The organism is Streptosporangium sp. NPDC002607, from assembly GCF_053592655.1.
Genome location: NZ_JBSFWD010000024.1, coordinates 56,117 through 112,518, shown reverse-complemented (window position 1 = coordinate 112,518; position 56,402 = coordinate 56,117). Strand labels below are relative to the sequence as shown.

Genomic DNA, 56,402 nt, shown 5'->3' with positions numbered 1-56,402 from the left:
CCCCTCACACTCGGCATCCAGCACCGCCTTCTTCGGATCCTTGGCCACCGCGGCGTAGAAGTCGCGGCCCAGCGCGACGATGAAGCCGCGCGCATAGAGGAAACCGTCATCGGAACCGTCGGTGACCGCATGGATGTCCGCGCGGTCGATGTCATGGAGCTTGGCCTCGACCACCCGATCGAGGTCCGTCAACTCGTCCGCCGACAACCCCTCGCTGATGGAGCCGAGGTTGCTCAGGAACTTCTTCAGAGCGGCTTCGACCACGGCGAACGGCGGCTTGCCGTAAGGGTCCTCGTCGGGAGCAGGCGTCCGCTGTGCCAGCTCCCGACGCGCCTGATTGACGTCCACCCCCAGTGGCGCCCAGGCCGCCTCCACCAGGCCCCAGAAACCTTCCTCGTCCTTCAATGCTCGTCGCCCCTCTCGTGCCCAACCCTGCGATCTGTGCCGCTCACCCAACCAGGAGGCACTGACAATTAGTACTCCAGCCGCAGATCATGATCTTCACCGTTCGTGAGCGGCCTGTCGTTTGTAGTGGCTGGATCGGACGCGTACCTGGTGGCGCCGCCGCCAGCGGGACCAATGCACAAGGAGATCCGCCGCCGCACCGACGTGGTCGGGATCTTCCCCGACCGGGCCTCGATCGTCCGTCTCGTTGGTGCGGTTTTGGCCGAGCAGACCGACGAGTGGACCGAGGCTCGCCGCTACATGGGCCTCGACGTCTTGGCCAAGACCCGGATGCGTGTCATCTCCGGCGACACACCGCAGCACAATCCCATTCCACCGGCACTTACCGCTCAACCTGCAGAAACAGGATCACGCGGAGATCAACTCATACACCACTCCGCTGGACGTGACCTACGGGCGTTCCGTGAGTAACTCCGCCAGGCGGTCCGCAAATTCGATGAGCCAGTCCAAGCGTGCTCCGCTGCGGGCAATACGGAAGCCGTGGCGGCGGCCCCAAAAAGCAGCCTGGACGGCATGAAACTGGGCCCAACGCCGGGCACGCTCGCGATCGACTTCCGCGGCCTCGGCGAAGACGTCCACCGTACGGTCGACAGCCTTCCGCAGGTCGTCCGCTTCGAGGAGCGTCAGCGCGCGCGACTTGAGCAGCGTGCCGCCGTCGTACGCGGGGTCTCCTGCGTACCCCTTGGGGTCGACGGCCAGCCAGGGCTCACGATCGGCCCGCAGAATGTTTTTGGCGTGCAGGTCGCCATGGATGAGGATGTCCAGCTGAACTCGGCCCAGCTCACGGACGGTCGCCACGGCGGCGTCCACCACGTAACGCGGCAGTGTGTGCGTCAGTTCCTCAGCGTCCTTGCGTAGCTGCTCTTCCCAGGCGTCGGCCTGCTCCCGCAGCCGGGGCAGACCAGGCGGCGCGGGGATGGCCAGTCGGCGACTGATCCGCCCTGCGACTGTTACCACCTCATCGCCATCTTCGACCTCCGCCAGCGTCGACGCCTGGACTCGCTCGAGCAGCATGGCGAAATGCTCGTCGTCGCGTTCGTGCAGCAGAACAGCTCCGCGCCCACCCCACGCCGCGAATGCGTCCGGCTCATGGACGTTGCCGGGATGCGGAAACGACACCTTCAGCACAGCGGTCCCCTCGGCCCGCCGTCGCACCGGGACGATGATCCCGACACCCCCGTGCATGACGTTGCCGTCCGGCGCGTACCCCCAGCGCCCCAGCAGCTCGTCCACGATCCTGGGCAGTTCGGCGAGCCACGCCGCTCCAGGCTCTCCTTCACGTTCGACAGTGCTCCGCGCGAACGTCTCTGGTATCTCGATCATTCGGGGCACCCTAGCGCCGGCCCGAATGCGCCACCAGGCCTGAGCCCAAGCCGACCATTAGCCCCGGCAGGCAGAGCTCCGACCGTGAAGATCACGATCTACGGCTGGAGTATTTAGCCCCCGTCCAGGCGATGACCAGCCAATATCAGCGGAGGTGGTGTACGACACTCGCTCAACCTCTACAACCGGACTACTGCACGGGTGTACGTCAATGCGACGGCCATGTCGGTAAGTTCCCTGGTCGGGACGGACCGCAGAGCGACACGGACAACCAGCCGTGGCGCAAGGTAGTTGATCAAGCACTTTCGGTTACGGGATGGTGTTCGGGTACTGATCGAACTTGCCCAGGAGGCACCATGTTGCTTGCCCGCCATCTGCTGTCCGGCGCCATCGCCGTCGTCGCCGCGAGTGCGGTCACCGCCCTGCCCGCCGAGGCCACCGTCCAGCAGTCCGCTAGCCACACTGCTGTCGCCGGACCTGCCGTGTGCGTGGACGCCAACGGCACCCGCACCAACGGCACCCCGGTGCACCTGTGGCAGTGCTTCGCAGGCAACACCAACCAGAAGTTCGTGATTGACGACGGCATGATCAAGGTCAAGGACACCCTCGGCTCCGCCACCCCGATGTGCGTGGACGCCAACAGCACACGTACCAACGGCACTCGGGTGCACCTGTGGGAATGCGCGAACACCAACACCAACCAGAAGTTCGTGGTCGACGACGGCATGATCAAGGTCAAGGACACCCTCGGCTCCGCCACCCCGATGTGCGTGGACGCCAACAGCACACGTACCAACGGCACTCGGGTGCACCTGTGGGAATGCGCGAACACCAACACCAACCAGAAGTTCGTGATCGACGACGGCATGATCAAAGTTAAGGACACCCTGGCCTGACCGGCAGCCACGCCGGAAACACAAAGGGCCGGGACCACCCGTCCGCGTCCTGGGCGGCGGCGCGGAGCGCTGCCGCCTGGTTGACCTACACAAGTTTCGGCCGGTGCTTCGGAGATCGCACAGCTCGTCATGAAGTCCGATTCCGCCGGAAATCAAAGGGAATTCAGGTGATATCCGCAATAGGCTCGTGGGGTGGTGCTTTCCGAGCTTCGACGTGAGATGGTGCTCGCCGCCATCACCGAGTTCGACCAGCTGGGCCGTGACGCCTTTCTCCAGCTGTACGGTTACCGCCCCGCCATCGGCTACTTTCTCGTCCACGGCGGTAAGCGGTACGACTCCAAGGCGATCGCCGGAGTCGCCTACCGAGGAGTCAACGGCAGCCCCCTGCGTCCTGACGAGTTCTCCGGTGGGAACGCCACCGTTGCCAGGGTGCTCGGCGACCTCGGCTTCGAGGTGACGAGACCGGGGCAGGCTGCCGAAGTGCCCTCCATCGAAGACCTCCTGCAGAAGGTCGACTCGCTCAAGCCCGCCGTGTCTCCCACGACCGGTGCGCAGAAACGGCACCAGCCGTTGACCCTGCTCTGGGCGATCGGCCGCGCGGCTCGGGGCGAGTCACGTCTCACGCCGTGGGAGAGCACCTACCGCGAGCTCGGATGGCTCATCGAGGAGTTCGGTCTTGAGGAGGATCGGCCCAACCCGGAGTTCCCCGTGTTGTGGCTCTACCACCACGGCCTGTGGGATCTGCCCGGCCACGCGAATGTGCCGCATGCCAGTGGCCGGCCCGCGCAGCAGTGGATGAAAGAGCAGCAGCCGGACAGCGGCCTGCGGCCATGGGTGTATGGGATCGTCACCGGTCAGGCGGACACCCGGGCCCAGATCGTCGTGCGGCTTCTCAGTGCGTACTTTCATGGCGTCGACCACAACGCGCTTCTCGCCAGGGTCGGGTTGGACGCGGTCACCTCCGACACCGGTCGCGTTCGCGATGGGTCTCCTACGCCTGGCCGTGTCGAGTCCATTGTGGAGCGCGTCATCCGCGACTCCCTGCTCGCCGAGCAGATCAAGCGCGCGCACGACTACCACTGCCAGATCTGCGGCGGCCGTCTCACTCTCCAGCAGGGTTTCTACGCGGAGGGAGCCCACATCCGCCCGCTCGGAAAGCCGCACAACGGCCCCGACGAGCCCGGCAACCTGCTGTGTCTCTGCCCCAACCACCACGTCCTGCTCGACCGAGGCGCGATCACCGTCCAAGCCGACCTCATGGTGACGGACCTGACGTCCGGCGCCTCACTCGGCCATCTCCGAGTCGCCCAGAACCACGAGATCAGCCAGGATCACCTGGACTACCACCGGAAGGTCATCGCCGAGCAGAGCTGAGCCGAAGCCGTCCTCACACTCCGCACCGTGACCGCCAGCGGCGACCTCGACGCCTACTGGTGCTTTCATGCCACCCGCGAGCATCAGCGCCTCTACCACGCCTCTGAACAGCAGGACTACGACCTCACGGCTTGATCACGGACTTCCCTGAAGATATCGCCACACCCAACAGAGTTGACGTCCGAGGCATCCTGGGGTCTCCTGCTGCGATGTCTGATCTTCGCATCCAGCAGCCGGACGGCGACGCCACGCTCAAAGACTGGCAGTACGCCCACAACGTGATCATTCCTACCCACTCCCTCTCCCTGGACGAGGTACGGGAACGCGCCCAGCGCAACCACCTGGAGATCGCGTACCTCGATGATGACCTCGTGGGCTGCAGTACGGTGCGCCCGCCGACGGACGAAACACTGACGGCCACAGTCATCGCCCGCGTGCTCGCCGCTCACCGCAGGCGGGGGTTCGGCGAGGAACTGTATGTGCGCGGGCTCAACCAGGCCCGGGAACTGGGGGCCGAGGTGATCGAGACCGTCGTCCTGTCCTCCAACGAGGACGGACTGCGGTTCGCGCTGAAGCACGGCTTCGTCGAGATCGAGCGATACCTGCTGCCCGGAGACACCATCCCCTGGATCGACTTGCGGCTCTCCTGACTGGAACAGACCCGATGTGGCCTCACGGCCTGATCCACACTTTCCCTCCAGAAGAGCCACGCCCATCGAAGTTCCCACCTCACTTTCCACGTGAGGGTTAGGCGTTGCTGCTTCGTGGCGAGTGCTGGACTTCGAGGTCGTTCATCTGGGTCAGCAGGTCCTGGGCGTTTCTGGCCTTCGAGGGGACCAGGGGCGTTGGGGAGCCAGGTGGGGAAGGCCCAGTAGCGGCGGGCCCAGCGGCGCCAGAGGATGACCCACCCCGGGTGCCGGGCTTCCAGATCGCGGGCCAGGTCGGTGGCGCTGTCCGTGCTTGCTGCGTGGGGGGCGGTAGGCACGGGGTCTGCTCCGCGACGGCGGCGGCCTTTGGGGCGGAGGGGTTCGCTTACCGGGGTGGCCATGGGGAACCGTCGCTTTCCGTGGTGGCTGAGTGGGGGAGGCCGGCGTCCCGGACGAGGGTGGGATCAGGTCCGTAGACGCCGGCCCCTGTACGGTCCACGCCCGATACGGGGGAGTCGGCGTGGACCGGCTCCGGGGTCAGCGGGGATCGGGGGGATCCCGGCTGCCCGGAGGTCGGGGGAGGTTAGGGCCGGGTGGGGAGGTCGAACCAGACGCCGGTGCCGAGTTGGCCGGTGCCGCACAGCCGGGTCCATTGGGTGCCGCAGCGTCCGTGGGTGAGTTCGGTGACGATGCGCAGGCCCCGGCCGCCGAGTTCGAGATCGTCGAGACGTTCGGGGAGGGGCAGGGGGCGGTTTAACAGGTGTTCGATGAGGGTGGTTCCAGCTCCGGCGTCGACGACCTCGGTTCTGACCGGCAGGCCGTGGTCGTGTAGGAGGCGGAGTTCGTAGGGGCCGGGGGCGTAGCGGGTGGCGTTGGTGACCAGCTCGGAGACCACGATCTCCAGCTCGTCGAGTACGTCTGAGGCCAGGGGCAGCTTGGCCAGCTGGTCACGGAACAGCTCCCGAGCACGCCGGGCCGCGCTGGTGGGAGGCAGACACCAGGCGGTCACCCGGAAGCGTCCCAACGGTTTGTCGTGTTCGTTGAAGGGCTGGGTAAGAATGTTGTCGCGTCTCATCGAGGTAAGAGGATCTTTGTTCAGAGATCCATCCATGGACGGCCGGAAATTCGAAGAATTCACTGGTTCATGCCACCCCTTCTTTTCGCGTTGCCGTAGACCAGACCGGTAATCCCCGCTTGACTGGACAACACAAGAGTGCGCCTTTTCGAGGGGCTGCCACAGCGCGCTCAAGGGGGCGCAAATGTGCACTCGGGAGGAGGAGAAATGGCGGAGCAGATGCCTAATGACCGATTGGCCCGACTTATCAAAGAAGCCGGGTTTTCTCGTAAATCGTTTGCTCGTGCGGTCCGAGGCGCCTCAGAGAACGCCGGAACTCCCATCAACTGTGATCACACGTCGGTGAGTCGATGGCTGAACGGCATGCAGCCTCGCGACGACACCGCAGGGCTGATCACCGTGACGTTGAGCCGAGCCCTGGGACGTACGGTCACCTTCTCCGACGCCGGGCTGTCATCCTCGGCCAAGCTGCCGGTGGACCTGGGATTGGCCTATCCCGAAGCGCTAGCCGAGGGGATGGAGACGGTCACGCGACTGTGGCAGGCCGACCTCGACGAGGCATGGGTCGCACTCAACGGACAAATCAACGCACGAGCATGGAACGACGCTTCCCTGACCTGGCTCCTCGCGACGTCGCTGTCCACCGATGAAAGAGAATCTCGGATAGGCGAGGCCGACATCGCGCGATTCCGCGCCACGGTTGATCTGTTCGCGCAGATGGACAACCGGTTCGGCGGGGAGCACGCGAGACGTTCTTTCATCCACTATCTGAATACGGACGCCACCCGCCTTCTACGTGGTCGGACTTCGGAGAAGACGAGCCCTCGTCTCGTCTCCGTAGTGGCCGAAGCCACTCTTCTGGCCGCCTGGATGTCATACGACAGCGGCCTGCATGCTCTGGCCCAGCGCTACTTCATCCAAGCCCTCGGCCTGGCCCAGGCGGCAGACGACCGGCTGCTGGCCGCCGGTGTTCTCGATGCCATGAGCCACCAGGCCACCTTCGTCGGCCGATATCGCGAAGCCGTCAACCTGGCCCGAGCAGCCCGCCAGGGAACAGCCGGGGCGGCTACCCCGACGCTGACAGCGCACTTCCACACGATGGAGGCCCGAGCGCTGGCACGCCTGGGCGATGCCCCTGCCTGTGATCGTGCTCTGACTCAGGCCGTACGGGAGTTCGAGCGGCGAAACCCTGACGACGACCCGGACTGGATCGGCTACTTCGACGAGGCCGAACTCGCCGCCGAGTTCGGACACTGCTTTCGTGACCTGGGACGTCCGGTGGTGGCCAGCCAGTACGTGACCCCGTGCGTCAGGACCGACCGGGACGGTGAGTATCTGCGCAGCGACTTCTTCGCCACGATGGTTCTCGCGGACGCGCACCTCGGCGCGAGGGAGGTAGAACAGGCGTGCTTGGTCGCCCTGGACGCGCTGAGAGCAGGTGAGCAGTTACGCTCGGCCCGCTGTGTGAGCTACCTTCGTGAGTTCTCGGTGCGGCTCACGCCGACGGTCACCTCCGCGGAACTCGGCGACTTCTACGAGCAGGCAGCGGATTTCTCCCTGTGGCAGCAGGTGATGGCGGCTCAGTAGGGCTCCCAATCGCCTCGGTCGGCGTCGGTCCGCAACGCCCGGATCCGCTTGCGCACCTCGGCGGCGGCCCGCTCGTCCTGACCTGCCTTCTGGCTGAGCCAGGTGACCATGAGGAACTCTCGGACATCGCCCAGGATCTGGTAGCCGGGCCAGCGCATCACGTCGAAGCCGTAAGCCTGGGTGTAGGCGTCGTACTCCTGGGCGGTGTGCCAGCCGAAGCGTTCGTAGTAGATCGCGGTGAGGACGAGGTCCCACTCGCGAGGCCCAAGCGCGAAGCCGTCCAGATCGAGTAGCACCGGGCGGCCGGTACGGTCGCGAATGACGTTGCCCACGCTCGCATCCCCATGGATCACACCTTGGGGAAGCTCGAAACTCAGTGCCGCGTAGTCATCGCTGAGTTGAGCGAGCCGCTCGCGTAGGAACGAGGCGTCCTCGGAACTGAACCAGTCGTTGCCCGCGATCCGGCGTTCCACCCGCGAGAAGGGCTCCAGCCGGGGGAGCCGCAACCCCGCCGGTGCTTCCATCGTGTGGAGCCTGGTGAGCAGGGTGCCCAGTTCGGCGGGCGAGGCGTAGTTCTCGACCTCGGAAAGGGACTCCCAGAACGTGACGACGCGCTCGTCCACGGCGAGAGGCTGGTCGAAAGGGAGCGTACGCACGGCGGGGAAGCCCTCGATGGCCAGCCAGCGGGCTACCGCGACTTCCTTCTGAGCATCATCTATGTACGCCGCCGTCCGACCGATGCGCGCGACCACGGGTGAATCCAGGCGGTAGACCGCGTTCTCCCCGAGCCGGATCAACCGGGCGTTCGATGGATCGAGCCCGACTCGTGCGCATGCCCGCAGAAGCGTGGCCTTGGTGCTCTCAGGGGTGAAGGGAGATCCGGGGCGATCAGCGGGCGATACAGCCGTTTGACTCTCGGTCATGAACCGAACGCTATCCCCTGCGTCGGGAACCGGCTCCAGCCCCCACAACCCGAAGCTGTTCAGAACCTGGTTGCCTCACTCCTGCGCGCGCTGCGAACTCACATCAGCTGTATCGCCTTGGTGGGGAGGACCTGGTGCGGAGAGCCAGGAAGCCGGGATATTGATTAAATTCGTCACGGTTCTCGGGGATCGCACCTGAAAAATCGTGTGCGCCTCGGCAGTCGTTTACCGGTGAGACGGAGCGACTCAAAGCAGGCCACGTACGTGCCGGATGAATGTGAGCCAATCGCCTGGCTGGGGGTTTTTGTATCCGCTGCGCTCCATGGTCAGGGCCAGGGTTTTTCTGAGCGGGTGAGGCGACTGCATGATGGCTCCGTTGCGCTTCGCGAGTCTGAACATCTCCTGATCTGTGGGGAGTCGGCTGCTCTTCTGGCCGTTGCACCCCGCGTGTGTGGGAGCCAGGTTCCAGATCGCGTCCAGGTCGGGCGTCGTCCCCTTGCCGCCGGAAGGGAGAAGCCTCCTGAACGAGAGAGGGAACACATGGTCGACGGCGATGCTGTCGATGCCCAGCGTGATGAGGTCCGCGCAGATCAGGCAGAGGCCGCGCTGGAAGCCGATGACCGCGTCCGTGACGCCGGCGACCGATCGGCGGCGCTGTCGGTCGGTGATCTGCAGGGTGGTCATGTCCACGACGACACCCTCACGGATCAGGCTCTGGCCGATCCCGACGGCGAAGGACGTCTCCACGATGCTCCAGCGGGCTGACAGCTCGCCCCGTAGGGTCGGGGCCTGTTCCGACTGGGCGATGTCGCGGAGTTCCTTGCTCAGCCGGACGACCTGTTCGTGGGAGCGGCCGGTCACCTCGTAGAAGCGATGCGGCACCTCCGCTCCTTCGCCGCGCAGGTTGTGGAACTTCCGCATCACCATCCTGGGCATGGACTGGATGGCCGCAGCCAGCAGTTCTTCGGTGGGGCTTCCGAGCCTGAGCGATTCCGCGGCCTCTCGCTCGGCCACCGAGAGGAAATCCTTCTCTCCCCGTTCGCCCTTCTGGGATACCTGCGGTGCCTGGCCGAGATGCCGTACCAGCCCCATCGCGTACGGCACCGCCAGGTCCCGGAGCAGGATCTCCGACCGGCCTTCGGCGGCGGCGTCCAGGAGCGCGGAGCCGAGGGCGAACTTGTAGGTACGGGTGTTCGCCCCTACGAGTACGGCCATGCGCCACGAGGAGCGTGGGCTCTGTTCCCAATGAGAGAAATCCATCCGCCGCCACCCTTGGTGTGTATTTGCCGAAATACGGGCCATTTTCACCGCTCCTGTCGGGGAACGCGCACGACGGAGGAGCCCGGTAGTCTCTGGGCTTTCCGAAGGAAGCCGTACGTGCGCGAAGGGGCGGTCTGAGGTGGGGAAACTCGTGCGGGACAGGATTCCGGAGATCATTCGGGAGCATGGCGGGGAGCCGGTGGTGACCGTGCTCGGGGAGGTCGACTACCGCGAGGCGCTGCTGGAGAAGCTGTTCGAGGAGGCGGCGGAGCTGCGCGAGGCCGGGGTGACCGAGGTGGCGGAGGAGATCGCCGACGTGCTCGAAGTGCTGCGGGCCATCGCGAAGGTCCACGGGCACGAGTGGGCGGACATCGAGAAGGTCGCCGAGGTCAAACGAGTCGAGCGGGGGGCGTTCCTCGAACGCGTCTACCTCGAAGGATGACGGTAATCGGGGCAATCTATGGTCCTTCCTCCCGTCCCTAACGCGGCCCTCCGGAGTCCGGCGAATGATCAAAAATGGGTTGATCTTCTCGGTAGGGTGGACGCAGGTGCCGGTTCGAAACCGAGCCGTTCTGCGTGTGGGCTGTAGCGCAGTTGGCCGTCGCGCTTTCTCTGACAGGGGAAGAGGACGCTGGTTCGAATCCAGTCGGCCCCACCCCCGGGAGGATGACGTGGACTCCGAGACCGTCTGGACGGTCCTGCGAGCGCTTGGCGAGGCCAGGCGGCTCCCGCTGGACGATCCGGACCGCAGGTGGATCGCGCACGCGGCGCTCGCACTGGTCCGTGACGGGCAGCAGCGCCGCAGGCAGGAGCGTGATCATGCTGCGAAGGAGGCCGACGCCGCGGTGCTGGCGGCCACCGCGATGGGCAGTCCAGACCGGGTGATCGACGCTCCCATCTCGGAGAGAGCGGTGGGAGAGCCGGCCGGAGAGCTGCGCAGGGCGCGACGCTGCTACGTCTGCAAGGAGCACTTCACTCGGGTGGGCAGCCTGTATCACCTGCTCTGCCCCTCGTGCGCGGCCTTCAACGCGGCCCGTCGTGCGGCCCGTACCGACCTGTCGGGGCGGCGGGCGCTGGTCACCGGGGGGCGGACGAAGATAGGGCATCAGCTCGCGCTGAAGATGCTCCGTGACGGCGCCCACGTCACGGTGACCACCCGTTTTCCGGCCGACGCGGTCAGCAGGTTCGCGGCGGCCGGTGACTGGGGCGGGCGCCTGGAGGTCGTGGGGATCGATCTGTGCGATCCCCGGCAGGTCATCGCGCTCGGCGACCGGCTCCTGAGTGCCGGGGATCCGCTGGACATCCTGGTCAACAATGCCGCGCAGACCCTGCGCCGGCCGCCGTCGGCCTACGCCGCCCTGGTAGAGGGGGAGCGGGCCGGGCTTCCGCCGGGGGCGTCGACGGTGCCGGGGTTCATGCCGGGTCCTCCGGTGTCGCTCTCCGGTGACGGGAACGGTCTTCCGCTGCCGCCGCCAGGTGACGGGCTCCGGGATCTGTCGGGCCTTCCGGTGCCGTCAGGTGACGGGGCTTGGGATCTGCCAGGGCTTCCTGTATCCCCTTTCGGGGATGAGACCTGAGGTCTGCTGGTCTCGACTTCAGTGGACGAGGCCGAGCGACTGTCGGTCTCGCCTTCCGGGAATGTGAATCTGGGAGTGCCGGACGAGTCCGGTCTGCTGCCGGATATGTCGGCGGGTAACTCCTGGTCGGTGCGGATCGGTGAGGTGGACCCGGCCGAGCTGCTGGAGGTCCAGCTGGTCAACGCGGTCGCGCCGTTCCTGCTGATCGACCGGCTGCTGCCGTTGCTGCTCGCCGCGCCTTTCCCGCGCCGGTACATTGTGAACGTGTCGGCGGTGGAGGGACAGTTCGCGGTGACGAACAAGACCGGCCGTCACCCGCACACCAACATGGCCAAGGCCGGGCTGAACATGCTGACCCGTACCAGCGCCGCCGACCTGGCGCGGCAGGGTGTGTACATGTGCAGCGTGGACACCGGCTGGATCACCGACGAGAACCCGGTGCCGGTGCGGGAGTGGCTCGACCGCCGGACGCCGCTGGACGTCATCGACGGTGCCGCGCGGGTCTACGACCCGATCGTGCGCGGCGAGGCGGGCGACCCGGTGCACGGTGTCTTCCTCAAGGACTACGCGCAGGCACCGTGGTAGGCGGACCTCATGACCGGGATCGTACGGAGGTGTCTCTGGACGCGGGCGGGCTCGCGACGCTCGTTGGCCGGGTGCTGTCGCCGGAGGTGTCGGGCGGCTGTTCGTCAGTGGCAGTCCTCTCGGCCCGGCGGGTGCGGAGAGCCGGCGAGGCTGATCCCGGCGGATGGCTGCGGCGGGCCATGAAGCGGAGAGACAGGTAGGTTTCAGCCGGGTGGTGTCTCGCGCGCCCACCGGGGCGGCTCTCGCCTGGCGGCTTCGATCGCCGCGCGGGTGGGACGTCCGACCGAATCGGGGATCCGGTCGAGAGGGACACCGAGTGCCTCAGCCCAGAGGCCGCGCCAGGAGAGCCGACGGGCGGCCTTCCGCTCGGCGCGGTGACGGCGACGGTCGGCCTCCGCCCGGGCCGCGGACTCGTCCCGCAGCCACGGCGGGGTTTTCCGGAGCAGTCCCGCGACGTGGTCGGCCGCCCAACGGCCGCTTGCCGGGCGGAGCCGCCGGATCACGTCGGCGGGTATGCCGAACATCTCGGCCACGGACTCGTCGGACAGCCGGGAGGCCGCTCGGGCGGCCTGGTCGACGGCGGCTCGCTCGGCTCGGCGCCGCTGGGAGGCTTCTTCGACGGCACGCCGCTCCTCCGCGTGGACGGCTCGTCGCAACTCCACCTCCGCCCGCGCCCGCAGTAGCCAGGGAGGAGGTGAGGAGACCGCCTCGCGGAGGAGGGGAGCCAGTAGGTGACCGCCGAACTGGGGCAGCTCGGCTGGGATCATCTCAACGGGCACACCCAGCTCCCGTTCCGCGTCCCGGGGCGAGACCAGGAGACGCACGAGCTCCACTGATCTCGGGGTGAGTTCGGCGAGCATCACCTCCAGTTCGGCGCGAGAGAGGCGGGCATCCCGCAGGATCTCGGTGAGCGGTGGGACGCGGGGGTCCGCCATGCGGTGAAGGGGTCTGAGCGGTCCCGGCCAGACGCCGGCAGCGGCCATCAGTGCAGCGGTCCACAGGAGGACCCGCACGCCGTCCGCGTCGAGGGTGGGCTTGGTCGCCTCTATCTCCGCGCGGGCCGCGACGGCGCGTGCGAGGTTCAGCTTGCGGGTCTGGGCGGCCTTCCTGGCGGCCTCGGAGCGGGAGACCGCCCGCGCAGCGGCGCGTAGCTCGACGTCCGCGCGGACGTGGTCGGCCAGGACGTCCACGTCGGCGGCACGGTAGTAGCGAACGGTGAGGGTCTGGCCGTACTTCCGGATCTCCTCGGTGGCCACGGGTGCCAGACCGGCGGCGGCGATGATCCGTTTGAAGCGGTCGGCCGAGACGCCGAGCCTGGCCGACGCCTCGGTGATGGTGCAGCGGCGTTCCGCGGCGAGTAATTGCCGGAAGTGCTCGATGTCGGCTTCGGCCGCCCTGACGGAGACGGGATCGAAGGTCCGGTCGGGAAAGCGCCGGAGCAGGCCGGTCGTGACCGCGAGTTCGATCTCCCAGACGCTGAGCCCGAGCAACTGCCGGACCGCGTTCCTGCCCAGGCCCCGTGCCATGGCCACACCTCCCGTGTCGGACGCCAGTGTGCCGGGCCGCTACGACATTTCAGCGAGTCGTTATCTCGCGGCGGAGAGTAACCGAGACGTCGTCGTGGTTGTCGCAGACGTCATCGCCCTGTAGACCGCCGTCTTTTGGAATCCAGGGGACGGCACGTCATACGGATCTTCCCGGGTGCCGCCGGTTCTGGGTCGGTTGAATCCACCGATTCTCGCGCCGACGGGCGAGGCAGGTCAGCCGATTAGCAGCCACACCGTTGCTCGCAGGGGGCCGAGGCCAAGGCGTATCCGCTCGATCAAGCCGAGGCCGCCGCCCGCAGGGCCGATACCAGCAGGTAGCCCGGGTATCCTCGCAGCCGAGGATAGGCGCTTGTGTGGTAGCAGCTCCAGTAGCTGATCACCCGCTGTTCCGTCACTGTCAGGAAGTCCGGATTGTCGGCGAAGAATCGCCCGTAGGCGGCGTGGACGGCGGAGCCGGGCCGGTCGAGATCATCAAGCGCGCGGTGGACATCCTCCACGATCTCCACGACGTACTCTCCGACCAGTCGCGTCACGTACGGGATGACCCATGGTTCCAGTGAGCCGACGATCTGAGCGAGGTGGCGCTGCCGGACGAACCCGTCGTGGTGACGGGTGTAGAGGCAGTGCAGGATCACCCGCTGGACGGGGGACAGCGCACTGAGCGCCTCGGAGGTGGGTTCGGGATGGTAGATCCGCTCGGGAACGGTGACGCGGTCCTCGCCGACGGTCACCTCAAAGGACGTCGCCGGGCAGTGTCCGGCGATCGGCATGACCCCGACAGCAGTGCGAACGTCGTCGGCCAGTGCGAAGGGGAAGGCGCACGTGAGGGATTCGTTGAGCCCGCTGGCCGGTTCCGGCTGCCGCGGCTCGGCGCTGGCTCGCCACCGATAGTGGGCGTCGGGGAGGTTCTCCTCGTTGTCGCTGCCGTCTCCCAGCGCCACCAGGGTGAAGCCGTGCCGTTCGTAGAAGCGGCGGGCGCCGGTGTTCTGCTGGAACACGTGCAGGTTGAGCAGGCTGGGCCGTGCCTTCCTGGCCTGGGCGAGCAGGGCTGAGCCGATGCCGTGGCCCTGGGCCTCCGGCGCGACGTACAGGTGTTCCAGCCACTGGTCGTCCAGTGCGGCGAATCCGGCGACCTGGCCGTGTAGTTCGGCCACCCATGTCTCGTGGCGGGCGACCACGACCCCGGCGATCCAGGCCCGGGTCTCCTCGTCGGTGTGCAGCCGCGGCAGGTAGGTCATCTGGCCACGCGCGGCCAGGAAGACGTCCGCGATCCGCTCCGCGTCTCCGCGCCATGCCCGGCGTACGAGCGGTAGCGCGTCGTGTGTCACGAGTTCGACCATTTTGTGCAGCCGAAGGAAATAGGTGAACGCCTCGGAGAAGGACAGGGGGAGCCGAGCCGTACGGCACGCAGGTCAGCCAGGCAGGACCGCAGGATGTCCCGATGGTCGGGATGCAGGGCTCCGCCCCGGCGCAGGTAGGTCCATACGCAGCCCGCGACGGTCAAGTCCAGCATGGCCAGATCGGCCTTGTCCGCGGGCGGTACCTCCGGGAAGGGCAGCCGCTCGTACTGGGTCCACAGGGTTTGCACCGTTTGGTGCATCGCCTCGTGCGCGTCCGGGCCTGGCCAGCGCCAGCCGTGCCGGTAACGGTGCTCGTCGGCGGATACGGTGCGGCGATCGTGTTTTTCCACCGTACGGCGCAGCGTGAACGCCGCCATCTCCGCCAGCCGGGCTTCCCGGCTGGTCTCCAGGATGTCCAGCGCGCGGAGCAGGGCGGTCTCGTCCGTCCGTATCCGTCCGGCGCGGCTGGTGATGTAGTCCCAGGTCGCGTGGTATTCAACGGGCATGTAACGCTCGACCGCGCATCTGAGGGAGGTGTAGCGCAGGCCGTACGGCAGATCCTGATTCCGGACCCGGCGCGCGTAGGTACCGAAGCTCATGATGCCGCTCGGACGACTCTGCGGGCGTTCACCTTCTCGGGCACCGTCATACAGTGCCATGTTCGGATATGAACGGGCCATCGGATATTGCGGCACCCTTTGCTGTCAGCCCAGGCCGAGCGTTTGGTGTGGCCGTAGGGCGTGGGCGCGCAACGCGGCCTTGGCGGCGGCGGTGCCCTGCGGCGTGAGTGCGAACGGTGCGCCGAGCGGGCGCGTGGGGTGATGGCAGTCGAGTGCCCACAGCCGGTGGCGCATGGACACTCGTTCGTCGAGGACCGGTTGGGCGAGGCCACCGTGGGTGCCCTATTCCTGGCCGAGGACCTCAACCATGTTCCGATCGAAATCCTCGGCGCTCATGGGGCCGTGGGCGATCACGGTCGTGACCGTGGTGTCCCGGTGTCGATAGTCTCGTCGCGGGAAAATCGGTCGCCGGGCCGGGCGGTCTGCTTCTACGCTCGATAACCATGACCGTCGAGTGGGCCCCGCTGGGCAAGGACGATGTCGGGGCGTGGGCGGAGTTGCTGGTGGCGATCGATGCGGTGGATCAGGTCGGGGGGAGAGAGTCCGCGGACGACCTCGCCGAGGAACTCGTCAATCCGCTGCTCGATCCCGTCGAGGGCACGCTGGGGGCGTGGGAGTCCGGCCGGCTGGTCGCGTACGGGGTGACCATGGCTCGGGCCGCGGCCGAGCCGGTGCATCGGATGAGCCTGTGGGGCGGGGTGCATCCGGAGTATCGGCGCCGGGGGCTGGGGGGTCACCTGCTGGAGTGGGCGATCGGCAACACCCCGGCGCTGCACGAGCGGCGGTTCCCCGGGCAGCCGCTCGAACTCCACGTCGAGGTGGACACCCGCAACGAGGGGTTGCAGGCACTGGTTGCCAAGGCCGGGATGGAGCCGGCCCGGTGGTTCTACGGGATGGCCCTCGACCTGGGCGCCGAGCTGCCGGAGGTCTCGCCGCCGGATGGGCTCCAGATCGTCACCTACCGGGATGACCTGGAGGACGCCGTCCGGGAGGTGCGTAACCGCTCGTTCGTCGACCACTGGGGGAGTGTCCAGCACACCCCGGAGTCCTGGTGGAACACCATCGTCGGGGTGAAGGTGTTCCGGCCCGAGGGGTCCTTCGTCGCGCTGGACGCGTCGGGGGAGAGCGTGGGCGTGCTGCTCACCCACTATTTCGAGGCCGACACCGAGGCGACCGGGGTCCGCGAGGCGTGGATCCAGATCATCGGCACCCTGCGCGAGTGGCGGGGCCGGGGGGTGGCGAGCGCGCTGCTCGCGCACGCGCTGCGCGAGTTCCGCGTGCAGGGGTACGACAAGGCCGGCCTGGGGGTGGACGCGGACAACCCGACCGGGGCTCTCGGCATCTACACCCGCGCAGGGTTCGAGGTAGCGCACCGTACGGTCGTCTACGGGCTCCCGCTGGTTTCCTAGTGCGAGGTTCTTCATCGGAAGCGCAGATCCACACCGGTCCAGGAGGCCGGGGAGGCCGCCCTGACAGCCTCAGGCTCTCGGCCGCTCGCGCCCTCCGTTGAGGAACGGAGCGTCAGGTGGCCCCGCGGCGGGGAGCAGGCGTTCCGGCCAGGAAAAGCCCGGTCAAGGTTCGGAGACACCCCACCGGGAGGTCACTCACAGGGGAGACCGAGTTGGGTGTGCAACTCTGACTGATCGAAGTAGAGGCGCAGGCTCACGATGAGCCCGTTCTCAATCGTGCAGATGTAGCAGCAGCGTAGCGATATGGGGCGACCCGACGCCGTGATCACCTGCCCATCGGGCAACATGTACGGTCCCGTATGGGTGCCCACCATCAACAGTTCGTCAATCGCCACATCATCGACGTCAAACGACTCCACGACCACTGCGTGAACGTCCGGGAAGGCCTCCCAGAACTGTCTTAGGTATGAGGCGAGTTCTTCGTGCCCCTGGGACAGGCCTTCCGGGCTGACGGTCACCCCGATCGGACTGACGGTGCGCAGCAGCGCGTTCATGTCATGGGCGTTGAACGCGGCGGTGTACCTGTCGCGCACTTCCCGGGCATCGGTCATGGTGTTGCCCCCTCGCCGCGAGTGGATGCATACGACGCGGCTTTTTCTCCTCCGGCCGGCCACCTCTTAACGGAAGCCTGCTGTGTAGATTGCCGCGATGACCGGGGCGAACACCTCAGTGGAGGGCGCGAACGCGCGGCCGAGAACCTGAGGCTGTCAGGCCGGCCTCCCCAGCCTCCTGGGCCGCGGAGGGAGGCCCGCAGCCCGTCGGGACTGCGGGCGCCTTTCCTTCCGTCAGGGGCGAGCCGGTCACGGACGGGCGGCCAGGGCCGCGCGGGTGGCCGCGTAGGTGTCGACCATGCCCGCGCCCAGCGAACTCCAGATCCCGCATCCTTGCGGGTCGGCGGCTTTGGCGACCCCGAGGGGGTGGGCGCTCCGGCGCAGGATCTGCTCGGTGCGTTCTATATCGCCGGCCAGGCGGGGGTTGGCAGACCACATCAGAGCGACCACGCCCGACACATGGGGGACCGCCATAGAGGTGCCGTCGGCGGCGCCGTACCCACCGCCGGGCATGGCAGACGGCACCCCCACCGCTGGCGCCGCGATGTCCGGTGTGCCCGCCGGCCCCCCGTCCACGGGTGTGCCGGTGGCCCCCCGGGGGCCGCGGTTGGCGAACGCGGCGACCTGTCCGGCGCGGTCCACCCCACCAACGGTGAGCACGTCGGTGTAGCGAGCGGGGGCGTTGACGATGCTCGCGCAGCGCGGCCCGGTGTTGCCCGCAGAGGTGACGAAGAACAGTCCGGCCGCCCGGAGCGCGGCGGTCGCGGGCGCGAGCGCGCCAGGATCGCAGCCGTCCAAGGCGGTGCAGTGCCAAGAGTTGTTGAGCACGTGCGGCGCCCGCTCGGGCCGGCCATCGCGCCACGGGTCGCCGCCGGGCGGGAAGGGGGCCAGCATGAACTGCAGGCATCCCACGAAGGCCGCCGGGTTGCTCAGGTTTCGGTTTCCGGTCACGCAGCCCATCCAACTCGCGCCCGGCGCCACGCCCGTCCCGGTACGGCCGACTGCGGTGCCGGTTACGTGCGTGCCGTGGGAAGCGTGATCTGTCGGCGAGCGAGTGGCCTCCCATGGGTCGTACCAGGAGTCGTCGCCGCCGCGGAAGCCATCGCGCAGCGCCGGATGCCTGCCGTCCACGCCGGTGTCGGACACTCCGACCACCACGCCCTTTCCCGTGACGCCCAACTCCCTCCACACCCGCTCCGCGCCGATCATGGTGATGTTCCACGTCGGTCCCGCGGGTTGCGGGAGATCGCCACGCCGGGGCGGAGCAGGTTCGGGCAGCGGCCGCGGCCAGGGGCTGAGGAGTATCCGGTCCACGTCCGCGCGACCGGCCAGCATCGCGCCCACCAGTGGGCCGCCATCGACCTCGACCGCGTTGACCAGGTAATAGGGAGTGTGGGGGATTCGGTATCTGTCCAGGCCCCGCCTGAGGTCCGCCTGCGTGCGAGCGGCTGTGTCGACCAGCCTGCGATAGGTGGCCCGCACCCGTTCGGTTCGGTCGGCGACCGTAGCCAGGCCGGTCAGATCCGCCTGCTCTCGCATGATCACGAACAGGCGGTCGCCGTGTAGCCCCGGCTGCCCGGTGATCATGTGCACTCCGGCCGCGACCAGCACCGAAAGCCCGGCCACCACCGTTTTGCCCACCCGCCACCACCGTGGCTCGGCACCGACGGCGAACCTGCCGCCGCCTGCGGCCACCGCCAACACCACCCCGGTAATGAGCGCCGCGATCAGGGACCATCGCGCGGCGAGCAGCCCCCAGTGACCGGCGTCATACTCTCCCAGCAGCAGACTCAGCTGGTCGGGGGCGACGAACGCCAGCGGCCCGAACGACCCGGCTCCCAACAACAGCGCCCGTGGCAGCGAGCCGAAGAGCACGACCGCGGCCAATCCCAGCGCGGGCAGGGCAGTCATCATCAGCAATTGGCTGCCCGCTGGTGCCGCCCCGGCTCCCACGACCAATAGCACGACTGCGGCCACCAATCCGCCCCTCGCCAGCCGCATGCGTCCAGCCGAAGCCCCGGCGCCACGACGGCGTCACCGGACGCCCGCGCCAGGATGCGCGCGGCCAATGCGCCGACAGCCACCGCGGCCACCGCCGCCGACAAGGTCAGCAGGGGCCCGCCGAGTGCACCGAGCCACAGCCATGGCAGCAGCGTCACCGCCGCGACCACCACCGCCACCGGCACTTCCCGCCGCCACTGCGACGGCACTGTGCGCATGCCACGCGTGATGATCGCGTTCAGCGTTGTGGCGGCAAGCGCGAGCAGGACCATGTACGGCCTCATCGTGGGGAACGGCCCGTACGGCCCCCAGAACTCCCAGAGCCGCCGACGACCACGCCCACGCCCGGCCTGCTGACCGAGTCTCGGGAGCTTTCGAGCGCAGGGCGAGAGCCATGGCGGGAAGGAGAACCAGAAGCGCGTTCGCCGCCGAGACCAGTGGCCAGGCAGCGGACGGCCAGGCCAGCTCTTGACCCTGCGCCTCCTGCTCCGCCAGCCACGCGGTGCGCTGGATCATGACCGTGACGCCAACAGACCACAGCCCGACGAGGGCGGCGGGGAGGGCGGATGTCAGGTGTCGGATTTCGGGGTCGGCATGTGGCACTCGATCACCATAGGAACCACGACGACTCGGGTGACATGAGCCAGGTACCCGGGAAAACGGTGGGGCTGGCACCACCTTTTAGGACTTCTTAATCGCATGGCCTTGCCTTTCGGGTCGGTGGTTCCCCAAGGTCTGCGGAATTTAACCTCATATGGGCTGGTGGCAACCAGGGTTCCGGCGAGGGCCCGTCAGTGCCTGTGCTTCCTGCCGCGGCCCTGGGGGCGGCCCCGCGCGCCGGGTGCGGGGCTTGGCACGAGGCGGAGCCAGCCGCTTTGGGCCAGCATCGGCTCGTACACCAGTGCGCGCAGCTCCTCCAGGGCCGCTCGCGCGGGATGCCCCGAATCCAGCACCTCCGCGACGAACTCGGGCGCGTCCCTACCCACCGACTCGCGGAGTTGCTCCATGACGGCCTCGGGGCCGCCCAGCTCCAGCAGGTTGATCAATCCCTCGGCGAGTAGCAGTGAGTACTCGTCGGTGCTGAGATCCTCGGGGCGCAGCTCTCCGGTCTCCAGGAGGGCGGTCAGGACGACGGGCCCCAGCATCGGATCACGCCGGAGCCCCGCCCGCATCGACCGGCCGCCGGGGAGCGTCTCCGCCAGGGTGGGGAGCATGGCGGAGGCGCGGGTACGGAAGGGGCAGGCGCGTACGGCGTCCAGAAGCGGCTCGACGTCACCTCCGTGCGTCGCCAGCCAGCCTTCGAGCTCGGCCGCCGCGGTCTCCTGGGTGTAGTGCTGGGCGAGCACCCCCAGCAGTTCGGCCGCCGTGGCGTCCGCCAGTTCCCCGAGCAGCGGGGCATCCCGCCCGTCGGCGAGCAACCGCTCCCGTACGGCTCGGGTGCCCAGGGGCGTCAGCCGTACCAGCGGGCCCGGCTCCGCCAGGCGCGGCAGGAGCCGGGCGCGTGCCTCGGGCGGCAACGGCAGGTCGTCCTCGGTGAGCTCGCCGAACTCGCCGAGTACGCCGGGACGCAGGTCGCTGGAGTACAGCTCGTCGGGCACGCCGTGGCTCGGCTCGACGGCACCGAGGCCGGCGAGGGTGTCGAACACCGCGAGCAGGTCCCTCTCGGCCCGGCGGCGCCAGAGGTCCTGACGGAAGCCGTCCTCCTCGGGATCGAGCAGGAAGTACTCCTGGCAGGCCAGCCATACGGTCTCCTGCAGCCGGGCCACGGGGATCGGGATCGGGATCGGGATCGGGAGGCTGTACATCGTGTTCAGCACGTCGGGCAGCAGCAGGTCGAACGCCGTGGCGAGCATCGAGGAGGCGGCCCACCCGTAGGCGGGCGTGCAGATCTCGGTGCCCAGCTCGAAGACCGCCTCGAACGCGCGCCGCCACAGCGCCTCCGGGTCACGCAGGAGGGGGGCGGCCTTGGCCACCGGGACCAGGTGGCCCTTGCGCACTCGCACCAGGCCGGTCTTCTTCGCCCACGCCAGCAGGAGGTTCACCCGGGGCAGCTCGGCGGAGCTGCGTACCCGCAGATCCTGCTCCCCGGTGCCCAGCAGCGCCGCCAGCTCGCGGGCGTCGGCCAGCCGCAGGTTGCCGGTCTTGGTGAGGGGCCGCCCGCCCGTCCCCACCCAGCCGGTCAGGGCGGTCAGCTGCCGTATGACCTCGCTTTGGGCGGCCTCGGCGGCGAGTTCGGCGGCGGGAGGGAGGGCGACGGGGGATTGGGGGAAGGCCCGCTCGTCGTCGGGTCCGGCACCGGCGAACTCGGCCTCAAGAAGCTTGTCGAGTATGTCGGCGTCGAACCGTATCCGGCCCGTGTCGACATCGCGCTGGAATCTGGCCACGGCCCTTTCGTCGTCGAGGACGATGCCGTTGTCGAGGGCGGCCTGCGCCCAGAACTTCCCGATGCCCTGCCGGGCGGGGTCGGCCAGCGCCGCCGGGTACTCCGCCGCGGCCTCGGCCACGGCCGCCTCCAGCTCCGCCGGGGAGGCGCCCCGGGGGTCACGCAGGCCGGACGCGGCGAGGTAGCGCAGGAGCGTCAGCAGGCTTTCCGGCGCGGTGGCGAGGACATCCGGCTCGGCCGCGAGGTGCCGGGGAATCCATTCCAGCAGGAAACGCCGCACCTGTCGCGCGTCCCAGCAGGCCAGCCGCCCGTCGCGGCTGCGGTGCCGCGCGTCCAGAGCCGCCGCCAGCATCGCCCCGTCGGCCCGCATGCCGTGCTCATCCGCCCAGGCGAGGCAGCGGCGGGCCAGCAGGTCCTTCGCCGACTCGAACTCCTCGGCCTCCTCCGGATCGAAATACGTCCGCATCATGAATCCCCGTACTCATGTGTCGTGACCAGGCCGAGTCGCTCTTTCCCGCCGGGACGGTGTGCGCAGGTCGGCCTCGGCGCGCGGGATCCATCGTGCCATCATCATCACTGACAGTGAGGGATCCAACGGAGCCTGCCCGGGTGGCCGGTATGGGGCGCCGCAGCGGCCGCCGTCCCCCCGTCTCCCAGGAGAGGAGCCGGGCGGCGTTGACGCTCCGCGTGTGGAAGCTTGACCGCCGGACAGGGCCGATGCCCGCCTTCTCGCTGGATCGCCCACATGCTCGGCGCGTGGGCGGGGGAGTCAGCCGGGACGCTCGTCGGGACGTCGGGCGAGTGCCAACGGCGCGTGCCGACGACGGCATAGATTGTCCGCATGATCAGCGCGTGGGCGGTGGAGGCGGTCGCCGTACTGGCCGCGGAGATGGAGCGGACGCCTGTCACGCCGCTGCGCCGGTTCCCGTTGCCCGCCGGGTGGGAGGTGCGGCTGTGGATGAAGGACGAGTCGGCGCAGCCGACGGGGAGTCTCAAACACCGGCTGGCGCGTGCCCTGTTCCGCCAGGCGATCGCCTCGGGCCGGATCGCGGAGGGCACCACGGTGGTGGAGGCCACCGGGGGTGCGATGGCGGTCGCCCAGGCCTACTTCGCCCGGTTGCTCGGCCTGCCGTACGTCGCGGTGATGCCCAGGAGGTCCTCGGGGGAGGGCGTCGAACGGCTGGGCGGGACGTGCCGGTTCGTCGATCCGCCCCTGGCCATCTACGGCGAGGCCAGGGAACTGGCCGATCAGGTCGGTGGCCACTACCTGGACCACTACGTCTCGGCCGCGACCGTCGACTGGCACGGGGGGAGTCTGGCCGAGGAGCTGTTCGGGCAGGTGGGGGAGTGCCCGCACTGGGTGGTCGTCGGCGCGGGCACCGGCGTCACCTCCGCCGCCGTCGGCCGTCACCTGCGTGCCCATGAGCTGCCGGGTCGACTGGCCGTGGTCGATCCGGAGAACTCCGCCTACTTCCCGGGCTGGGTGAGCGGCGCCGCCGACTACGGCACCGGGATGCCGTCCCGGATCGAGGGGATCGGCCGGCCGAGGATGGAGCCGGGGTTCGTCCCCGATCTCGTCGACCTGGTGGTGCCGGTGCCGGACGCCGCCAGTGTGGCCGCCGCCCGCCGGGTGCGCCGGGAGACCGGGCTGACGGTCGGCGGTGCCACGGGCACGAACCTGTGGGGTGCGCTGGAACTCGTCACGCGGATGCGCGCCCAGGGTGTCCGGGGCGACGTGGTGACCGTGATCGGCGACGCCGGCGCGCGCCACCTGCGGACCTGCCACGACGATGGCTGGGCGGAGGACAGGGGGCTGGACTGGCGGCCGTACGCGGCGCGGCTGGAAGGCCTGCTCGATCATGGGGAGTGCTGGACGACTTCGTGAGACACGAGGGTGGGACGTCCCGCACCCGACTGTGCGGGACGTTCCACCGTTGAGCGCGGGTGAGCTCCTACCGGGAGGCGCTCACCCGCGTTCTCCCCGTCAGTGGCCGTGGTTGTGCTCGTACATGCCCTTTTCCGGGATGGTGCTGGAGACCACGGCTTCGTAGGACTTGCCGCGGGGGTTGGGGCGGGGGTCGACGAGGCCGGCGCACTGGCCGCTGCCGGTGATCTGGTTGGACACCCCGGCGTTGGACGGCGCGGGCGTGTTGCCGCCGCAGGCGAGCGCGCCGCGGACGCTGGTGCCCGCCATCACGAGCGCGTCGACGGTGGTGTTGTTGTTCAGCACCGCCGCGCCCCTGAGGTCGGAGCCGGCGACGATCAGCTGGCCGGTGGTGCCGGAGACGGTGACCGCGCCGTTGATCCGCGCCTTGAGCAGGTGCACCTCGGCGGCGGCGGACGAGGTGACCGCTCCGTTGATCGTGCCGCCGGTCACCACCAGGGACGCGCCGGCGGAGACGGTCACCCCGCCGTTGATCCGGGCGTCGTTCAGGCAGGTGACGCCGGAGCGGACAACGAGCGTCCCGTTCCTGGTGCCGGTGACCGTGGTGGTGCAGGCGGGCGGCGCCGCGAGGGTGGTGACCGTGAAGCTCCTGGCCGTGCCGTGGTTGCCGCTGGGGTCGATCGAGCGGTACTCGACGGTGTGCCTGCCGCGTGGCAGCTTGCCGAACGTGAGGCTGTCGATGACGGTGCCGCTCTCGCTGAACGTCCACGGCAGGTCGGCGGAGGTCGGCCAGCCGAAGTAGTTGAACCAGCCGTCGCCGTCCACCCGGGACTCGCTCACCACGTACCCGTCCTGGTCGTCGTCGCCGGTGAGCCTCATGGTGAAGGGGCCGTTGTAGACGTGGGTGTCGCCGGAGGTGACCAGCGGCTCGGAGAGCTGGTAGCCGGTGGTGGGCGGCGTGTTGTCGACGGTCCAGGACCGGGTGTCGCCGCCGGAGGTGGCGGTGAGGGTGTGGTTGCCGGGGGTGAGCGTGAGCGCGCCCAGATCCAGGTCCCCGTCGCTCTCGTCGAGCCGCGCGCCGTCCAGCGTCCAGGTGACGGCGGGGACGCTGTCGTCGGGGTGGGTGGTCTCGACGTAGACCACCTCGTCGTGGCCGACGGCCTGGTTGGTGGGCGTGGAGGAGAGCAGACCGGCGCCGACCGCGGTGGGGACGGTGGTCACGGTCGTGTCCACGGTCCAGGTGCGGGTCGCGGTGAGGGCACCGGAGCGGATGGCCGGGTCCCGTACGAAGCCGGTCGGGTCGGCGACGGTCGCCTTCACCGTGTGCGTGCCGGCCGGCAGGTTCAGTGTGCGGAGGTCGAGCGCGGTGCCCTCACCCGGCAGTTCGGTGCCGTCGACGCTCCAGGTGGTGGTCAGCGAGTGGCTGTTGGGGTGCAGCGGTTCCACCCAGAGCACCCGGTCGGCGCCGACCGGCGACGTGGTGGGCGTGCCGTCCTGGATGAGGCCGACCTTGGCGGAGATCTTCTGGGTCATGACCTCACGGCTGACCTGGTCGTAGTAGTAGCCCAGCGTCCTCATGATGGAGTGCTCGCTGGGCCGCCAGACGCCTTTGCCGAAGTACAGGCCGCCCTCGTGGCGGCTGATGGTGCCGCCCGCCTCGCTCGGCTCGCCCAGCCAGCGCCACCACTTCTTCCGCTGGTCGGCGATCTGCTGCTCGGTCAGCAGGGTGTGGTGTACGGAGCCTGGCTCGGCCCCGGCGTAGGTGCCGCCCTCCACGCCGCGCGTGTAGTAGGTGTACTCGTCCTGCAGGCCGCCCAGCGAGTGGCCGATCTCGTGCGGCGCGATGAGGGCCGACATCGAGTTGTGGCCGGAGGAGGTGGCGTAGGCGCCGCCCGCTCCGCCGTAGGTTCCGCTGTTGCCCAGGGCCAGGATCTGCCGGTTGGCGCTGCTGGTCCCGGCCACCAGGTTGGCGTACGTGTTGGCCGCCGAGTTGCTCATGGTGATCAGCCGCTGGACGCTGGCGGGGTTGCAGCCACCCCAGAAGGCCATGCTCAGCGGGGTGTTCTTCTTGCCGGAGGCCAGGTCGGGGTCACAGCCGATGCCGGACTCGCCGGAGACGATGTCCACCCGGTAGACGTTGAAGTAGTTGCGGTAGGACTTGTACGGCTCGATGGACCACATCACGTTGAGCTGCTGATCGGTGTCGGCGGCGAACGTGGACTGCTCGTTCTCGGTGTAGCCGTCGCCCATGATGATCAGATTGAACCGCTTGGCCGGGGCTCCGGTGACCTGGAGCGGCACCACGGTGGCGCTGCCGACGGCGGCGTCGGCGGCGTTGGCGGGGGCTACCGGAGTGAGCAGGGCGGCGGTCATCGAGACGGCCGCCAAGGCGGTGAGCGGCCTGGTGATACGCATGGTGGGGGGAACCTCCAGGGGGTGGTCGGGGCGGCCCCGCACGGTCGTGCGTCGGCGCCCCGGGCATTCATTTCAAACAGGGATTCATGGGCTCATTTGGTGGAGCAGCGGGCGCTCGCCCAAGGCGCCCGGGGACCGGTGCGGACCTCGATCCCGGTATGGCCGCGGGCCGGCCGTAGCGGGAGGGGAGGTCAGCGCTCCCCGCGAGGGGGGAGCATGTCGTCGTCGGGGAGGGACGGCACAGCGCGGCTGTTGACGGTGATGCTGTCGGACACCCCGGCCCAGCGCCTGAGCGTCGCCGTCGCCGCGTCACGCTCGGCCGGGCTCAGCTGGGAGATGTTCGCGCTGTGGTTGGCGCCGGGGGCGACGTACAGATGGGAGTCGTTCCGGCTGGGGGTGAACCGCTCCGCGCTCCACGGGTCGTTCTCGCCGTAGATGAACATCATCTGGCTCGCGTCCTTGCGCACCCAGTGGTCCACGTCGAGCATCGGCTTCGGGTCGTGCCCGGTGCGCAGTTCGGCGGGGAGCACCGAGTTGGGCTGGTAAAGCTTGGGGTATCTGGCCACGCCGCGCAGGTGCGCGAACTTCAGGTCGGGCCAGCCGAGCTGGCTCGCCGCCTGGTAGTAGTACGGGGCGTAGTAGTTGAGGCCCTGGTCGGTGTAGAAGGAGAAGCCCGCGATGTCGTCGATCCACGTGTAGATCTCGTCATCGGAGGCGGTGGCGGCCGGCACCTTCGCGCAGTCGGACACCTTGGCGTACTGCCAGAACGCCCAGACCGTGTCGAGGACCGTCATCTCGAACGACCGGTCGGCGGTGCCCAGGGTCTTCTCGAAGGTGATCCCGTCGCGCGCGGCGGTCTCCACCAGCTTCGGAACCAGCCGCTCGCGCCGCTTGAGCGCCTCGATCTGCACGTTGTTCAGCGCGGTACGGCAGGCCCGGTCGGCCACGTTCGCGAAGAAGTCGTCGTAGGTGTGGTCGGACGGGTTGACCCGGTCGTTCGGCGCGACGTAGGCCACCACGCCGTCCACGTCACCGGGGTAGAACCGCCGGTGGTAGACCGAGGTCATGCCGCCCTTGCTCGCGCCGGTCTGGATCCACTTCCCCGAGTAGACCGTCTTGAGCGCCTCGACGATCCGGTGCTCGTCGCTGGCCTCCTGCCAGATGTCGAGCTTTCTCCAGTCCGCCGGGTCCGGGCGGGAGTTCCGGAAGAAGCGGTGCTCCACCGAGACCTGGTTGGCGCCGAGCAGCCGGGTCGGCTCGGTCTGGGAGGCGCCGGGGTTGACCGGCAGGCCGTACCCGCCGGTGTGCAGCACGACCGGCGCGTCGGCGGACCGGTGCAGCAGGGTGAATCGCTGCTCGTACGTGCCCTTGCCCGGATGGCGGTGGTCGATCGGCTGGGTGAGGCGCAGGACGAAGAACCGGTAGCCGGTCGGCCGGGTCTCCGAGACCACGGTCAGCCCGGGGATGGCGGTGAGCTTGCCGAGGAGTTCGTCCTCGACCGCCGCGGCGGGGGACGCGAGGCCGGGTTCCGCCGCCGCGGCGGGGGTGACCCCGGCCGCGCCGATCGAGCCGGCGGTGAGGACCGCCAGCATGAGGGCGGGAAGTACGCGCACTGATATGTCTCCTTCTGGCACACGAAGTGTCGAAGGAGGCTATCGATCATGCTTTGTCCGTGGTAGTCCTGATTTCCATAATTCCAGTGTTATGGGAGTGTCTGTAGTGGTTGGTCTGGAATGCCGACGCGCCGCCGGCTCAGGGCGTCGGGAAGGCCGGTCATGACTTCGCGTACAGGGCCTGCCAGTAGTAGCTCCACGGGGTCCCCCAGCCGTCCGCGACGAGTCGCCAGTCGTCGCCGGGCTGGTACACCTCGACGAAACGCTTGGACTGCGCCTGGACCGCCTCGCTGTCGTGCACGTCGATGATCTCGCGGAGCAGGCCGGATTGGAGGGCCTGCTGGACCACGGCCTGCCCCTCGTAGTGTCCGTCCAGGTCCGGGTCCAGGTACTTGCCGACCGGGTTCTTCGTGTAGGAGTGCGTGGCGATGCCGTCGATGAGGGAGAGGTAGTTCCTGACCGTGTCCGCGGGCATCTCGGCGAACGAGTCGATGTTGACGCACAGGTCGAAGGGCTCGCCGCCGGAGAGGTCCTCCACCTCGTCGATGCCCAGGAACCTGATCTTCTCGAACTGCTCGTCGGTCAGCACGGCGCGCAGATACTCGCGGGAGAGCTTCAGGCAGTTCTCCAGGTCGATGATGTGGTATTCCGCGACATCGTGGTTCGACAGGATGGTGTGGCAGGACCGGCCGTACCCGGCGCCGATCTCCAGGATCCGCGCGCCGTCCATTTTCACGGACCGTGCCATGAAATCGAGCTCAAGAACCGCCTGCAGATAGTCCAGGCAGATCGACTCACCCTTCAGGGTGACCGCGATGGGCTCTCCCAGCTGGCGGTTCCTGATCCGGAGCATGCGCTCCCAGTTCTCCGGTGACAATTGGAGGCCAAGGTTGTGGATGAGCGTCTTCAGATATCTCCGGCCGTTGACCTCGGGGTTCCAGAGCGCGATCTTGTAGTTCACCCGGCTGGATTTGAAACGGCTCAGATCGGGGGTCTCGTCCAGGGCGAGATTGTTCTCGTTAATGTGCGCCCACTGAGGACTCTGGCCATATTTATGACTCATTTGTCTGCTCTTTCCTGGAGCTCGGCGATTCAAGGTCCGCAAGGCGCCGCACCCATGTCCGCACGAGTATCGCGCACCGAACCGGCTCGCGCCTAGATCACTTCTCCGGCTCTCCCGGGGTCCGGAACCCCGGCACGCGGCGGCCCTCCGGGGTGGGCGGCGCCGGGTCCCGGCGTTGATCGCGGGCATGATCGTGACAGGGGGTTAATGGCGGTGCCGCCGAATGTCCAGGTCAGCACGGGGGCGTTACCCGCGGGACAACAAGATGTACTCACAGTTCCACAGGTTGTTGTCAAAAAATTTATCCAATTGTGACATACCAACTATAAGATCACGTTTCATGATCATGAATCTCCCCGTACCGGACGGACCGTCGGCTTGGCCGTGGCGTGGGGCTCCGGGCGTCGCGGCGCCGGACGGGAGGTTACCCGCGGTTGCCCGCTGACACGGTGGGTCTCGGTGAGCTAGGAATGATGTCACTGAACGAGACGCTCGCCGACCGGTTCGGAACGTGAAGGAATTCGGGATTGTCGATGCTTTTGCCGTTGGGTCAACGGATTTACCGTGGCGCCGGACCCGATGAAACCGCCAGTTTTCCACGAATAGCAGGCCGCCCGCTCCGCCCTCTCACCACAGCCCCGTCGAGAACGACCCCTGTCTGAGAATTCCATGAAGTGGGGGAGTGGTTCACTCTGCCGCTGCGCAGGACCCGGGTCGCCAGACTAAACGAGGATGTAGTAAATGCTGGCATCGCAGCATCGCAGCGTACTTGATGTCCTGAAGGGATTGCTCGCCGAGAGCAGCGCGGGAAACGGCCGGTTGGTGCTGGTCAGCGGGGGACTGGCAAGCGGGAAGACCGAGTTGCTGCACGAGTTCTCGCGGGTCGCGGCCACCTCCGGTGCGTTGCTGCTCAGCGCCACCGGCTCCCTGGGGGAGAACACCCTGCAGGCGGGCATGATCGACCAGTTGTTCCACGGCGCGGGGCTGCCGCCGGAGGTCTCGGACCAGGTGTCACGGCTGATCCGGCGGCACACCGTGACGACCGGCGCCACCCGGCACGCCGAGGCCGAGGTCGTCCGCGAGATCGGCGATGTCCTGCTGGAGCTGTCCAGGGAGCGCCCGGTGGTCGTCGGCGTCGACGCCGTCCATCTGGTGGACGGCCTCTCACTCCGGCTGCTGCTCTATCTGTGCCGCAGGATAAGCTCCGCCCGCATTCTGCTGATCATGAACGAGTGGGATCTGCCGCAGTCCACGATCCCGTCCTTCTCCGCCGAGGTCACCCGAGGGTTCCACCACCGGATCTGGCTGACCCCGCTGTCGGTCGGTGACATCGCCGAGGTGCTGCCCCCGACAATGGATCCGGTTGCCGCCGTCGCGCTCCAGCGGCTGAGCGGTGGGAACCCGATGCTGGTCAACGCCCTGATCGAGGACCATCGTGCCGACCCCGACGACCCGATCGCCGCCGGTGCTGCGTACGCCCGGGCGGTGATGGCGTGCCTGCACCGGTGGGAGCCGGAGCTGCTCTGGGTGGCCCGGGCCCTGGCGGTCCTGGGGGAACCGGGCTCGGCCGGGCTGACCGGCGGCCTGGCGAAGATCAATCCGAAGGCCGCCGAGCGGGCGGTGGAGGTCCTGACCGAGGCGGGCCTGCTGGCCGGCGGCTGGTTCCGGCACCCGGTGGCCGCCGCGGCGGTGCTGGACGGCATCGGTGCCGAGGAGCGTTCGGGCCTACACGTCCGCGCGGCCGTGCTGCTGTACCAGCGCGGCATGTCCACCACGAAGATCGCGGGGCATTTCGTCGCCGCGGACCGGGCGCCGGAGGACTGGGCGACCGGGGTGCTGCGGGACGCGGCCGAGCAGGCGCTGGCCGGCAATGAGGTGGCCGTGGCCGTGCAGTGCCTGGAGCTGGCCCTGCGGTCCGTCCGCGACGAGGGCGAGCGTCTGGCGATAACGAAGGTGCTGGTCCGGGCGCTGTGGCGGGTCAACCCCTCGGCGGCCGCGCTGCATCTGCCGCTGCTGCGGGAGGCCCTGGAGAAGGGATGCCTGTTCGGCCAGGACGCGGCGGCCGTGGTGCGGCACTCGCTGTGGAACGGCGACGTGCAGACGGCGTCGAGGGCGATGGAGGCGCTGACCGCGACCCCCGATCTGCTGAACGTGCAGACCGCCGCCGAGCTGCACCTCACCTACCAGTGGTTCTACGGGACGTCGCGGGGTCCGCACGGGAGGTTCGACACCGCCTCCGCCTGGGGCGACGAGGCCCGCAGGATGACCTCGATCTGGACGCACGGCGACGGCGAGGTGGCGCTGGTGAGCGCCGAGAACATCCTGCAGAGCTGCCGGCTCGGCGAGACCACCCTGGAGGTGGTGGCCATCGCGGTACTGACCCTGATGTACGGGGGCAGGACGGAGCGGGCCACTCACTGGTGTGACGAGCTGATCGACGAGGCGGTCCGCAGTGGCGCGCTCACCTGGCAGGCCGTGCTCGGTGCGGTCCGGGCCGAGATCGCGTTCCGGCAGGGGGAGGTGGTGGTCGCCGCGGCCAAGGCGCAGGCCGCCCTGGAGCTGATGCAGGCGCAGAGCTGGGGCATCCTGATCGGCTACCCGAGGTCGACGCTGCTGCTGGCCCACACGGCGATGGGGCAGTACGAGGAGGGGGCCGAGCTGCTGCAGCAGCGGGTGCCCGACGAGATGTTCGCGACTCTGATCGGCCTGCGGTACCTGCACGCGCGCGGTCACTACTACCTGGCCACCGATCGGGTGCTCGCCGCGATCAGCGACTTCCAGACCTGCGGCAGGCTCATGCAGGACTGGGAACTCGACCGGCCGATGGTGGTTCCCTGGCGCAGCAACCTGGCCGAGGCGAACCTCCGGCTCAGCCGCTGGGGGGTGGCCCGCGACCTGGTGACGGAGCAGATGGAGCGGCTCAAGCCCATCGACCTGCGGACCCGGGGCGTCTCCCTGCTGATCCTGGCCGCCGCCAGCGGGCTCGCGCAGCGTACCGAGCTGCTGCGCGAGGCGGCGGAGTGCCTGCGAACGGCGGGCGACCGGCTGCTGCTGTCCCGGGCGCTGGCCGATCTGGGCGCGGCCCTGCAGCAGCTCGGGGAGGCCGACGAGGCCAAGCCGCTGATCTGCCGGGCGATGCGGGAGGCCGAGATCTGCCACTCCGGCGTGATGCCCCTGCGGCTCAGCAAGAGCTGGACCACCGGCCCCGTTCTGCCGGACGCGGGGGAGCCCGCCGAGGACCCGAACCCGCTGGGGCTCAGCGACTCGGAGTGCAGGGTGGCGGAGCTGGCCGCGCTCGGGCACACCAACCGGGAGATAAGCCGGACGCTGCACATCACGGTGAGCACCGTCGAACAGCATCTGACCCGCGTCTACCGGAAGTTGGGAGTGAAGAGCCGGGCCGATCTGCCCCCGGTTCTCACGCCCCCCGACCGGCGGGCGTCCGCCGGCCCGCCCGAGGCGGGATCGAGAGCCAAGCCGAGCATGCGGGGAATCGCACAGTGAACAGTTTCCCAATCCCAGGAGTCACCTATGCCAGTCACGTCGTCGTGCCGGATCTGCTCGGGCACGGTTCGCGAGTTCCTCGATTTCGGAAGGCAGCCGCTCTCCGACGCCTTCGTGACGCCTGAGGACTTCGAGGAGGAGTTCTTCTTCACCCTCGCCGTGGGGATCTGTGAATCGTGCACGATGGTGCAGCTCATGGAGGAGGTGCCGCGCGACCGCATGTTCCACGAGAGCTATCCCTACCTCTCCTCGGGGTCGGCCGTCATGCGCGAGCACTTCCAGGCGATCGCCAAGCGTTTCCTGGCCGTCGAGCTCACCGGGCCCGACCCGTTCGTCGTCGAACTCGGCTCGAACGACGGCACCATGCTCCAGGTGATCGCCGAATCGGGCGTCCGCCACCTGGGAGTGGAGCCGTCCGGCGGGGTGGCGGACCTGGCCGCGGCCAAGGGCATCCGGGTGCGCAAGGACTTCTTCGAGGAGGCGACCGCGTCCGGCATCCTCGCCGCCGACGGACCGGCCGACGTCGTCTACGCCGCCAACACCCTGTGCCACATCCCGTACATGGAGTCGATCCTGCGCGGTGTCGACAGGTTGCTGGCGCCCGGCGGGGTCTTCGTGTTCGAGGACCCGTACTTCGCCGACATCCTGGAGCGCACCTCGTTCGACCAGATCTACGACGAGCACTTCTTCTTCTTCACGGTCCGCTCGGTACAGGAGATGGCGCGGCGGTTCGGGTTCGAACTCGTCGACGCGGAGCGGCTCTCCGTGCACGGCGGCGAGGTCCGCTACACCCTGGCGCGTCCGGGAGCGAGGCAGCCGACCCGGGCGGTGACCGACCTGCTGGCCGAGGAGAGCGCGGCCGGGGTCACCGAGCCGGCGACGCTCGAGGGCTTCGCCTCCCGGGTCGGGCACATCCGCGAGCGACTGCCGGCGCTGCTGGGCGAGCTGCGCGACAAGGGGGAGCGGGTCGTCGGGTACGGCGCCACCGCCAAGAGCGCGACGGTGACGAACTACTGCGGCATCGGCCCCGAGCTGGTCCCCTTCGTCTGCGACACGACCGCGGGCAAGCAGGGCAGGCTCACGCCGGGGGCGCACATCCCGGTACGGAGCCCCGAGGCGTTCTCCGACCCCTACCCGGAGTACGCGCTGCTCTTCGCCTGGAACCACGCGCAGGAGATCATGGAGAAGGAGAAGGAGTTCCGCGAGGCGGGCGGCAAGTGGATCCTCTACGTTCCCGAGGTGCGCGTTGTCTGACCAGCCGCTGGTCGTGGTCCTGGGCGCCTCCGGTTTCGTGGGCTCCGCCCTCGTGACGGAGCTGGCCGGGCGGGATGTCCGGCTGAGGCTGGTGGCGCGGAGGCCCGCCGTGGTCCCCCCGGGCCACGCGGCCGAGGCCGAGGTCCGTACCGCGGACCTCACCGGCGCGGGCCAGGTCGCCGAGGCGATCGCCGGCGCCGACGTGGTGGTCAACCTGTTGCTCTACACCGGCGGCGGGACCTGGCGGGCGGCGGAGGACGAGTCGCCGGGCGAGCGGGTGAACGTCGGCGTGGTACGCGACATCGTCGCGGCCATCCGGGCGGAACGCCGGGACGGCCCACCCCCCGTGGTCCTCTTTCCCGGCTCGACCTCCCAGGTCGGCCCGAGGTCGGAGGCCAGGATCGACGGCACCGAGCCGGACGCCCCGGTGACCGCCTACGACCGGCAGAAACTGGCCGCCGAGCGGGAACTGAAGGCCGCCACGGCGGAGGGCCTGCTGCGCGGGGTCACGCTCCGGCTCGGCACGGTGTTCGGCGGCCGGGTCTCCCCGACCGCCACCGACCGGGGGGTGGTGACCACCATGGTGCGCCGCGCGCTGGCGGGTGAGCCGCTGACCGTGTGGAACGACGGGACGGCCGAGCGCGACCTGCTCTACGTCGGGGACGTGGCCGGCGCCTTCCTGGCCGCGCTCGACCACGCCGACTCCCTCGCGGGCCGGCACTGGCTCATCGGCACCGGCGGCGGCCGGAGCGTGCGAGACATCTTCACGACCGTCGCCGCGACCGTGGCCGCCAGGACGGGGGCGCCCGCGGTCCCGGTCGTCTCGGTGCCGGCGCCGCCGGACGCCACCGGAATGGACTTCCACAGCGTCGTCGCCGACCCGGCCGCCTTCCGCGCGGTCACCGGATGGCAGGCCCGGGTGCCGTTCCGCGAGGCGCTGGAGCGCACCGTCTCCTCGCTGATCCGCGGTGACGAGGTGCCGCTCTGAGGCGTTTTGGGCGACCCCTATCTTGCTCGCGGGCGACCCCTACCTTGTTGACCCCGCACCGGCGGTCCGAGCATGCTGGACCGCGTTCCGTGACCGTCCGTCATCCTCGACCGATTGGCGACTGTTGTGACCGAACACCCCCCGGCGGCGCGGCCGTAATGAAATCCCGCGCGCTCGCCGTCACCGGCGCTTTCGAATTCACTCCCGAGGTGTTTCCCGACGAGCGGGGCCTCTTCGTCTCCCCGTTCCAGGAGGCGGCGTTCGTCGAGGCGGTCGGGCACCCGCTCTTCCCGGTCGCGCAGACCAGCCAGAGCGCCTCGGTGCGCGGCGTGCTCCGCGGGATCCACTTCACCCTCGCCCCGCCGGGGACCGCCAAGTACGTGCACTGCACGCGGGGAAGCGCGCTGGACATCGTCGTCGATCTCCGGGTCGGCTCCCCGACGTTCGGGGAGTGGGACCAGGTGGTGCTGACCGGTGAGAGCTTCCGCTCGGTGTACTTCCCGCCGGGGCTCGGCCACGCCTTCGTCGCGCTCGAGGACGGCACCGTGATGTCCTACCTGCTCTCGCAGCGGTACCGGAAGGAGAACGAGCTCGCGCTCTCGGCCCTCGACCCGGAGATCGGGCTGCGGCTGCCCGAGGACCTGGCGCCGATCCAGTCGGAGCGGGACCGGGAGGCGCCCACCCTGGCGAAGGCGCGGGCACTGGACATGCTGCCCGACTACAAGGAGTGCCTGCGGATCGAGGAGACCTTCCGGCAGGCGTGACGGCGGCGTGCGGGAGCCGGTCGCGGCTCGGGGGAACTCCCAAGCCGCGGCCGTCGGAAGATGAAATTTCGTATCAAAGGAGCCAGCATGGCCGTACCCTCTCGGCGGCAGACTCGTTCACCGTTGCAGGTGCGGCTCGCGGAATCCGTGCTCTCCCCGGGTGGGTGGTTCGCGACACTCGACGAGTTCCACCGCTGGCTGGCCGAGACGGCGAGCCGTACGTACATGAACGTGCGGAAGGTGCCGTTGAACGGGCTGTCCGGCTGGGAGGTGGACCGGCACACCGGGAACATCCGGCATCGGACCGGAAAGTTCTTCAGCGTCGAGGGTCTGGACGTCCACGTTCCCGGCCGGACGGTCTCCCACTGGTCCCAGCCGATCATCAACCAGCCGGAGATCGGCATCCTGGGCATCCTGGTCAAGGAGATCGACGGGATCCCGCACTGCCTCATGCAGGCCAAGCACGAACCGGGCAACCACAACGGCCTGCAGCTCTCTCCCACCGTGCAGGCCACCCGGAGCAACTACACCCGGGTGCACCAGGGCAGGCCGGTCCCCTATCTCGACCACTTCCTCGACACCTCGGGCCACGAGGTGATCGCGGACATCCGCCAGTCCGAGCAGGGCGCCTGGTTCTACCGGAAGCGCAACCGGAACATGATCGTTGAGATCACCGGGGAGATCGAGGTCGCCGAGGGCTTCTGCTGGCTGACCCTCGGCCAGTTGCACACCCTGATGTCGGTGCCGGATCTGGTGAACATGGACGCGCGGACCGTGCTGGCCTGCATGCCGTTCTCCGGAGCCGGGCTGACATCGGCCCTGACGGCGGCGCTTTCGATGGAGCCGGGCGACGGTTTCCGCGCCGCGCTCGTCCGCTCCTGCGATCCGGGCGAGGCCGGCCCGCACACCATGGGGGAGGTGCTGAGCTGGATCACCGACATGCGCACCAGGACCGACCCGCAGGTCAGGCTGATCCCCCTCGACGAGGTGCGGGGATGGCGGCGGACGGACGAGCTGATCTCCCACGAGACCGGCCGCTACTTCGACGTCGTCGGGGTGAGCGTGGAGGCGGGCGGGCGCGAGGTCGGCCACTGGGACCAGCCCATGATCGAACCTTCCGGGACCGGGGTCATCGCGTTCCTGGTCGGAGAGATCGGCGGAGTGCTGCACGCCCTGGTGCACGCGCGGGTCGAGCCGGGCTACGCCGATGTGGTGGAGCTGGGGCCGACCGTGCAGTGCACCCCGGAGAGCTACGACCACCTGCCCGCCGGGGCACGCCCGCCCTTCCTGGACGAGATGCTGGAGGCCGGCCCCGAGCGCGTCCGGTTCGAGACGATCCTGTCGGAGGAGGGCGGGCGTTTCCACCGTGCCCGCAACCGCTATCTCATCGTGCACACCGACGAGGCCGCCGGGATCGACCACCCCGAGTACCGCTGGCTGAGCGTGTCCCAGCTCGGAGAGCTGCTGCGGCACAGCTTCTATCTCAACATCCAGGCGCGCAGCCTGCTGTTCTGCCTGACCACCCTGACTACAACGCCGCCAGCACCTCTCGCAGCGCGCTGATCACCCTGTCCTGGACGTCGCCGGGCAGTGACGGGTACATCGGCAGCGAGAAGATCTCACCGGCCAGTTCCTCGGTGACGGGCAGGCTGCCCCTGCCGTAGCCGAGGTGGGCGAACCCGGTCATGGTGTGGACCGGCCACGGGTAGCTGATGTTCAGCTGGATGTCGTACGCCTTCAGCGCCTCGATGATGTCGTCGCGGCGGGGGTGGCGCACCACGTAGACGTAGTAGACGTGGTCGTTGCCCTCGGCGAGCGCGGGAAGGACGAGTTCGGTGTCGCCGAGGCCGTCGGCGTAACGGGCCGCCACGGCTCGCCGGTCGGCGATGTACCGGTCGAGCCGGCGCAGCTTGCGCCGGAGGATCTCGGCCTGCAACTCGTCCAGCCTGCTGTTGTGGCCGGGGGTCTCGACGACGTAGTAGGTCTCCTCCATGCCGTAGTAGCGCAGCCTGCGCAGGTTCCGCTCGACCTCGTCGTCGGAGGTGAGCGTCGCGCCGCCGTCCCCGTAGGCGCCGAGCACCTTGGTCGGGTAGAAGGAGAACCCGGCCGCCTTCCCCATCGATCCCGCGACGCGCCCGTGGTGGCGGGCGCCGTGCGCCTGCGCGCAGTCCTCGAAGATCATCAGGTCGTGCTTGGCCGCGAGCCGCTCCAGCGGCTCCATCTCGACGCACTGGCCGTACAGGTGGACCGGCAGCAGGCACCGGGTCCGCTCGGTGATGGCGGCCTCCACCTGGGCGGTGTCCATCAGGTAGTCATCCCGGTGCACGTCCACGAAGACCGGGGTCGCGCCTACGGCGTCGATCGCGACCACCGTCGGCGCCGCGGTGTTGGAGACCGTGATCACCTCGTCGCCGGGGCCGACCCCCAGGGCCTGCAACCCCAGCTTGATCGCGTTGGTGCCGTTGTCGACGCCGACGCAGTGCCCCACCCCGTGGTAGCCGGCGAACTCCGCCTCGAAGGAGCGGACGCTCTCGCCGAGGACCAGCTGCCCTGACCGGAACACCGTCTCGACGGCGTCCATGATGTCCTTCTGCTCGCTGTCGTATTCCCGCAGATAGTCCCAGACACGCGTGGTCATGGCAGTCCCTTTCTCGAAAGCTCGGCCCAGCATAATGACCGGCGGGAATCGGGGGAGCCCCTGTATCCAGGCGGAAACCGGCACCCCGGGAGGTGGTCGGCAGCGGTCTCGGAATGGCTAGGGGTAACCCCTAACACTTCACCCGGTACCCCAGTCCCCGTCGCCGTTCGTTGCGGATGAATGGCGGCCCGGCTAGGGTGGCGCTCTTTTTCCGTTATCGCGCTGTGAACTCGATCCCGGGTGCGCGCGCCTGTGGAAGACGGTTAGGGGTGTTGCCCTAAATAGGCCCTAACTAGCATTGCCGGCAGATCGCAGTGACTGATTTGTCGCCGATGGGCTAGTTTTTTTGTCGCGAAATCACTGCTTATCAGGTCAGAAATCCCAGAGAGACAGGATTCTCCCAGATGGCGAAACATTTCCTCTTCCTGGTTCATCCCGACCATGGCCACGTGATCCCCAACCTGGCCGTGGTGACGGAGCTGGTCCGCAGAGGAAACCGCGTCTCCTATCTGACCGGAGACATGATGGTGGGCATCGTGGAGGAGGCCGGCGCCACCGCGCTGCGCTACGACTCGAAGTACCGGGACTCGGACTTCCTGAACCTGGCGCGCGACCCGCTCTACCTGCTCTCGGTCCTGCTCGACGAGAGCGCGGACATGCTGGCGGCCCTGGAGTCCTACCCGGCCGACGACCTCCCCGACATGATCGTCTACGACACCTCCATCCTCTACGCGGGGCGCATCCTGGCCAGGAAGTGGAACCGGCCCGCGACCCAGCTCATCCCGATGTTCGCGTCGAACGCGAACTTCTCGTACCTGAACGCGATCTACAACTCCGACGGGGCTGAGCAGTCCATGCCGAACTGGGTGGACGACATGTTCGCCCGGATCAGCGCCCTGTCCAGTGCGCACGGGGTCGACGTCCCGCCCGCGGAGCTGTGGTGGGAGATCCAGGACTTCAGCATCATCAACATGCCGCGGTCCTTCCAGTACGTCGGTGACAGCTTCGACGAGCGGTTCGCGTTCGTGGGGCCGTGCCTGGGCGAGCGGAACTTCCTGGGCGAGTGGCAGCCGCCGGCCAGCGGGCTTCCGGTCGCGCTCGTCTCGTTCGGCGCGGTCTTCAACGAGTATCCGGACTTCTTCCAGATGTGCGTACGGACCTTCACCGGCGTTCCGTGGCACGTGGTGATCACGGTCGCGGACGGAATGGACCCCGCGGACCTGGGCCCGCTGCCCCCCAACATCGAGGCGCATCGGTGGATGCCGCACTACAAGGTGCTCCAGCACGCCTCGGTGGCCGTCACCCACGGGGGCATGGGCACCGTGATGGAGGCGCTGCACTCCGGCTGCCCGATGGTGGTCGTCCCGACGTCGTCCATCGACGCGGTGGCCGCCCGGCGGATCGAGGAACTGAACCTCGGCCGGTCCATCCCGCCGGAGGAGGTCACCGGGGAACTGCTGCTCCAGGCGGTGCTGGAGGTGGCGGGCAGCGAGGTCATCCAGCGGTGCACGGGGGAGATGCAGAAGGATCTGCATGCCTCGGGCGGCACCCTTCGGGCCGCCGACGAGCTTGAGAAGTACCTGATGCGGATCCAGTGATGGACGGACCACTCGAGTTTCGGATCATGGGGCCGCTCGGGGTGTTCAGGAAGGGCGAGGAGCTTCGGATCGGCGGCCCCCGGGAGCGCGCGATCCTGGCCAGCCTGGTGCTGAACGCGGGCCGCGTCGTCGGGGTGGACCGGCTGATCGAGGCGGTGTGGGGCGGGCACGCCCCGCAGAGCGCCCGCGGGCAGATCGCCATCTGCGTGTCGCGGCTGCGCAGGGCGCTGGGGGACCGGGCGGACGACATCATGACGTCGAGCCCCGGCTACCTGCTCAGGGCGGCCCCCGAGCAGATCGACAGGCTCCGCTTCGACGACCTCGTGGCGCGGGCGCGCCGGCAGGCCGCCGGGGGCGATCGGGAGGGTGCGATCGCCATGCTGCGGGACGCGCTCTCCCTGTGGCGGGGAACCCCGTTCGAGGACATCCACAGCATGCGCTACGACGCGGCCCGGCTGCGGGAGTCGCGGCTGGAGGCGATCGAGGCCTGCCTGGAGCTGGAGCTGGAGCTCGGCAACCACCTCAAGGTGATCGCGGAACTGGTTCCCGTGGTGGAGGAGCACCCGCTCAGGGAGCGCGCCCGGGCGCAGCTGATGCTGGCCCAGTACCGCTCGGGGCGCCGCGCCGAGTCACTGCGGACCTACCAGGAGGGCCGGCGGCACCTGGTGGAACAGGTCGGGCTCGAACCCGGCCCGGAGCTGAGGCGGCTGCACGACCAGATCCTGCGGGACGAGTCCGCGCTGATGGAGGTGTCGGGGGTGCGGCGGGCCGAGGAGTTCGTCATCCCCTCCCAGCTCCCCCCGCAGGCCCTGCCGTTCACCGGGCGCACCGCGGAGCTCGCCGTCCTGGACGACGCGCTCCGCTTCTCTCCGGAGACGACCGGGCCGGGAACGGTGGTCGTGACGGGTCTGGGCGGCTTCGGAAAGACCGCGCTGGCCCTGCGGTGGGCGCACCGCAGGATCGCCCAGTTCCCCGACGGGCAGCTCTTCGCCGACCTGCAGGGGGACGAGGGCGCGGCGGCCCTGACCCCCGGTGTCGTCGCCGGCCGTTTCCTGCGCGCGCTCGGCGTGGCCGGCCACGCCATCCCCGAGGATCTCAGCGAGAAGCTGGCCCTGTACCGCAGCAGGACGGCACGCCGGCGGCTGCTCGTCGTGCTGGACAACGCCCGCGACAGCGCCCAGGTCATCCCGCTGCTGCCGGGCGGCGCGCACTGCCGGGTGATCGTCACGAGCCGGGATCCGCTCGACGAGTTCGTGGCCCGCCAGGGCGCGCACCGGGAGTTCGTCCGGCCGCTGGGCTTCGAGGAGTCCAGGGCACTGGCGGTCATGCTGGTCGGCACCGCCAGGATGGAGGCCGAGCCGCAGGCGATGACCAGGCTCGCGGCCAGTTCCTCGGGGTGCCCGCTGACCCTGCGGATGGCGGCGGCGCGGCTCTGCTCGGGGTCCTACCGGGGATCGGCCGACGAGCTCGCCGGCCACGACGGCTACAACCTCGCCAGGATGGTGCCCAGGGCGCCGGTCAGCGCGTTCGCCGACGCCTCCGCGCCGGGGGAGCGCCAGCCGACGTGACCGTCGGGGCGGATGAGTACGGCTCCGGCGGTGCCCACGCCGAACTCCTCCGCCCACGTCGGTGAGGTGAGCTCCGTCGAGCCGTCGGCGGAGATCTCCAGGGCGGTGACGGCGACCCCGGTGTCCTGGGCCGCCTGCTTGGCGGCCTGCGCCCAGCCGGTGCCCGCGGGCGTCATCAGGGTGAACGAGCTGCCCAGCAGGTCCAAGGTGGAGACCTGACCGCCCCGCCGCGACAGCCAGACGTGGGGCATGCGGTGGCCGGGGCGGGCAGTCGGCAGGTAGGTCCGGTAGGGGTCGGCGGGTTCGGGGGCGGGCGTCCCGTCCGCGACGACGGCGGCGGAGTCGTAGTGGAAGCCGAGCACCAGGCCCTCCGAGCTGCGCCGGCCCGCCTGCTGGTCGATCGACTCCTGCATGGTCAGGCGGCCCTCCATCATCTGGAAGGTGATGAGCGCGTTGTTCAGGCTCTCGGTGACCGTACGGTCGGAGATCGGGCGCCGCTCGGGCGTGTAGGTGTCGAGAAGGCCGGCCCCCGCGGTGCCCCGGAGCACGGCGGCGAGCTTCCAGCCGAGGTTGTGCGCGTCCTGGATGCCGCAGTTCATGCCGAACCCGCCCTGCGGGGTGGCCACGTGCGCCGCGTCCCCCGCGAGGAAGACCTGGCCGCTGCGGAACTCGTCGGCGACCACGGCCTGCTGGAGCCAGGGCATGATGCCCACGATGTTCACCGCCAGGTCGGGGATGCCCGCCGCGGACCGCACCGCCGCGACGCAGACCTCCTCGGTGAAGTCGTCGGGGCTGCCGCCGTGCGCCGGGTCGTACCCGGTCTGGATCATCCACCGGCGCTGGTTGTCCACCGCCTCCACCGCGCACGGCGGGTTGCTGAGCAGGAAGTAGAGCGCGGCCTGGCGATCACGGAGCAGCGGCCCCAGATCGGCGTCGAACATGACGCTGATCATGTTGCCCAGCGGGGGAGGGCCGGTCATGGCGATGCCGAGCGCGTCCCTCGTGGTGCTCCGGCCGCCGTCGGCGGCCACCAGGTAGCGGGCGCGGACTCCGCGGCGGACCCCCGCGGACTCGATCACCGCCTCGACGCCGTCCGAGGTCTTCCGCATCTCCGTCATGGTCGTGTCGAAACGGACGTCGGCGCCCGGCTGCGCCTCGGCGAGCGCGCGCAGGATCACCTCGAAACGGTCCTGGGCGCAGATGTAGGTGTAGGTCGGGCTCTGCGGGGCGTCCTCGTGCAGCGGCGCGACCGCCCGCAGGAAGTCGTCATCGGTCAGCGACGTTCCGACGCCCACCGCCAGGGTCTCCTCGCGGGGCAGTCCGGCGCGTTCGACCTCGTCCTGGATTCCCCACGCCCTGACCAGTTCCATGGTCCTGGTCGAGATGAGCCGGGCCTTGGGAAAGAGGGAGGTTTTCTGGTGCCTCTCGACGAGCAACGAGGATATCCCGTACCTCGAAAGCTCGATCGAGGCGGACAGGCCGACCGGGCCGCCTCCGACAATCAACACCTCGACATCGAGCTCGTCCATGGGCGTCAGCGTTTCGTACCGCTGTTATCAGCGTCAATAGCCGGATATCCGGATGATATCGGGCTGAAAACCGGCTTCAGTAGCCTCTCCCTTTGTAAGCGGACGATCAGGTCGGCTCCCTTTCACCTCACCACTGACACCCTGGAGACGAGGATGCTCTTTACCGAAGGCTCGGTGGCCCTGGTAACAGGCGGGTCGCGCGGAATCGGGCGGGCGGTGGCGCTCGATCTGGCCAGGGAAGGCGCTCACGTCGTGGTCAACTACCTGCGCGCCGAGCAGGATGCCAAGGACCTCGTCGCCCAGATCGAGCAGGAGGGTGGCGGCGCGACGGCCGTACAGGCCGACGTCACCAAGGAGGAGGAGGTCCAGCAGCTCTTCCGCGGCCTGCGCTCCGACTTCGGCCGGCTGGACGTGCTGGTGACCAGCGCGGGCATCACCCGCGACCGGCACCTCGTCGCCATGAGCCTTGCGCAGTTCCGCGAGCCGATGGACGTCAACGTCACCGGCACCTTCCTGAGCTGCCGGGAGGCTCTCCGGATCATGCAGCACCAGCGGCGCGGCTCGATCGTGACGCTGTCGTCGGTCAGCGGGCTCGACGGTGGCTTCCCCGGCCAGACGAACTACGTGGCGTCCAAGGGGGCGATCATCGCCTTCAGCAAGGCGCTGTCCTACGAGGCGGCGCCGCACGGTGTCCGGGTCAACGTGGTGGCCCCTGGCTTCGTCGCCACCGACATGACCCGCAGCGTTCCCGCCCAGATCAGGAAGCAGTACGAGTCCCGCATCCGGCTGGGCCGGATGGGCAGGCCCGAGGAGATCGCGTCGATCGTGAGCTTCCTCGCCTCGGACAAGGCCTCGTACGTCACCGGAGAGGTGATGGTCGCCCACGGCGGCGGCCTGGGCTGAGCCTGTCATCAAAAGCACGAGCTTCGACAGCACGAGCACGGAGGAAAGATGACCATCGACGAGCTGCGCGCCAGGGCTGCCCAGCGTCAGCAGGCGTGTGACCAGATCAAGAAGATGATCGTGAACCGGCTGGATCTGGAGATCGAGCCGAACTGGATCACCGACGACCAGCCCCTGTTCGGCCGCGGCCTTGAGCTGGACAGCCTGGACATCCTTGAGCTCTACGTCGCGATCGAGGCGGAGTTCGGGGTGGCCCTCTACGACAGCGAGATGGCGGTCTTCGGCTCGGTGTCCCGGCTCGCGGAGACGATCAAGCCCGAACTGCGAGCGGCAGCCGCGGTATGACCGTTGCCCAGTCGTCCAGGGAATCGCTCAGCCTGAACAACGACCAGATCAGGGAGCTGATCCCGCATCGCTGGCCGATGCTGCTGCTCGACCGCGTCGACAAGGTCGAGCCGGGCGTCAAAGGCACCGCGATCAAGAACGTCACCGGGACCGAGATCTGGTTCCAGGGGCATTTCCCCGACGAGGCGATCCTGCCGGGCGTCGTGGTCATCGAGGCGATGGCCCAGCTCGCCGGAGTGGTCTTCTCGCTCACCGGGACAAGCAAGATCAGTTACTTGGCGGGGGTCAGGTCGATGCGCTTCCGCCGCCGGATCGTCCCCGGTGACCAGCTGGTCCTGACCGCGGAGCGGAGCGCGGGCGGCAGAGGCTTCGGGGAGTACCGGGTCTCGGCGCGGGTGGACGGGAACATCGCCGCCGAAGGAATCATCACGATCGCCGACCCGGCGGCCGGCAGCACTCATGGAGAGGTGTGAGAAATGGATTCCGTGCTCGCGAACGCGCACCCGGAGGAGACCGTCTTCGGCGAGGTGCTGGACGTGACCGTCCCACTGCGCTTTTCGACGCCGGCCGAGGAGTACAAGGCCCTCAGGGAGCGGGCCGCGCTGCTCGACCTGAGCGGGCTCGGCCTGATCGAGATCAGCGGTGACGGCGCCGTCGACTTCGCGCAGCGGGTCCTCGCCCGCGACGTCGAGTACCTGACCTCCGAGCGCTGCATGATGAGCCTCGTCCTGGACGAGTCGGGGCAGATCGTCGACCAGGTGGTCGTGTGGGGCCGGGAGAACGGGATGTTCCTGGAGAGCTCCTGCGGCGCCGGGCCGCGCCTGCTCGAACACCTGCAGAAGCACAACGACGAGGGCGTCGACATCGTCGACCGCTCCGGCGACCTGACCATCCTGGGACTGGAGGGCCCCTACGCCTGGGGCGTGGTGGGCCGGCTGATCGACGGAGAGCTGGCCTCGCTGCCGTTCGAGGCCGTGGTGGACACGACCTGGAACGGCGTGGACATCGTGTTCGGGCGGACCGGGTTCACCAGCGAGTACGGCTACCAGATGATCGTGCCCACCGAGTCGGCCGCCGAGCTGTGGCGGCAGTCGCTGGAGCAGGCGGTGCCCGCCGGCAACGAGGCACTGGAGATCGCCATGCTGGAGGTCCGGCAGCCGGTGATCCGGCACGAGGCGACCGGCGGGGTCGACATCATCGAGGGCGGCGCCAACTGGCTCGTCGACATCACCAAGGAGTCGTTCATCGGCAAGGAGGCGGTGCTGGAGGCGTTCAACGGCTCCGTCGGCCGCCGGACCCTCGGCTTCAGCGGTGGCGGGTCGGTCCCCGAGCCCGGCACCCGGGTCCTGGCCGCCGGTCAGGACATCGGCGAGGTGGTGTACGCGGTGCACAGCCTCGGGCTGGGCGCCACGCTCGGCCTGGCGCGGGTGGACGCGGAGTTCGCCGCGGCGGGTCTGCGGTTCACCGTCGGCGACGCCGAGGTCACCACGCTGACCAGCCCCTACATCACGCCCAAGAGCTGGAGCATCCCGATCATCTGATCGGTTGATCGTCGGAGAAGGAGTGAGCATGGCGTCGCGCCCCGTCGTCATCACAGGTCTGGGTGTCATCTGCGCCATCGGCCGTGACCCGGAAGAGTTCTGGCTACGGCTCATGGCCGGCCAGGGTGGTGTCACCCCGGTCGACGACGAGGCGTTCGCCGTGTTCACCGCCCGGTACGCGGGTCAGGTCCCCACCGAGTGGATCGTCGGGCAACTGCCGGACTCCGACGCCGCCCTGGACCGCACCGCCCAACTGGCCCTCATCGCGGCACGTCAGGCCGTCGGCCAGGCGGGGCTGTCGGCGGACGACGTCGAGGCCGACCGGTTCGGGCTGGTACTCGGCAAGTGCCAGGCGACCCCCGACGCGGCGGGCCGCTACCAGCCCATGCACCGCACCGGCGACGTGGTGGCCGGGCGGCTGGGCATGCGCGGGCCGCGCATCCTGGTGTCGACCGCGTGCGCGGCCGGCGGCAACGCCGTCGGCCTGGCCAAGGACAAGATCCTCACCGGTGAGGCGGACGTGGTGCTGGCCGGTGGCGTCGACCCGCTGCTGTTCGGGACCTACGCCGGATTCGCCGGGCTGCAGGCGCTCAGCACCGGACCCTGCGCGCCCTACAGCCGCTCAGACGGTCTCAACCTCGGCGAGGGCGCGGCGTTCCTGCTGCTCGAACCGCTGGACCGGGCGCTGGCCAGGGGGGCGACCCCGCTGGCCGAGGTCGCCGGGTACGGGCTGTCCGCGGACGCCTACCACGCGACCGCCCCCGACCCCACCGGCCGGGGCGGTGCGAGCGCGGTACGCCGGGCGCTGGCCGACGCGGGCATGAGCACCGACGACGTGAGCTACGTCAGCGGTCACGGCACCGGCACGCCGGCCAACGACGCGATGGAGGCCAAGGTGATGCGGGCGGTCTTCGGCGACCGCGCGCCGCGGGTGCCCACCAGCAGCATCAAGTCCTTCGTCGGTCACACCCTGGGCGCGGCCGGCGCGGTCGAGGCGGTCGCCAGCGTGCTGGCGCTCCGGCACGGCATGGCGCCGCCGACCATCGGCTTCGACGCCGACACCACGACGGACCTGGACTTCGTGCCCAACGTGGCCAGGCGGATGCCGATCGAGACCGTGGTCTCCAACAACTACGCCTTCGGCGGCAACAACGTCGCGCTCGCGCTGACCACCCCGGGTGGCGAGCGCGAGTACGAGGAGTTGCCCGACCGGCCGGTCGTGATCACCGGGCTGGGCCCGGTCAGCGGGCTGGGCACCGGGATCGCCGAGCTGGCCGAGGCACTCGCGGAGGGCCGCCAGGCCGTCGGCCGGGCGCCCTCGCTGGAGGGACGGACGTTCGCGCCCCGCTCGCTCTGGCGGCACATGAACCACCTGTCCAGGATGGCGATCGCGGCCTCCCGGCTGGCCTGGGAGGACGCCGGGATCAAGCTGCCCAGGGCGGCGCTGGACAACGTCGGACTGATCTTCGCGACCGCGGCGGGCTCGGTGGAGAGCACCGGCGGATTCGACGAGAGCGTCGCGGTCGACCCGAACAAGCCGGCCGTGCTGAGCTTCTCCAACGTCGTGCTGAACGCCACCGGCGGCGCGGTCTGCCAGACCCTGGGCCTGCGCGGCCCGACCACCACGATCTGCAACGGCGAGGCCTCGGCCTCGATCGCGCTGGACTGCGCCATTGAGATGATCAAGGCGGGCAAGGCGGACGTGGTGCTGGTGGTGGCGGCGGACGAGACGACGGCGGCGGTCGCTGAGGGTACGGTGGTCACCCCCTATGACCGGGAGCGCACGGGGTCCGTTCCCGGATCCGCGGCCGTGGCCATCCTGGTGGAGTCGGCCGAGCACTGCGCCGCACGCGGGGGACGCGCGTACGCGCGGATCCTGGGCAGCGGCCACGCCGGCACCGGGGAGCAGGGCGAGCGGGAGTCGATCAGGCGCAGCCTGGCAGGCCTCTCCGCGGGGAAGGCCGGTCTGGTCGTCGGCGCGGGTACCGGCGGCCGGTACGACGCCGACGAGGCGGCGGTCCTGCTCGAACTGGTGCCGGACGGCCTGCTCACCACCTCGGTCGGGCAGACCGGCGACTGCCAGGCGGCCTCGGGCGCGATGAACCTCGCCGTGGCCGCCCTGGCGATCCGCGACGGGATCGCCCCCGCGCTGCACGGCCTGGAACACCCGTACGCCGGTGAGGTGGAGTCCTACGTCAGGAAGCCGCACCTGTCGGAGGCGGTCGAGCAGGCGCTGGTGCTGACCGCGGCGGCCGACTCGGTGCGCGGCGCCGTCCTGCTGGGGGCGATGCCATGAAACCGGCCCCGGAGGCCGGCCCGGAGACCGATCGGCTGCCGACCACCACCCGGTCCGTCCGGCGGCGGCTCGACCTTGACCGGTCTGTGCCACGTGAGGAGGCCGGCCCGCCGTTCGACGTCCCGGAGACCGATCGGCTGCTGACCACCACCCGGTCCGTCCGGCGGCGGCTCGACCTTGACCGGCCGGTGCCGCGCGAGGTCGTGGAGGAGGCCCTGGAGGTCGCCGTCCAGGCCCCGACCGCCAACAACCAGCAGCACTGGCGCTGGCTGGTGGTCACCGAGCCCGCCATCAAGGAGAAGCTCGCCGAGCTGATGCGGGTCTCCTGGAACTTCCATCGCAACGACGTATGGACCAGCGCCGGCCGCAGAAGGAACAGCGAGGCGGCACGGCGGAACAACGCCTCGGTGGTCGCGCTGGCCGAGGGGATCGCGAGGGTGCCCGTCCTGGTCATCCCCTGTGTGCTCGGCCGGCCGCCGGACATCGCGGCCATCGACGCCGCCTGGGAGCGGCAGATGGCGGCCAAGCCCGCGGAGGACACCGGACACGAGGTGCGGCTCGGCGCCATGCGGGCGAGCACCTTCTACGGCTCGATCTTCCCGGCGATCTGGTCCTTCCAGCTGGCACTGCGCAGCCGGGGTCTCGGCAGCACGATCACCTGCATGCACGTGCCCTTCGAGCGGCAGGTGGGCGAACTGCTCAACATCCCGTCCGGGGTCACCCAGGTGTGCATGGTGCCGGTCGCCTACACGATCGGTACCGACTTCCGACCGGCGAAGCGGTACCGAGCCAGAGAACGCACGTATTGGGAAGGGTGGCAGGCATGACCGTTGAGTACGCCGATGTCGTCGTCGTCGGTGGCGGAATCGCGGGCGCGTCCGCGGCCAGCAAGCTGGCCGCGGGTGGCCTGTCGGTCGTCTTGCTGGAGAAGCAGAAGGTCTACCAGGACCTGGTGCGCGGCGAGTGGCTGGCGCCCTGGGGCGTTCGGGAGGCACAGCTGCTCGGCGTCGCCGACTGCTTCGCGGCGGGTGGCGCCTGGGAGATCCGCGAGTGGATGACCTGGGACGAGGCCATTCCCGCGGACGAGGTCGAGGCCATCGACATGACCCGGTCGATGCCCGAGGTCGGCGGCCCGCAGTCGTTCCCGCACCACGCGGTGTGCGAGCTGATGGCGGCGCAGGCGGCGGAGTACGGCGCCAGGCTGGTGATGGACGCGGCCAAGATCAAGGTCACCCCCGGCGCGGAGCCGAGGGTCACCTACCTCGACAACGACACCGAGCACGAGATCAGGACCAGGATGGTGCTCGGCGCCACCGGCCGGGTCGGCAACGTCGGCCGGCAGATCGGTGTCTCGATGAGCGGCTCCGTGCACCACTGGGGCGGCGGCATGATGGTCGAGGGGCTGGACGACTGGCCCTCCGACGTGCAGGCGATGGGCACCGAGGGCGACGTCATGTTCATGGTGTTCCCGCAGGGCTTCGGCCGGGCGCGGCTCTACCTCAACCTCGCGACCGGCACCCAGCACCGCTACCGCGGACCCGACGCGGTGCGGAACTTCCTGAACGCCTTCGAGCTCAACTGCCTGCCCGACCGGGGCAAGGCGGTGACCCAGGCGATCCCCGCCGGGCCGCTGGCGGTCTGGCCGTCGATGACGCTCATCCCCGACGGGCCGCCGCTGACCGATGGGGTCGTGCTGATCGGCGACGAGGCGGGAAACGGCGACACCGTACTGGGCACCGGCCTCTCGTGCAGCATGCGCGACGCCAGGACCGTCGCCGACATCCTGCTGGAGAGCGACGACTGGTCGGTGGGGGCCTTCGACCCCTACCTGAAGGAGCGCAAGGCACGGATGGACCGCCTGAACTTCGGCGCGGCCATCATCAGCAAGCTGTACGCGGAGTTCGGGCCCGAGGCCACCGAGCGGCGCAGGCGCGCCCGCCGGTTGATGTCGCAGAACGTCGCACTGCAGGTGACGGGGCTTTTGAACATGGTGCCCCCGGAGGATGTGCCGGAGTTCGGCTTCAGTGAGTTCTTCGCCGAACGGTTGTTTAGGGAGACCGCATGAGCATGGAATCGTTGGTCAACAGGACGCTGCACGTCAACGGCGTCGACATCGCGTTCGTCGACCAGGGCGAGGGCGATCCGGTGGTCCTGCTGCATGGATTCCCGGACTCCTCCTACCTGTGGCGTCACCAGATACCGGCGCTGGTCGAGGCGGGCTTCCGGGTCATCGCCCCGGACCTGAGAGGGTTCGGCGAGTCCGGCAAGCCGCAGGAGATCGAAGCCTACGACATGCAGACGATCGTCAACGACGTCGTCGAACTGACCCTGGCACTGGGCATCCGCAAGGCGCACCTGGTCGGTCACGACTGGGGTGCGGCCATCGCGTGGATGTACTCGTTCCTGATGCCCCGCAGGGTCGACCACCTGGCCGTGCTGTCGGTCGGTCACCCGGGGGTGTTCTCCACCCCGACGCTGGAGCAGCGGGCGGCCTCCTGGTACATGCTCTTCTACCAGTTCCCCGGGGTGAGTGAGACGCTGCTGCGCCGCAACGGGTGGCGGCTGTTCAAGCAGATCATGGGGCGCGAGGGCGACCACACCCGCTACCTGCGCGACCTGGCCCGCCCCGGCGCGCTGACCGCCGGTCTGAACTGGTACCGGGCCAACCGCTCGCCGGAGTCCGAACTCCGTCCCGAGCGGCCCTTCCCGCCGGTGCTCGCCCCCACGCTGGGCATCTGGTCGGCCGGTGACAAGGCCATGATGGAGGAGGGCATGACCGGCTCCGCCAAGTACGTCAAGGGCCCCTGGCGCTACGAGCGGATCGAGGACGCCAGTCACTGGATCCCCCTCGACGCCCCCGAGCAGGTCAACAAGCTGCTGATCGGCTTCCTGGGCACCGAGAAGCCGGCCGAGGCGGCCAACCGCCGCAGGCGGCGGCTCTAGCCGGGGGACAGGGGGATCTCATGCTCGGGTTCCTGTTTCCAGGACAGGGCACGGTCCGCGTCGGCATGGGCGCCTGGCTGCGCCGCAAGCCGGTGGCCGCGGAGGTGTTCGCCCAGGCGGACGAGCTACTCGGGCAGCCGATCTCGCCGCTCTGCGCCAAGGGGCCGCTGGACCGCCTGGTCGCCACCGAGCACGCCCAGCCGGCGGTGACCGTGTGCAACCTGGCGGCGCTGGCCGTGCTGCGCGCCGACGGGCACGAACCCGGCCTGGTCGCGGGGCACAGCGTCGGCGAGCTCAGCGCGCTGTACGCGGCGGGCGTGCTCGATCTGGCGGGCACGCTCCGGCTGGTGGAGATCCGTTCCCGGCTGATGGCCGAGGTCGGGGTGACGGGCGGGATGAGCGCGGTCATGGGGCTGGCGGTCGAGGAGGTCGAGGCGCTGGCCGCCGAGGCCGCCGCCGCGGACGAGCCGCTCGTCGTGGGCCTGGAGAACGCGCCGGGCCACGTGGTGGTCTCCGGCGCCCTGCCCGCGATCGAGCGGCTGGGCAAGCTGGCGAGCGGCGCCCGCAAGATCGTGCCGCTCCAGGTCAGCAACGCCTTCCACTCCCCGCTGATGGCCCCGGCGGTACCCGGCTGGCGGGAGGCGGTGCGCGCCGCGCCGATGGCGCCGCCCCGCGTCCCGGTCGTGCCCAACGTCACCGCCGAACCCACCATGGATCTGGACGTGATCAGGGAGGCGCTGATCACCCAGCTCACCGGGCGGGTGCGGTGGACCGAGACGGCACTGCGGACCACCACGACCACGCTCTGTGTCGAGGTGGGCGACAGCAAGGCGCTCGCCGGGCTGTCGCGCGGCGTCGGCGCCCGCTGCCTGAGCATGACCGATCCCGGCACGCCGCGGCGGCTGGCCCAGGAGCGGGGCGCGTGAGCCGGTGGGGCTGCGCCATGGTCTCCTTCGCCGGGCTCTCCCGGCCGAAGGAGCTCCTCGGCGAGATGCGGCTGGAGCAGGTCTACACCCGCCCGGAGCGTCTGCGGTCGGGTACGGGCCGCACCCTCCAGCACTGGGCGGGCCGCCTCGCGGCCAAGCGGGCGGTGCTGCGCCTGCTGGACGTCGCGGAGACCGCCGAGCATCTCGGCCAGGCGGAGGTGCTGCCCCGGCCCACCCCGATGTGCTCCCGGAGTGCGGTCTGCCTGCACGGGCACCCGCCCGACGTACGGCTGAGCGGTGCCCTCGCCGACGCGGCGGGGGGCAGGGAGCGGATCCGGATATCCATCAGCCACACCGCCGCCTGCGCGCTGGCGGTCGCGCTGGTCTCGGCGCGGCTCCCCGAAGACGACCACCTCGATGGGGTTTGACGATGAGGTTCGACGGTGAGGCCTGACATGGACATGCGACAGATCGCGGAAAGCCACCTGAAGGCCTGGCAGAGCGGGGACGCCGAGGCCGTGGCCGCGTCGGTGGACGCCTTCGACGATCCGGACACGGCGGGCCCGCTGAGCGGGGACGCGCTGGCCGCCCACGCGGGCGAGGTGCTGGCCCGGTTCGGCAACCTGCGCCTCCACGTCGAGCACCTGGCCGCCACCGAGGAGTTCGCCATGCTCTCCTGGACGCTGGAGGCCGACCACCGCGCCCCCTACCTGGCCATGCCCGCCGTCGGCAGGCCCGTCCGCGTCACCGGGACCGACCTGCTGGTCAGGGACGGTGAGACGGTGCGCGTCCAGCGGTGCTTCGACCGGCTGGCCGTCGCCGCCGCGCTGGGATTCGAGGCGAGGTTCGTGCCCGAGGCCGACGAGGAGCGGGAGTTCGGGGTGAGCACGCGGACCACCCTGGGACGTACCGCGCGTCCCGGCGCCCTGGCGCTGACCTGGCTGGAGGTCGACGACGGCGCGCAGGCGGCCGAGGTCGACCTGCTCAGCGTGGAGGTCGTCAAGGCGCTGCGCGCCTCGAAGGGATTCCTCGGCGCCTCGACCTTCGACATCGGCAGGCGCAAGTTCACCCTGAGCGCCTTCGACCGCCCGGAGTCCGTCCGCGCCGTACACGGCCGGCCCCACCAGCGGGCGATGCGGCGCTTCTTCAAGGGCGGACTGTGCACCCGGGCGCTCACCAGCATCTGGCTGCCGGCCACGGTCCGCGAATACGCTCGCTGTCCCGACTGCGAGACCGTCTTCTCCACAGACGAGGGCGCGGCCTGCGGTTGTGGCTGGATTCCCGAGCGCGAATCCCTATTGTGACTGGAGTGCGATCTTGCCCACCCCCTCCCCCTGGTCCCCCTTCACCGCCGAGCACCGGCTTGACGACGGTGACCGGCCAACCGTGGTGTTCATGTCCGCCCTGTTCGCCGGAGGCTGGATCTGGGATCATCCCTACCGGCGGCTGGAGAGCGCCGGCTGGCCGGTGCTCCGCACCAACGAGCCCATCTGCGCGCTCGACAGCAAGATCGTCGGTTCGATCGAACGACTCGGCGACGTGCTGCTCGAGGTCTGTGACGCCGCGGGGGTCAAGGACATCATCATCTGCGCCAACTCCCTCGGCGGCCTGGTCGCGATCGACCTGGCGGGCCGCTTTCCCGAGCGGGTACGCGGCATCGTGGTGAGCGGGGCCCCCGGCCTGACCCCCGACCCCGACGTCGGCCTGAGCTTCGACCGCAGGGCGAGCGTGCAGCCCGCGGGCGAGGAGTTCCGCGACCGCATGCTGAGCGCCCTGTTCCACGGCGAGCCGCTCTTCACCGAGGAGCAGCTGGAGGCGACCGCCACCCTGCTGCGGCACCCGCCCGCGATGGTGAGCATGGCCCGCAGCATCAAGGCCACCCGCGTCTACAAGGTGCTGCCGGCCATGGACAAGGTGACCTGCCCTTCGATGTACGTGTGGGGGGAGTACGACCGGATGACCCCGGTCGACGCCTGGGTGAAGGCCCTGGCCGGCTACCCGCAGTACGAGATGGTCCTGGTCGGGGAGTGCGGGCACATCCCGATGATCGAGCGCGCCGACGAGTACTCGGCCTGCCTCGACCGGTTCCTGGCACCCTTCGTCGAGGCGGCCGGGACGGCCGGGGTGTCCGCGTGACCCGCTCGGCGGTCCTGGTGGGCGTGGACATCGTGGAGACGGACCGGATCGCCAGGACCGTCTCCGACGGCGGCGCCGCCTACGGCAGGCGGGTCACCACGCCCGCCGAGCGGGAACTGCACGCCGGCTCGCCTCTCGCGGACGCCGCCTCGTTCGCGGTCAAGGAGAGCTTCATCAAGGCGGTGGGCGGCCGGCCGGCCGGATTCGACTGGCACGACTTCGAGGAGCGGGGCGAGGAGCAGCGGTGGGCCACCCCGCTGCTGGCCGAGGCGGCGTCGGCCCTGGGCGCGTCCACCGAGCTGACACTGACCACGGGCGCGTCGTACACCATCAGGGGCGCCAGCCGCCGCGCCGCCCTGGCCCGGCTGGCGCCACAGGAGAATGACGCCCCGGTGGCCGGCGCGGCCCGGTGGGGCCTGAGCGCGGGACTGCTCGTCGCGCTGGCGATAGTGACCGTCGATTCCAAGGGAGCATTGTGATGTCGCTTGTCCAGGCGGAGGGGGAGACCTTCGTCAAACCCGGAGAGTCGATCCAGCGAGCGCTCGACGAGGCGGGGCCGGGAGCGACCATCCGCCTGACCGAGGGGACCTACGCCGAGAGCCTGTGGATCAGGCACAGCGGGGTCACCCTGGCCGGTGAGGGACCGGAGCTGACCAGGCTGGTTCCCGGCGCGGCGGCGGAGGTGGGCATCCCGCAGCTGCACGACGCGTCGGAGGACGTGGTCAGCGGCATCAGCGTGCACGGTGACGGCATCCGCGACGTCACCGTACGCGGGCTGGCGGTGAGCGGCTTCTCCGGCTCCGGCGTCTACGCGCACACGGTCCAGGGGCTCGTCGTCGAGGACGTCGAGGCGCGGGACAACGACTTCTGGGGCATCTACGTCCGCGAGTCCAGCGGCGTCGAGGTGCTGCGCTGCCGGGCCTCGGGGAGCCAGTACGCGGGCATCGCGCTGAGCTTCTGCCCCGAGGCGAACGCGCTGGTCGCGGAGAACGAGACCTCCGCCAACGCCTTCGGGATCTTCGTCGACAACTCCTCGAAGGCGCGGATGCTGCGCAACACCTGCCACGGCAACTCCGCCGGGCTGCTCCTGCTCAACCAGACCTACGAGGGCGAGCTGCCGGGCGGGGTGAACGACTGCCTGGTGGCGGAGAACGAGCTCCGCGGCAACGGGCTGCTCAGCGGGGAGGGCAACCCGAACGGCCTCGGTGAGGCGGGCCCGCCGATCTCCGGGGTGGGCCTCGCGCTGATCGGCGCCCACCGCGTCACCGTGGTGGGAAACCGGATCCACGACAACCACCCGAGCGGCCCCTCGGTCATGGGCGGGGCGTTCGTGCTGGGATCGTCCAAGGACTGGGGAGGCGACGAGTCCCTGGACAACCACATCTCCTGGAACCGGATCACCGGCAACACCCCGCTCGACGTCCAGGTCGACGCCGACTTCACCCGGCAGGGGTTCGCCAACAACGTGGCGAACGCCACCGCGCCCGACACGATCGAGGGCTGCGCCGCCGAGGAAAGCCGATGACGGCCACCCTGAGCTGTACGGGGCTGAGCAAGAGGTACGGCGACATCCTCGCCGTACAGGACGTCGGCTTCTTCATCGAGAAGGGGGAGGCCTACGGCCTGCTCGGTCCCAACGGGGCGGGCAAGACCACCGCGATCTCCATACTGGTGGGCCTGCTGCAGCCGGACGCGGGGAGCGTACAGGTCTGTGGCCACGATCTCGCGACCGCTCCGCTCGCGGCGAAGGCGAAGATCGGTTACGTCCCGCAGGAGATCGCGCTCTACCCCGACCTGACCGGCCGGGAGAACCTGCGCTTCTTCGGCAGGCTCTACGGGCTGCCCCGGCGGGAGCTGGCGAAACGGATCGACGAGGTGCTCGACTTCGTCGGCCTGTCGGACCGGGCGGACGGAAAGATCGACACCTACTCGGGCGGGATGAAGCGCCGGATCAACATCGGCGCGGCCCTGCTGCACCGGCCGGAGGTGCTCATCCTGGACGAGCCGACGGTCGGGGTGGACCCGCAGAGCCGCAAGGCCATCCTGGACGGGGTCGAGCAGCTGGTGGCCGACGGCATGAGCCTGCTGTACACCTCGCACTACATGGAGGAGGTCGAGCGGGTCTGCAAGCGCATCGGGATCATCGACCACGGCAAGGTCATCGCCGAGGGCACCCGCAAGGAACTCGTCTCCACCCTCGGTAGCGCGGACCGGGTCGAGCTCGTCCTCGACGGCGACCTGGATATCGCGACCGACAAGCTGCGCGCGGTGGAGGGGGTCACCGAGGCGGTGCGGGCGGGTACCTCGTCCATCCGGCTGATCGTCAACGAGGGAAGTCACCTGTTGCCCACCCTCATCGCCGCGGTGCGGGGCATCGCCGTCGTGACGGCCGTCGAGGTCATCGAACCCGACCTTGAGGCCGCGTTCCTGCACCTCACCGGCAACAAGCTGCGGGACTGACGATGCTGAGAGCTCTTTTCGTGGTGAGCCGTCTCGAACTGCGCGCCAGGTTCATGGACGGTACCGCGGTGCTGACCGCCCTGCTCGCCCCCATCGTGCTGGCCTCGCTGTTCGGGTTCGCCCTCGGCGGGGACGATCCGCCCCTGCGCGCCACCGTGGGCTTCGTCGATCTCGACGGCGGGGAGTTCCCCTCCAGCGTGCGCCGGGAGGTGCTGTCGGCCAAGGAACTCGACGGCATGCTGACCCTGCGCGACTTCACGACGGAGAAGGACGCGCAACAGACCCTCGACGACGGGGACATCGGCGCGGCGATCGTGTTCCCCTCGGGGTTCAGCCAGGACGTCGGCGCCGGGCGCGGGGGGAAGGTCACCGTGCTCACCTCCCCGGAGACGCCGCTGGCCGGAGTGGTC

Annotated in this window: 49 protein-coding genes, 1 tRNA gene and 1 pseudogene (2 of these 51 running past the window's edge); 34 read left to right on the top strand and 17 right to left on the bottom strand. The window is 69.4% G+C overall.

What is annotated here, in order from left to right; all coding sequences use genetic code 11:
• On the bottom strand, positions 1-405 hold the 5' portion of the coding sequence (locus ACWD3H_RS25950; protein WP_451956830.1) for a DUF4240 domain-containing protein. 111 nt of this gene lie to the left of the window's left edge; only the first 405 of its 516 coding nucleotides appear in the window; the start codon lies at positions 403-405; its stop codon lies beyond the left edge, outside the window.
• A 162-nt stretch (positions 406-567) separates the two neighbouring features.
• Here ACWD3H_RS25950 and ACWD3H_RS25945 point away from each other — a divergent pair.
• A pseudogene (locus tag ACWD3H_RS25945) lies at positions 568-780 on the top strand (transposase); the annotation flags it as partial.
• 75 nt (positions 781-855) lie between these two features.
• On the opposite strand, the gene ACWD3H_RS25940 reads toward ACWD3H_RS25945, so the two are convergent.
• Positions 856-1,788 carry an aminoglycoside phosphotransferase family protein gene (locus tag ACWD3H_RS25940; protein ID WP_451956829.1) on the bottom strand — a complete coding sequence of 311 codons (933 nt, stop codon included), beginning with the start codon at positions 1,786-1,788 and terminating at the stop codon, positions 856-858.
• Positions 1,789-2,144: 356 nt separating this feature from the next.
• Between ACWD3H_RS25940 and ACWD3H_RS25935 the strand changes: the two genes are divergently transcribed.
• The 3 genes from ACWD3H_RS25935 to ACWD3H_RS25925 all read left to right on the top strand — a co-directional run bounded on the left by ACWD3H_RS25935 (position 2,145) and on the right by ACWD3H_RS25925 (position 4,708).
• The gene (locus ACWD3H_RS25935) at positions 2,145-2,684 is read left to right on the top strand and encodes an RICIN domain-containing protein (RefSeq protein ID WP_451956828.1); all 540 of its coding nucleotides are present in this window, start codon (positions 2,145-2,147) and stop codon (positions 2,682-2,684) included.
• Positions 2,685-2,876: 192 nt separating this feature from the next.
• The gene (locus ACWD3H_RS25930; protein WP_451956827.1) at positions 2,877-4,058 is read left to right on the top strand and encodes an HNH endonuclease; all 1,182 of its coding nucleotides are present in this window, start codon (positions 2,877-2,879) and stop codon (positions 4,056-4,058) included.
• Positions 4,059-4,267: 209 nt separating this feature from the next.
• On the top strand, positions 4,268-4,708 hold the full coding sequence (locus ACWD3H_RS25925; RefSeq protein WP_355613854.1) for a GNAT family N-acetyltransferase: 441 nt from the start codon (positions 4,268-4,270) through the stop codon (positions 4,706-4,708).
• A 580-nt stretch (positions 4,709-5,288) separates the two neighbouring features.
• Here ACWD3H_RS25925 and ACWD3H_RS25920 read toward each other — a convergent pair.
• Positions 5,289-5,780: an ATP-binding protein gene (locus tag ACWD3H_RS25920; protein ID WP_451956826.1), complete on the bottom strand. Its 492-nt coding sequence runs from the start codon at positions 5,778-5,780 to the stop codon at positions 5,289-5,291.
• Between the two features lie 207 nt (positions 5,781-5,987).
• Here ACWD3H_RS25920 and ACWD3H_RS25915 point away from each other — a divergent pair, with 207 nt between their 5' ends.
• On the top strand, positions 5,988-7,367 hold the full coding sequence (locus ACWD3H_RS25915; RefSeq protein WP_451956825.1) for a hypothetical protein: 1,380 nt from the start codon (positions 5,988-5,990) through the stop codon (positions 7,365-7,367).
• Here ACWD3H_RS25915 and ACWD3H_RS25910 read toward each other — a convergent pair.
• Both ACWD3H_RS25910 and ACWD3H_RS25905 read right to left on the bottom strand, forming a co-directional pair.
• Positions 7,361-8,290, bottom strand: coding sequence for a phosphotransferase enzyme family protein (locus tag ACWD3H_RS25910; protein WP_451956824.1), 930 nt, complete (start codon positions 8,288-8,290; stop codon positions 7,361-7,363). The genes ACWD3H_RS25915 and ACWD3H_RS25910 overlap by 7 nt on opposite strands.
• A gap of 246 nt (positions 8,291-8,536) precedes the next feature.
• Positions 8,537-9,505 carry a hypothetical protein gene (locus ACWD3H_RS25905; RefSeq protein WP_451956823.1) on the bottom strand — a complete coding sequence of 323 codons (969 nt, stop codon included), beginning with the start codon at positions 9,503-9,505 and terminating at the stop codon, positions 8,537-8,539.
• A 196-nt stretch (positions 9,506-9,701) separates the two neighbouring features.
• Between ACWD3H_RS25905 and ACWD3H_RS25900 the strand changes: the two genes are divergently transcribed.
• The 4 genes from ACWD3H_RS25900 to ACWD3H_RS25885 all read left to right on the top strand — a co-directional run bounded on the left by ACWD3H_RS25900 (position 9,702) and on the right by ACWD3H_RS25885 (position 11,712).
• Positions 9,702-9,992 carry a nucleoside triphosphate pyrophosphohydrolase gene (locus tag ACWD3H_RS25900; RefSeq protein ID WP_451956822.1) on the top strand — a complete coding sequence of 97 codons (291 nt, stop codon included), beginning with the start codon at positions 9,702-9,704 and terminating at the stop codon, positions 9,990-9,992.
• A 138-nt stretch (positions 9,993-10,130) separates the two neighbouring features.
• Positions 10,131-10,205 (top strand) — tRNA-Val (locus tag ACWD3H_RS25895).
• 16 nt (positions 10,206-10,221) lie between these two features.
• Positions 10,222-11,127 carry an SDR family NAD(P)-dependent oxidoreductase gene (locus ACWD3H_RS25890; protein WP_451956821.1) on the top strand — a complete coding sequence of 302 codons (906 nt, stop codon included), beginning with the start codon at positions 10,222-10,224 and terminating at the stop codon, positions 11,125-11,127.
• A gap of 75 nt (positions 11,128-11,202) precedes the next feature.
• Positions 11,203-11,712, top strand: a complete 510-nt coding sequence (locus tag ACWD3H_RS25885) for an SDR family oxidoreductase (protein ID WP_451956820.1) — start codon at positions 11,203-11,205, stop codon at positions 11,710-11,712.
• A gap of 203 nt (positions 11,713-11,915) precedes the next feature.
• Here ACWD3H_RS25885 and ACWD3H_RS25880 read toward each other — a convergent pair whose 3' ends face one another.
• The 3 genes from ACWD3H_RS25880 to ACWD3H_RS25870 all read right to left on the bottom strand — a co-directional run bounded on the left by ACWD3H_RS25880 (position 11,916) and on the right by ACWD3H_RS25870 (position 15,198).
• Positions 11,916-13,238 carry a hypothetical protein gene (locus ACWD3H_RS25880; RefSeq protein ID WP_451956819.1) on the bottom strand — a complete coding sequence of 441 codons (1,323 nt, stop codon included), beginning with the start codon at positions 13,236-13,238 and terminating at the stop codon, positions 11,916-11,918.
• A 296-nt stretch (positions 13,239-13,534) separates the two neighbouring features.
• Entirely contained in the window at positions 13,535-14,599 is a 1,065-nt protein-coding gene (locus tag ACWD3H_RS25875) for an N-acetyltransferase family protein (protein WP_451956818.1), read from the bottom strand.
• Positions 14,584-15,198 carry a hypothetical protein gene (locus tag ACWD3H_RS25870; protein ID WP_451956817.1) on the bottom strand — a complete coding sequence of 205 codons (615 nt, stop codon included), beginning with the start codon at positions 15,196-15,198 and terminating at the stop codon, positions 14,584-14,586. Before ACWD3H_RS25870 ends, ACWD3H_RS25875 begins: the two co-directional genes overlap by 16 nt.
• 464 nt (positions 15,199-15,662) lie before the next feature.
• On the opposite strand from ACWD3H_RS25870, the gene ACWD3H_RS25865 reads away from it, so the two are divergent.
• Positions 15,663-16,628 (top strand): GNAT family N-acetyltransferase, encoded by a 966-nt coding sequence (locus tag ACWD3H_RS25865; RefSeq protein ID WP_451956816.1) that lies wholly within the window; start codon positions 15,663-15,665, stop codon positions 16,626-16,628.
• Positions 16,629-16,819: 191 nt separating this feature from the next.
• On the opposite strand, the gene ACWD3H_RS25860 is transcribed toward ACWD3H_RS25865, so the two are convergent.
• The 4 genes from ACWD3H_RS25860 to ACWD3H_RS25845 form a co-directional block, all read right to left on the bottom strand.
• On the bottom strand, positions 16,820-17,239 hold the full coding sequence (locus ACWD3H_RS25860) for an ester cyclase (RefSeq protein ID WP_451956815.1): 420 nt from the start codon (positions 17,237-17,239) through the stop codon (positions 16,820-16,822).
• A gap of 249 nt (positions 17,240-17,488) precedes the next feature.
• Positions 17,489-19,153, bottom strand: a complete 1,665-nt coding sequence (locus ACWD3H_RS25855) for a S8 family serine peptidase (RefSeq protein WP_451956814.1) — start codon at positions 19,151-19,153, stop codon at positions 17,489-17,491.
• A complete protein-coding gene (locus tag ACWD3H_RS25850) occupies positions 19,153-19,512 on the bottom strand; it encodes a hypothetical protein (protein WP_451956813.1) in 360 nt (119 codons plus the stop codon). Before ACWD3H_RS25850 ends, ACWD3H_RS25855 begins: the two co-directional genes overlap by 1 nt.
• Positions 19,513-20,031: 519 nt before the next feature.
• Entirely contained in the window at positions 20,032-22,092 is a 2,061-nt protein-coding gene (locus ACWD3H_RS25845) for a hypothetical protein (protein WP_451956812.1), read from the bottom strand.
• Positions 22,093-22,464: 372 nt separating this feature from the next.
• Between ACWD3H_RS25845 and ACWD3H_RS25840 the strand changes: the two genes are divergently transcribed.
• Positions 22,465-23,508, top strand: coding sequence for a PLP-dependent cysteine synthase family protein (locus ACWD3H_RS25840; protein ID WP_451956811.1), 1,044 nt, complete (start codon positions 22,465-22,467; stop codon positions 23,506-23,508).
• 99 nt (positions 23,509-23,607) lie between these two features.
• Here ACWD3H_RS25840 and ACWD3H_RS25835 read toward each other — a convergent pair whose 3' ends face one another.
• The 3 genes from ACWD3H_RS25835 to ACWD3H_RS25825 form a co-directional block, all read right to left on the bottom strand.
• Entirely contained in the window at positions 23,608-25,923 is a 2,316-nt protein-coding gene (locus ACWD3H_RS25835; RefSeq protein WP_451956810.1) for a M64 family metallopeptidase, read from the bottom strand.
• Positions 25,924-26,114: 191 nt separating this feature from the next.
• The gene (locus tag ACWD3H_RS25830; protein ID WP_451956809.1) at positions 26,115-27,536 is read right to left on the bottom strand and encodes a S28 family serine protease; all 1,422 of its coding nucleotides are present in this window, start codon (positions 27,534-27,536) and stop codon (positions 26,115-26,117) included.
• Between the two features lie 160 nt (positions 27,537-27,696).
• Positions 27,697-28,599, bottom strand: coding sequence for a putative sugar O-methyltransferase (locus tag ACWD3H_RS25825; RefSeq protein ID WP_451956808.1), 903 nt, complete (start codon positions 28,597-28,599; stop codon positions 27,697-27,699).
• Positions 28,600-29,340: 741 nt separating this feature from the next.
• On the opposite strand from ACWD3H_RS25825, the gene ACWD3H_RS25820 reads away from it, so the two are divergent.
• From ACWD3H_RS25820 to ACWD3H_RS25800, 5 genes are all read left to right on the top strand, one after another.
• The gene (locus ACWD3H_RS25820) at positions 29,341-32,103 is read left to right on the top strand and encodes a LuxR C-terminal-related transcriptional regulator (protein WP_355556569.1); all 2,763 of its coding nucleotides are present in this window, start codon (positions 29,341-29,343) and stop codon (positions 32,101-32,103) included.
• A 27-nt stretch (positions 32,104-32,130) separates the two neighbouring features.
• Positions 32,131-33,357 (top strand): methyltransferase domain-containing protein, encoded by a 1,227-nt coding sequence (locus ACWD3H_RS25815; protein WP_451956807.1) that lies wholly within the window; start codon positions 32,131-32,133, stop codon positions 33,355-33,357.
• On the top strand, positions 33,350-34,345 hold the full coding sequence (locus ACWD3H_RS25810; protein ID WP_451956806.1) for an NAD-dependent epimerase/dehydratase family protein: 996 nt from the start codon (positions 33,350-33,352) through the stop codon (positions 34,343-34,345). Before ACWD3H_RS25815 ends, ACWD3H_RS25810 begins: the two co-directional genes overlap by 8 nt.
• Positions 34,346-34,503: 158 nt before the next feature.
• Positions 34,504-35,109, top strand: coding sequence for a dTDP-4-dehydrorhamnose 3,5-epimerase family protein (locus ACWD3H_RS25805; protein ID WP_451956805.1), 606 nt, complete (start codon positions 34,504-34,506; stop codon positions 35,107-35,109).
• Positions 35,110-35,196: 87 nt separating this feature from the next.
• Positions 35,197-36,672: an NDP-hexose 2,3-dehydratase family protein gene (locus ACWD3H_RS25800; protein WP_451956804.1), complete on the top strand. Its 1,476-nt coding sequence runs from the start codon at positions 35,197-35,199 to the stop codon at positions 36,670-36,672.
• On the opposite strand, the gene ACWD3H_RS25795 is transcribed toward ACWD3H_RS25800, so the two are convergent.
• Positions 36,638-37,747, bottom strand: coding sequence for a DegT/DnrJ/EryC1/StrS family aminotransferase (locus ACWD3H_RS25795; protein ID WP_451956803.1), 1,110 nt, complete (start codon positions 37,745-37,747; stop codon positions 36,638-36,640). The two genes, ACWD3H_RS25800 and ACWD3H_RS25795, sit on opposite strands and share 35 nt — an antisense overlap.
• 404 nt (positions 37,748-38,151) lie before the next feature.
• Between ACWD3H_RS25795 and ACWD3H_RS25790 the strand changes: the two genes are divergently transcribed.
• Together ACWD3H_RS25790 and ACWD3H_RS25785 are read left to right on the top strand one after the other, a co-directional pair.
• Positions 38,152-39,345, top strand: a complete 1,194-nt coding sequence (locus tag ACWD3H_RS25790) for a macrolide family glycosyltransferase (protein ID WP_350915277.1) — start codon at positions 38,152-38,154, stop codon at positions 39,343-39,345.
• The gene (locus ACWD3H_RS25785) at positions 39,345-40,913 is read left to right on the top strand and encodes a BTAD domain-containing putative transcriptional regulator (RefSeq protein ID WP_451956802.1); all 1,569 of its coding nucleotides are present in this window, start codon (positions 39,345-39,347) and stop codon (positions 40,911-40,913) included. The genes ACWD3H_RS25790 and ACWD3H_RS25785 overlap by 1 nt, the downstream gene beginning before the upstream one ends.
• On the opposite strand, the gene ACWD3H_RS25780 is transcribed toward ACWD3H_RS25785, so the two are convergent.
• Positions 40,829-42,442: an FAD-dependent monooxygenase gene (locus tag ACWD3H_RS25780; RefSeq protein ID WP_451956801.1), complete on the bottom strand. Its 1,614-nt coding sequence runs from the start codon at positions 42,440-42,442 to the stop codon at positions 40,829-40,831. The genes ACWD3H_RS25785 and ACWD3H_RS25780 overlap by 85 nt on opposite strands.
• Before the next feature lie 153 nt (positions 42,443-42,595).
• Between ACWD3H_RS25780 and fabG the strand changes: the two genes are divergently transcribed.
• The 16 genes in view from fabG to ACWD3H_RS25700 are tightly spaced (at most 48 nt apart) and all read left to right on the top strand, a layout consistent with a single transcriptional unit that may run on beyond the window.
• Entirely contained in the window at positions 42,596-43,345 is a 750-nt protein-coding gene (fabG, locus tag ACWD3H_RS25775) for a 3-oxoacyl-ACP reductase FabG (RefSeq protein ID WP_030916371.1), read from the top strand.
• Positions 43,346-43,393: 48 nt separating this feature from the next.
• Positions 43,394-43,690 (top strand): acyl carrier protein, encoded by a 297-nt coding sequence (locus ACWD3H_RS25770; protein ID WP_343964540.1) that lies wholly within the window; start codon positions 43,394-43,396, stop codon positions 43,688-43,690.
• Entirely contained in the window at positions 43,687-44,163 is a 477-nt protein-coding gene (fabZ, locus tag ACWD3H_RS25765) for a 3-hydroxyacyl-ACP dehydratase FabZ (protein WP_030916365.1), read from the top strand. Before ACWD3H_RS25770 ends, fabZ begins: the two co-directional genes overlap by 4 nt.
• Positions 44,164-44,166: 3 nt before the next feature.
• Complete coding sequence (locus ACWD3H_RS25760; RefSeq protein WP_451956800.1) at positions 44,167-45,231, top strand: aminomethyltransferase family protein; 1,065 nt, start codon at positions 44,167-44,169, stop codon at positions 45,229-45,231.
• Between the two features lie 28 nt (positions 45,232-45,259).
• Positions 45,260-47,527: a beta-ketoacyl synthase N-terminal-like domain-containing protein gene (locus tag ACWD3H_RS25755; RefSeq protein WP_451956799.1), complete on the top strand. Its 2,268-nt coding sequence runs from the start codon at positions 45,260-45,262 to the stop codon at positions 47,525-47,527.
• Positions 47,524-48,354 (top strand): nitroreductase family protein, encoded by an 831-nt coding sequence (locus ACWD3H_RS25750; protein ID WP_451956798.1) that lies wholly within the window; start codon positions 47,524-47,526, stop codon positions 48,352-48,354. The genes ACWD3H_RS25755 and ACWD3H_RS25750 overlap by 4 nt, the downstream gene beginning before the upstream one ends.
• Positions 48,351-49,592 (top strand): FAD-dependent oxidoreductase, encoded by a 1,242-nt coding sequence (locus ACWD3H_RS25745; protein WP_355556529.1) that lies wholly within the window; start codon positions 48,351-48,353, stop codon positions 49,590-49,592. Before ACWD3H_RS25750 ends, ACWD3H_RS25745 begins: the two co-directional genes overlap by 4 nt.
• Positions 49,589-50,470, top strand: a complete 882-nt coding sequence (locus ACWD3H_RS25740; RefSeq protein WP_344745556.1) for an alpha/beta fold hydrolase — start codon at positions 49,589-49,591, stop codon at positions 50,468-50,470. Before ACWD3H_RS25745 ends, ACWD3H_RS25740 begins: the two co-directional genes overlap by 4 nt.
• Before the next feature lie 20 nt (positions 50,471-50,490).
• Positions 50,491-51,396: an ACP S-malonyltransferase gene (locus ACWD3H_RS25735; RefSeq protein WP_451956797.1), complete on the top strand. Its 906-nt coding sequence runs from the start codon at positions 50,491-50,493 to the stop codon at positions 51,394-51,396.
• Entirely contained in the window at positions 51,393-51,824 is a 432-nt protein-coding gene (locus tag ACWD3H_RS25730) for a holo-ACP synthase (protein WP_350956816.1), read from the top strand. Before ACWD3H_RS25735 ends, ACWD3H_RS25730 begins: the two co-directional genes overlap by 4 nt.
• 27 nt (positions 51,825-51,851) lie before the next feature.
• Positions 51,852-52,700, top strand: a complete 849-nt coding sequence (locus tag ACWD3H_RS25725; protein ID WP_355556521.1) for an ester cyclase — start codon at positions 51,852-51,854, stop codon at positions 52,698-52,700.
• A 13-nt stretch (positions 52,701-52,713) separates the two neighbouring features.
• The gene (locus ACWD3H_RS25720; RefSeq protein ID WP_355556518.1) at positions 52,714-53,532 is read left to right on the top strand and encodes an alpha/beta fold hydrolase; all 819 of its coding nucleotides are present in this window, start codon (positions 52,714-52,716) and stop codon (positions 53,530-53,532) included.
• Positions 53,529-54,011, top strand: a complete 483-nt coding sequence (locus tag ACWD3H_RS25715) for a 4'-phosphopantetheinyl transferase superfamily protein (RefSeq protein WP_355556515.1) — start codon at positions 53,529-53,531, stop codon at positions 54,009-54,011. The genes ACWD3H_RS25720 and ACWD3H_RS25715 overlap by 4 nt, the downstream gene beginning before the upstream one ends.
• Entirely contained in the window at positions 54,011-55,057 is a 1,047-nt protein-coding gene (locus tag ACWD3H_RS25710) for a right-handed parallel beta-helix repeat-containing protein (RefSeq protein ID WP_451956796.1), read from the top strand. The genes ACWD3H_RS25715 and ACWD3H_RS25710 overlap by 1 nt, the downstream gene beginning before the upstream one ends.
• Positions 55,054-55,992, top strand: a complete 939-nt coding sequence (locus ACWD3H_RS25705; protein ID WP_355556509.1) for an ABC transporter ATP-binding protein — start codon at positions 55,054-55,056, stop codon at positions 55,990-55,992. Before ACWD3H_RS25710 ends, ACWD3H_RS25705 begins: the two co-directional genes overlap by 4 nt.
• A 2-nt stretch (positions 55,993-55,994) precedes the next feature.
• On the top strand, positions 55,995-56,402 hold the 5' portion of the coding sequence (locus tag ACWD3H_RS25700) for an ABC transporter permease (protein ID WP_355556506.1). 771 nt of this gene lie beyond the right edge of the window; the window shows 408 of its 1,179 coding nt (coding positions 1-408); the start codon lies at positions 55,995-55,997; its stop codon lies off the right edge, out of view.

Bases quoted from the DNA above. Each gene is read 5' to 3' on its own strand.
- ACWD3H_RS25815 (WP_451956807.1), top strand. From the start codon at position 32,131: ATGCCAGTCACGTCGTCGTGCCGGATCTGCTCGGGCACGGTTCGCGAG.
- ACWD3H_RS25845 (WP_451956812.1), bottom strand. From the start codon at position 22,092: ATGATGCGGACGTATTTCGATCCGGAGGAGGCCGAGGAGTTCGAGTCG.
- ACWD3H_RS25735 (WP_451956797.1), top strand. From the start codon at position 50,491: ATGCTCGGGTTCCTGTTTCCAGGACAGGGCACGGTCCGCGTCGGCATG.
- ACWD3H_RS25780 (WP_451956801.1), bottom strand. From the start codon at position 42,442: ATGGACGAGCTCGATGTCGAGGTGTTGATTGTCGGAGGCGGCCCGGTC.
- ACWD3H_RS25790 (WP_350915277.1), top strand. From the start codon at position 38,152: ATGGCGAAACATTTCCTCTTCCTGGTTCATCCCGACCATGGCCACGTG.
- ACWD3H_RS25925 (WP_355613854.1), top strand. From the start codon at position 4,268: ATGTCTGATCTTCGCATCCAGCAGCCGGACGGCGACGCCACGCTCAAA.
- ACWD3H_RS25940 (WP_451956829.1), bottom strand. From the start codon at position 1,788: ATGATCGAGATACCAGAGACGTTCGCGCGGAGCACTGTCGAACGTGAA.
- ACWD3H_RS25820 (WP_355556569.1), top strand. From the start codon at position 29,341: ATGCTGGCATCGCAGCATCGCAGCGTACTTGATGTCCTGAAGGGATTG.
- ACWD3H_RS25905 (WP_451956823.1), bottom strand. From the start codon at position 9,505: ATGGCCGTACTCGTAGGGGCGAACACCCGTACCTACAAGTTCGCCCTC.
- ACWD3H_RS25840 (WP_451956811.1), top strand. From the start codon at position 22,465: ATGATCAGCGCGTGGGCGGTGGAGGCGGTCGCCGTACTGGCCGCGGAG.
- ACWD3H_RS25805 (WP_451956805.1), top strand. From the start codon at position 34,504: ATGAAATCCCGCGCGCTCGCCGTCACCGGCGCTTTCGAATTCACTCCC.
- ACWD3H_RS25860 (WP_451956815.1), bottom strand. From the start codon at position 17,239: ATGACCGATGCCCGGGAAGTGCGCGACAGGTACACCGCCGCGTTCAAC.
- ACWD3H_RS25835 (WP_451956810.1), bottom strand. From the start codon at position 25,923: ATGCGTATCACCAGGCCGCTCACCGCCTTGGCGGCCGTCTCGATGACC.
- fabG (WP_030916371.1), top strand. From the start codon at position 42,596: ATGCTCTTTACCGAAGGCTCGGTGGCCCTGGTAACAGGCGGGTCGCGC.
- ACWD3H_RS25865 (WP_451956816.1), top strand. From the start codon at position 15,663: ATGACCGTCGAGTGGGCCCCGCTGGGCAAGGACGATGTCGGGGCGTGG.
- ACWD3H_RS25855 (WP_451956814.1), bottom strand. From the start codon at position 19,153: ATGATGACTGCCCTGCCCGCGCTGGGATTGGCCGCGGTCGTGCTCTTC.
- fabZ (WP_030916365.1), top strand. From the start codon at position 43,687: ATGACCGTTGCCCAGTCGTCCAGGGAATCGCTCAGCCTGAACAACGAC.
- ACWD3H_RS25825 (WP_451956808.1), bottom strand. From the start codon at position 28,599: ATGAGTCATAAATATGGCCAGAGTCCTCAGTGGGCGCACATTAACGAG.
- ACWD3H_RS25710 (WP_451956796.1), top strand. From the start codon at position 54,011: ATGTCGCTTGTCCAGGCGGAGGGGGAGACCTTCGTCAAACCCGGAGAG.
- ACWD3H_RS25770 (WP_343964540.1), top strand. From the start codon at position 43,394: ATGACCATCGACGAGCTGCGCGCCAGGGCTGCCCAGCGTCAGCAGGCG.
- ACWD3H_RS25755 (WP_451956799.1), top strand. From the start codon at position 45,260: ATGGCGTCGCGCCCCGTCGTCATCACAGGTCTGGGTGTCATCTGCGCC.
- ACWD3H_RS25880 (WP_451956819.1), bottom strand. From the start codon at position 13,238: ATGGCACGGGGCCTGGGCAGGAACGCGGTCCGGCAGTTGCTCGGGCTC.
- ACWD3H_RS25920 (WP_451956826.1), bottom strand. From the start codon at position 5,780: ATGAGACGCGACAACATTCTTACCCAGCCCTTCAACGAACACGACAAA.
- ACWD3H_RS25935 (WP_451956828.1), top strand. From the start codon at position 2,145: ATGTTGCTTGCCCGCCATCTGCTGTCCGGCGCCATCGCCGTCGTCGCC.
- ACWD3H_RS25910 (WP_451956824.1), bottom strand. From the start codon at position 8,290: ATGACCGAGAGTCAAACGGCTGTATCGCCCGCTGATCGCCCCGGATCT.
- ACWD3H_RS25795 (WP_451956803.1), bottom strand. From the start codon at position 37,747: ATGACCACGCGTGTCTGGGACTATCTGCGGGAATACGACAGCGAGCAG.
- ACWD3H_RS25705 (WP_355556509.1), top strand. From the start codon at position 55,054: ATGACGGCCACCCTGAGCTGTACGGGGCTGAGCAAGAGGTACGGCGAC.
- ACWD3H_RS25745 (WP_355556529.1), top strand. From the start codon at position 48,351: ATGACCGTTGAGTACGCCGATGTCGTCGTCGTCGGTGGCGGAATCGCG.
- ACWD3H_RS25870 (WP_451956817.1), bottom strand. From the start codon at position 15,198: ATGAGCTTCGGTACCTACGCGCGCCGGGTCCGGAATCAGGATCTGCCG.
- ACWD3H_RS25740 (WP_344745556.1), top strand. From the start codon at position 49,589: ATGAGCATGGAATCGTTGGTCAACAGGACGCTGCACGTCAACGGCGTC.
- ACWD3H_RS25915 (WP_451956825.1), top strand. From the start codon at position 5,988: ATGGCGGAGCAGATGCCTAATGACCGATTGGCCCGACTTATCAAAGAA.
- ACWD3H_RS25725 (WP_355556521.1), top strand. From the start codon at position 51,852: ATGGACATGCGACAGATCGCGGAAAGCCACCTGAAGGCCTGGCAGAGC.
- ACWD3H_RS25850 (WP_451956813.1), bottom strand. From the start codon at position 19,512: ATGGTCCTGCTCGCGCTTGCCGCCACAACGCTGAACGCGATCATCACG.
- ACWD3H_RS25875 (WP_451956818.1), bottom strand. From the start codon at position 14,599: ATGGTCGAACTCGTGACACACGACGCGCTACCGCTCGTACGCCGGGCA.
- ACWD3H_RS25785 (WP_451956802.1), top strand. From the start codon at position 39,345: ATGGACGGACCACTCGAGTTTCGGATCATGGGGCCGCTCGGGGTGTTC.
- ACWD3H_RS25750 (WP_451956798.1), top strand. From the start codon at position 47,524: ATGAAACCGGCCCCGGAGGCCGGCCCGGAGACCGATCGGCTGCCGACC.
- ACWD3H_RS25800 (WP_451956804.1), top strand. From the start codon at position 35,197: ATGGCCGTACCCTCTCGGCGGCAGACTCGTTCACCGTTGCAGGTGCGG.
- ACWD3H_RS25760 (WP_451956800.1), top strand. From the start codon at position 44,167: ATGGATTCCGTGCTCGCGAACGCGCACCCGGAGGAGACCGTCTTCGGC.